We start from the raw sequence: 56964 nt of genomic DNA, 5'->3' as shown, positions 1-56964 counted from the left end.
TTGGCCATGTATCTTCTAGTTGTAAAGAGATGCAAACTTCATCGTGCGCCCCGGCATTGGACCGAAACGATTTATACTATTTATTTAATTTATACGATATAAATCGTTTATACGGTTTATATTATTTATACGGTATAAACTGTTTATATGATTTATACCATTTAATTCTGCGGCCTTTAAATTCTTGCTATAAAGACCAGATGACGCTCTGCATTTAGCCCTGGCACCTGGATTGCTCGTAATTCCGTCACTTTCCAGTCTGCCGGCAGTCGCTCTCTCTCATCTGGCGGTGCCACCCCTTTCAAGGCGATGAATTGCCCTTCCTCGGCCAGCACGTGGTTCGACCAGTTGACGAAGTCGGACAGGTCGGCAAAGGCGCGCGAGGTGATCACGTCGAATTTCTGCTGCACTTCCAGCTGTTCCACCCGTTTCGTGTACACGGTGACGTTGCTCAAGCCCAGTTCCGCCTTCACTTGCGTCAAGAATGCCGTCTTTTTATGCACGGTGTCGATCATCGACACCTTGATATCGGGCCGCGCGATGGCCAGGACCATGCCCGGCAAGCCGCCGCCAGCGCCCACATCGAGCACATTCTTGGCATCCGCGAACGCCGGCACGGCGGCCAGCGAATCGAGCACGTGCAGGGTCAGCATCTGCAGGGGATCGCGTACCGACGTCAGGTTGTACACGCTGTTCCATTTGGCCAGCAAGGCCAGGTAATCGAGCAGTTTTTCCGTCTGATCCGCGCTCAGATCGAGTCCCAGCGCGGCGATGCCTTCATTCAAAATCTGGGCCAATGCGGCCCGGTCAAACTGCTTCATTCAACAACCTCGTCCTTTAAAGTGGTGGTCTGTATTTCGGCCTGACCAGCGCCAAAACCGCGCTTTTTCAGGTGCACCAGCAGCAGCGAAATCGCCGCCGGCGTCACGCCCGAAATGCGCGATGCCTGGCCCAGGGTTTCCGGACGCTGCTTGTCGAGTTTTTGCCGCACTTCGACCGACAGCGCGCCGATATCCAGGTAATTGAAACCTTCTGGCAAGGCCAGGTTTTCATAGTGTTCGTGGCGCTCGATTTCCTTGCTCTGGCGCTCGATGTAGCCCGCGTATTTGAGCTGGATTTCCACCTGTTCGCGCACGGCGGGATCCATCACGCCGGGGCCGGCCAGGGCCTGGCCTTCCATGCCCGTCATGCTCATCAGGGTGTCGTAGGCCACGTTCGGGCGGCACAGCAGGTCCGCCAGCGAGTACTCGCGTTCGATGGCCTGGCCGACGATGCGTTCCGACTCGGCGGCCGCCAGGATGCGCGGATTGACCCACGTGGAACGCAGGCGCTGCAGTTCCAGCGCCACCGCTTCGCGCTTGGTCTCGAACGCTTGCCATTGGGCGTCGCCGACGCAGCCCAAAGTGCGGCCGATTTCCGTCAGGCGCATGTCGGCATTGTCTTCGCGCAGGCTCAAACGGTACTCGGCGCGGCTGGTGAACATGCGGTACGGCTCCTGCACGCCCTGGGTGATCAGATCGTCGACCAGCACGCCCAGATAGGCCTCGGAGCGGCCCGGTACCCAGGCTTCCTTGTCCTGCGTCAGCAAGGCCGCATTCAGGCCCGCCAGCATGCCTTGCGCGGCCGCTTCCTCGTAGCCCGTGGTGCCATTGATCTGGCCGGCGAAGAACAGGCCAGCGACGGCCTTCGTTTCCAGCGACGCTTTCAAGCCGCGCGGGTCGAAATAATCGTATTCGATGGCGTAGCCGGGACGCAGGATGTGGGCGTTTTCCATGCCCTTCATCGACTGCACCAGGGCGATCTGCACGTCGAACGGCAGGCTCGTGGAGATGCCGTTCGGATAGAACTCATGCGTCGTCAAGCCTTCCGGCTCGAGGAAGATCTGGTGCGATTCCTTGCCCGAGAAACGGTGGATCTTGTCTTCGATCGAGGGGCAATAACGGGGGCCGACGCCTTCGATGACGCCCGTGTACATGGGGCTGCGGTCCAGGCCGGCGCGGATGATGTCGTGCGTCTGGCTATTCGTGTGCGTGACCCAGCACGGCACCTGGCGCGGGTGCATGGCCGTGTTGCCCATCACGGAAAACACGGGCACGGGATCGAGGTCGCCCGCTTGTTCCTGCATGACGGAAAAGTCGATCGTGCGGCCATCGATGCGCGGCGGCGTACCCGTTTTCAAGCGCCCTTGCGGCAGTTTCAGCTCTTTCAAGCGGGCCGACAGCGAGATGGCAGGCGGGTCGCCGGCGCGGCCAGCCGAATAATTATTCAAGCCCACGTGGATCTTGCCGTCGAGGAAAGTACCGGCCGTCAGCACGACGGCGCGCGCGAGAAACTTCAGGCCGATCTGCGTCACGGCGCCGACGACCCGGTCGCCTTCGACGATCAGGTCATCGACGGCTTGCTGGAACAGCCACAGATTAGGCTGGTTTTCCAGGCGCGTGCGGATGGCGGCCTTGTACAAAATACGGTCGGCCTGGGCGCGCGTGGCGCGGACTGCCGGGCCTTTTGAGGAGTTCAGGATGCGAAACTGGATGCCGGACTCGTCGGTGGCAATCGCCATCGCACCGCCCATGGCATCGACCTCCTTGACCAGGTGGCCCTTGCCGATGCCGCCGATGGAGGGATTGCACGACATCTGGCCCAGTGTCTCAATATTATGCGTGAGCAATAGCGTCTTCTGCCCCATGCGGGCGGAAGCGAGGGCCGCCTCGGTACCGGCGTGACCACCGCCGACAACAATGACGTCGAATTCTGTAGGAAATAACATGATAAATAGGTAACAGTGCAAGTAAAAATGCGGGAAGAGAGCTCCGATTATAGAGTCTTTTTGCAAGCGCAACCTTCCACGGGCCAATTTTTGCTTAATTTTTACTCAGCAGGGGCAAGCCAACGGTGATTTTTGTTTCACGTGGAACACGCAGCGGTACCAGGAAAGGGCCCGCGATGGGGCTGCGGCGTCCGGCAATGTTTGCTACAATTGCCGCATCGTCCGCATCCGTGGCCACGCCAGTGGCCAGCGGGACGATCATCCAGGAGGACGGCCTCCCCCATCATGGGAACACACCGGGACGGCCCGCTCTGTATAAGGAGCCGCCATGGCCTGGATACTGTTACTCATTGCCGGCATGTTTGAAGTCGTGTGGGCATACTCGATGAAACTCTCCGAGGGTTTCACCAGACTTACTCCCTCCATCATTACCATCGTCATGATGATCGCCAGCTTCGGCTTGCTGTCGCTGGCCATGCGCACCCTGCCCTTGGGCACGGCCTATACGATCTGGACGGGCATCGGCGCCGTCGGCGCCTTTATCGTCGGCATCGTTTTTCTGGGCGAGCAAGTCAACACCATGCGCGTATGCGCTGCCGTCCTCATCGTGTGCGGCATCGTGCTGATGAAACTGTCGTCCAGCCACTAAGAGGAATCGACATGCTCCTCGAAAACTATTTTCCCGTCCTCCTGTTCATTCTGATCGGCATCCTCGTCGGCATCGTACCCATGCTGCTGGGGCGCGCGCTCGGTCCGCACAAACCCGATCCGCAAAAGCTGTCGCCGTATGAATGCGGCTTCGAAGCATTCGGCGACGCGCGCATGAAGTTCGACGTGCGTTTCTATCTGGTCGCCATCCTCTTCATCCTGTTCGATATCGAAGTCATCTTTCTGATGCCGTGGGCGGCCAATGTCAACGAATTGGGTTTGGTCGGTTTCTGGGCCGTCATGGGTTTTCTCGCCGTGCTGACAATCGGACTAGTGTATGAATGGAAGAAAGGCGCACTGGACTGGGAGTAAGCCACGTATCTGGTTCCACGTGAAACAGGCGCGTGGCTGGAAAGCGGAGTAAGCTTGGCTTCTGTCCTCACTGTCAGGAGTCTGCATGTCCGCCTTCCAGTTCCGCACCGTGCCCCATCTGATCGTTGAACCGGGCGCCGCCACCCAACTGGGCACGCACATCGCCCACCACTTCCCGACCGTACGCCGCGCCCTGCTCGTCACCGACGCAGGCTTTTTGCGCACGGGCCTGGCCGATGCCGCCCTGCACAGCTTGCAGGCGTCCGGCATCGAAGTCCACGTGTTTTCCGACGTGCAAGCCGATCCGCCCGAAGCCATCGTACTGGCTGGCGTGGGCCAGGCGCAGATGTTTCACGTGGAACTGATTATCGGCCTCGGTGGCGGCAGCTCGCTGGACGTGGCCAAGCTGATCGCCGTACTGGCGCCGGGCCACCAGGAACTGGCGCAACTGTATGGCATCGGCAATGTTCACGGCCAGCGCCTGCCCCTCGTGCAATTGCCGACCACGGCCGGCACGGGCTCGGAAGTGACGCACATCGCCATCGTCACCACGGGCGCCACCAGCAAGATGGGCGTGGTCGCGCCGCAACTGTATGCGGACCTGGCCATCCTCGACGCCAGCCTGACCCTGGGCTTGCCGCCCGCCGTGACAGCTGCCACGGGCATCGACGCCATGGTGCATGCGATCGAAGCGTACACGAGCCGCCTGCTGAAAAATCCCTTGTCCGACATGCTGGCCACCCAGGCGCTGTCGCTGCTGTCGAACAACCTGGTCACCGCCTGCCGCGATGGCAGCAACTTGCCGGCGCGGCAAGCCATGCTGCTGGGCGCCATGCTGGCCGGGCAGGCGTTTGCCAACGCGCCCGTGGCCGCCGTGCATGCGCTCGCCTATCCCATCGGTGGACTGTTCCACGTGCCGCATGGCCTGTCGAATGCGCTGGTACTGCCGCACGTGCTGCGTTTTAATCTGTCCCATGCGGCCCCGCTGTATGCGCAACTGGCCGCCATCCTGCAGCCCGGCATCGCGGGCAGCGAGGAAGCGCGGGCCGTGGCCCTGATCGATAGCATGCAGGAGATTGCCGTGGCCACGGGCATCGTGCGTACCTTGCGCGAGGTGGGCATCGCAGCCGGCGACCTGGACCGCCTGGCCGATGAAGCCATGCTGCAGATGCGCTTGCTGGGCAACAATCCCCGGCCCGTCACCCGCGGCGACGCGCGCGCCATCTATGCGGCCGCACTGTGAAGCAGCAGACGGAGCCTGCCACCCCGCCCTGCTACACTGCCGCCATGACGCCTCCCGACATCCCCATCCATCCTGACAGCACCCACTTTCCGCACGGTGCCTGCGCGGGCTGCCACGACAGCGCGCCGCTGCCGTTCGCCTTCGAGTATGCGTATCAGCCCATCGTCGACCTGGCCACGCGCAGCATCTATGCGCACGAGGCGCTGGTGCGCGGCCCCAACGGCGAAAGCGCGGCCAGCGTGCTGGCGCAAGTCAACGACGGCAACCGCTACCGCTTCGACCAGGCGTGCCGCGTCAAGGCCGTGGCCGGCGCCGCCAGGCTGGGCATGCAGGGATATCTGTCGATCAACTTCCTGCCCAACGCCGTCTACCGTCCCGAGGTGTGCATCCGCAGCACCCTGGAAGCGGCCAAGCTGCATCGCTTCCCTACCGACAAAATCATCTTTGAAGTGACGGAAGGCGAACGGGTGCAAGACCGTCCGCATCTGGTCGAGATTTTCCGCGCCTACCGGCGCTTCGGTTTCCAGACCGCCATCGATGATTTCGGCGCCGGCTATGCGGGCTTGAACTTGCTGGCCGAATACCAGCCTGACATCATCAAGATCGACATGGATCTGGTGCGCGGCATCGATACGCATGCGCCGCGCCAGGCCATCGTGCGGGCCATCGCCAGCCTGTGCCATGAACTCGGTATCCGCGTGCTGGCCGAAGGCATCGAGACACGCGCCGAGCGCGATTTTCTTTCCGGCTGCGGCATTTCCCTGATGCAGGGCTACTGGTTTTCCAAGCCCGTCTTCCAAGGACTCGGTCACATCGCCGAGTCGGCCTGGGCATAAAAACGGCCACGTGAAACGTGGCCGCAAGTTCCACAAGCGAGACAGCCTAGTTGGGAATATCGACGACAGTCCCCGTCACGCTGATGACATTGCCGGGCGCCGGTGCCGTGGCGATCGCCGGCACGTTGACATTCGTGATCAGGGTCGACACATCGGTACGTGTCACCGTGCGCACCACCTGCGATGGCGGCAAGGCTTGCTTGGCATTCAAGTGCGCATACATGGCGTCCAGCGCCCGGTTCAGGTACACATGCAGCGGCACGATCAGGGTTGGTAACGCATTGCTGAAGGAATCGAAGTGGTTGGCGTTGGTCACCTCGATATAGCGCAGCTGGCTATTCGCCCCTTCCACGGCGGCGTTCAGGCCCAGATAGGCACGCGACGCATGATTGACGGGAATGAGCGTGTCGCTGCGGCCGTGCACGATGATGGCTGGCTTGCCGTTCAGTTTGCCGCTGGCCGCGACCTCGGCCATGCCTGCCCGCACGCGCACGCTTTGCGTCGCCAATGTCCCCTGCAAGTTGGCGCCGCTGACAGTGTCGCGCCCCGTCGCCAGGCTGCGCAGGCACAGGAAGCCATCAAGCGACTGGTCCGCCAGACTGCTCGACGGCGACACGCCGGCCGTGTACACCTTGGCGCCGCCCACGCTGTTCTCGTACACGACATTGCCGAGAATGCCGTTTTGCGCGGCAAAGCTGGCCGCCTTTTGCGCCGACGTGAACGCAATCGGATTGCCGCTGCCGTCCGTCTGCGCAAACGTGAAACCGCACACTTTATCGGTCACGGAGAATTTTCCGTAGGCATACGCGTACGTGACGGCCACGAGGATGTTCGTGCCCGCATGCGCGGCCTGCAGCGGATCGGAGTCAAGCAGCCAGCCATACGCGCGCAAGCGCTGCTTCGCATCGGCCTGCTGCGCCGCCAGGTCGGCGCCGTCCAATAGCCCCTTGGCGACGAGCGCCGTGCAGCGTCCCGCATTGCCGGCCACGGAAGCGACGCACGGCTGATACAGGGCCGCATAGGTGGCGTAGTCGAACAGCGCACTGCCGGGATTGGCCACCACCGCCCCGCCCTGGCGCACAGTGTAGGCGCTCGATGCCGCCGGCTGGACTTGCGGCTCGCTGGCCGCCACGCCGCTGATCAAGCCCTTGCTATCCTGTTCCGCCGCCAGCAAGGCCGAGCCGGCACCGTTGGAAATGCTCGAGGCGATCGTGATGGTGTTCTTCGGCGTCAGCCGCACGATGCGCGAGCTGCCGTCGCGGGCCAGCACGCCGTAGCGCTCGTTCAATACGTAGTACGCCATCTCGACGGCCTGCAAGGTGACCTTGCCCCAATCCTTTTCCGGATTCTGCTGCGAGTGCGCGTGCTTGAAGGCGATGCGGTTCGGATTGCTGCCCGCCCAGGCCAGCCGCTCGGCGTCGCTCAAGTCCGGCGCGAAGAGCGCATTCTTGCCGGCGGCCACCCTGCCTGCCCGCAGGCCGTTTTGCAGGTTGACGCTGTCGTCCTCGAACACGTACAGGCCCGTGCCGGAACCCTTGTCGGCATACGCCACGGCGCAGCCTTTTTTCAAGCCCCATTCGCCGGAGCTGCCGATGGCGCCGTAGATGCCGCGCGAGCCGCTCGACGTACCGGTGACGATACAGGCATGGTCCGGGTCGAAGCTGGCCGGCACCTGCACCATCAGGGTGACGTTCTTCTTGCCCGTGCCATCATCAGCATAGGCGATGTATTCACTGCCCGGTATCAGGCCTTCGCCCGTGCCCACGTTGCCGGATGCATCCACGTTCGGTCCGTACAGGGTGCCGTAGCCGCTGTTGGCGGCAATGTCGAGCACGGCGCGGTAATTGGCGTAGATGGCATTGCGGCGCAGTTCGAGCGGTGTCGGCTGTTCCACATTTGCATACGCGGGCGCGGCGCCCGCCAGCCCCGTCTTGCCGAGACCGGCCGTGAGCAGATCGTTCGTCTTGCCGTCGTAGTCGGCCCGCGTGATGGTGCCCAGGTAGCCGGGCATCTGGTTCAGTTCTTCCGGCGCATGGTTGCTGCCGCAGGCTGCCAACGCCAGCAGCGTGCACAAGCCGCTCCCCGCGCGCGTGATCGTCATTTGCATGGTGGTACTCTCCGTTGAAGTAACAGTGGACGCACAATGAAAAACGCCGGACGATCCGTCCGGCGTTGCTTGAAAATCAGACCGCGGCTTTGGCAGCCCTGCCGCCGAAGCGCGCGATGGCTTCGCCGACGATACCGCGCCGGAACATCAGCACGCAGATGACGAAGATCACGCCCGTCACCATGCCCACCGATTCGCCCAGGGTGCCGAACCACTCGATGCCCGTGTGGGTGGCCAGGTAGGTACCGACATCGCCCAGCTTGTTTTCCAGCGCGATGATCAGCACGGCGCCAAGGATGGGGCCGGACAAGGTGCCCATGCCGCCCACCAGGGTCATCAGCACGACCAGGCCCGACATGCCCCAGTACACGTCGGTCAACGTCTCAAAGCCCAGCACCAGGGTCTTGGTGGCACCGGCCAGTGCGGCCAACGAAGCGGAGAGCACGATGGCCATCAGCTTGTACTTGTTGACGTCGTAGCCGAGCGAGATGGCGCGCGGTTCGTTTTCCTTGATCGCCTTGAGCACCTGGCCGAACGGCGAGTGGATGGTGCGCACGATCAGGGCGAAGCCGGCAACAAAGATGGCCAGCACGACGTAATACAACACGGTGTCGTTGCCCAGGTCTATCGTGCCCAGCAAGGTTCCACGTGGAACACCCTGCAAGCCATCCTCGCCGCCAGTGAACGGCAAGCGCAAGGCCAGGAAGTACACCATCTGCGCCAGCGCCAGGGTGATCATCGTAAAGTAGATGCCCTGGCGGCGGATCGCCAGGCCGCCGATTACCAGGCCCAGCAAGGCGCCCGTCGCGACGCCGGCCAGCAAGCCCAGTTCCGTTGGCCAACCCCAGGTGCGCAGCGCATAGCCGGTGACATAGCCGGCGCCGCCAAAAAATGCCGCATGGCCGAACGACAGCAAGCCCGTATAGCCAATCAGCAAGTTGAAAGCGCAGGCAAACAGGGCAAAGCACAGCAGCTTCATCAGGAAGACGGGGTAGCCGTAAAACGGGGCCGCCAACGCCAGCAGCAAGGCAATGGCGTAGCCTACATTCTTATTCATCGTGGTAGCTCCAATACATGACTGATGAGGATTACTTTTCTTTGCCGAACAGGCCGGCGGGACGCAGCAGCAGCACGATGACCATCACCACGAACACCACGGTGGCCGAGCCTTCCGGGTAGAACACGCGGGTCAGGCCCTCGATCACGCCCAGGCCCAGGCCCGTCAGGATGGAACCCATGATGGAACCCATGCCGCCAATCACCACCACGGCAAACACGACGATGATCAGGTTCGAGCCCATCAGCGGCGAGACCTGGATGATCGGCGCCGCCAGCACGCCGGCGAAACCGGCCAGCGCCACGCCAAAGCCGAACGTCAACGTCACCATCAGCGGCACGTTGATGCCGAACGCTTCCACCAGTTTCGGGTTTTCCGTGCCGGCCCGCAGATAGGCCCCTAATTTGGTTTTCTCGATGACGAACCAGGTAGCCAGGCACACGGAGAGCGAGGCGATCACCACCCAGGCGCGGTAGTTCGGCAAGATCATGAAACCGAGGTCCGTCGCGCCGGCCAGCGCTTCGGGCACGGCATACGGCTGGCCCGAGACGCCATAGAAGGAGCGAAACACGCCTTCCATGATCAGGGTGATGCCGAAGGTCAGCAGCAAGCCATACAGGTGGTCGAGTTTATACAGCCAGCGCAGCATGGTCTTTTCGATCAGAATGCCGACCAGGCCGACGAGGATCGGGGCGATGACCAGCATGGCCCAGTAATTGATGTCGAAATAGCTGAGGCCCATCCAGGCCAGGAAGGCGCCCATCATGTACATGGCGCCGTGCGAGAAATTAATAACGTTAAGCAAGCCGAAGATAACGGCCAGACCGAGGGACAACATGGCATAGAACGAGCCGTTGACGAGACCCAGCAGCAGCTGGCTCATCATCGCTTGTATTGGAACGCCGAAAATTTCCATGGCATCACAGTATAAAAAGCACCGCCAGGTAGCGGTGTGGTATCAAGGGAAACGCGCCACCGCAAACGGGTGCGGCAGCGCAAGGCGTACCCTGCGGGCGAAGCGCATGCAGGACAGAGCGCCCGCGCGCAGGCGGGCACTCTGTGGAGGTTGCTACAGCGTTACTTCCACAGCGAACACTTCGACTCGGCCTTGGTTACATACGCTTGCGCACCGGGCACGGTGGCGACTACCTTGTAGTAATCCCATGGGTATTTCGACTCGGACGGTTTCTTGACTTCCATCAAATACATATCGTGCACCATGCGGCCATCGGGACGCACTTCGCCATTCTGGGTGAACATGTCGTTGATCTTGGTCTTTTTCAGGTAGGCCATGACCTTCTCGGTGTCATCCGTACCGATCGCCTTGACGGCTTTCAGGTAGTTCGCCGCCGCCGAATAGTCGGCCGCCTGCAGCATCGATGGCTCTTTCTTCATCTTCGCGAAATAGCGTTTCGACCAGGCGCGCGTTTCAGGATTCAAGTCCCAGTACCAGCCATCCGTCAGGTACATGCCCTGCGTCAGGTTCAGGCCCAGCGAATGGATATCATTGATGAAGATCAGCAAGCCGGCCAGCTTCATCGATTTCGTCAGGCCGAACTCATTGGCCGCCTTGATGCTGTTGATGGCGTCGCCGCCCGCATTGGCCAGGCCGAGGATTTGCGGTTTTGCCGATTGCGCCTGCAGCAGGAAGGAAGAAAAGTCCGAGGCGCCCAGCGGATGCTTGACGCTGCCCAGCACCTTGCCGCCGGCCGCCTTGACGACCTCGGCCGTATCTTTTTCCAGCGAGTGGCCGAACGCATAATCGGCCGTCATGAAATACCAGTTCTTGCCGCCCTGCTTGACGATGGTGCCGCCCGTGCCGCGCGCCAGCGCCACGGTGTCGTAGGCGTAATGCACGGTGTACGGCGTGCACTCTTCATTCGTCAGGCGCGAGGAGCCGGCGCCGATGGCGATGAAGATTTTTTTCTTTTCCGCCGCGACCTTGGCCATGGCCAGGCTGGCGCCGGAATTGGTACCGCCGATCAGCATGTCGACGCCCTGCTGGTCAAACCATTCGCGCGCTTTCGAAGCGGCGATGTCGGCCTTGTTTTGATGATCGGCGGAAATGAATTCCACCTTTTTGCCGGCCAGTACCACACCGGCATCGGCGATCGCCATCTTGATGGCTTCCGCGCCGCCGAGGCCGTCGACGTCGGAATACACGCCCGACATGTCGGAAATAAAACCGATCTTGATGGTGTCGCCCGATACCTGGGCATGCGCGGCGGCGGACAAGCCCAATGCGCACAGGGTGGCGGTGGCAATGGCGATAGCGTTACGTTTCATAGTGTCTCCGTTGGGATTATTGTTTGCTATTCAGTCGATTGCTGGACGATGACGAGTACAACAGACTACATGGGGACTACACGCCAAGCAGCTCGGTCAGTACCGGCATCTTGGCCTCCAGTTCGGATGCAGCAAAAGTCTCGACGATCTGACCGTGCTCCATCACATAAAACCGGTCCGCCAGGGGCGCGGCAAACCGGAAATTCTGTTCCACCATGACGATGGTGTAACCCTTCGCTTTCAGGGTGGTGATCATGCGCGCCAGCCCTTGCACGATGACGGGCGCCAGGCCTTCGGAAATTTCATCGAGCAGCAGCAAACGCGCGCCCGTGCGCAGGATGCGCGCCACGGCCAGCATCTGCTGTTCTCCGCCCGACAGGCGCGTGCCCTGGCTGTGGCGGCGTTCCTGCAAGTTCGGGAACATGGCGTAGATTTCTTCCACCGACATGCCCTTCTCGCCGCTGGCCAGGGTTGGCGGCAGCAGCAGGTTTTCCTCGGTCGACAGCGAGGAAAAAATGCCGCGCTCTTCGGGACAATACCCGATGCCCAGGTGGGCGATTTTGTGCGTGGCCAAACCTATCGCTTCGACGCCGTTGACTTTGATGGAGCCCGTGCGCGCGCCCGTCAAGCCCATGATGGCGCGCAAGGTGGTGGTGCGGCCAGCGCCGTTACGGCCCAGCAAAGTGACCACTTCGCCCTGGGCCACTTTCAGGTTCACATCGTGCAGGATGTGCGATTCGCCATACCAGGTGTGCAGCTGCGTAATTTCCAGCGCGGGTGCGCCGCCATTCACTTGTGTCGCCATCAATGCGCCCCTTCCAGTTCCGCGTGGGTGGTACCCATGTACGCTTCCATCACTTGCGGATTGCGCGACACTTCCGCGTAACTGCCTTCGGCCAGCATGGCACCGCGCTGCAGGACGGAAATCTTGTCGCAGATGCCCGACACCACGCTCATATTGTGTTCCACCATCAAAATCGTGCGGCCAGCCGACACTTTTTTGATCAGTTCCGTCACGCGGTGCACGTCTTCGTGACCCATGCCTTGCGTCGGTTCGTCGAGCAGCATCATTTCCGGTTCCATCGCCAGGGTGGTGGCAATTTCCAGCGCCCGTTTGCGCCCGTACGGCATGTCGACCGTGATGGTGTCGGCAAACTCCGTCAGGTCGACTTCGGCCAGCAAGGCCATGGCGCGGTCGTTGAGCTGGTTCAATGCACGTTCGCTTTGCCAGAAGTGGAACGAAGTTCCCAGCTGGCGCTGCAAGCCGATGCGCACATTTTGCAGCACGGACAAATGCGGGAAGACGGCGGAAATCTGGAAGGAACGGATCACGCCCATGCGCGCGATCTGGGCCGGTTTGGCGGCCGTGATATCTTTCCCATTGAACAGGATCTGTCCGGAAGTGGGGACCAGGAATTTGGTGAGCAAGTTAAAGCACGTGGTCTTGCCGGCGCCGTTCGGACCGATCAAGGCGTGGATATGGCCCCGCTCTACCTTCAGGTTCACTTCGCTCACAGCGGTGAAACCCTTGAATTCCTTGGTCAAATTTCTTGTTTCCAAGATTACGTTTGACATCGTGTCTCCTAGTTGTACTTTTTGTACTACTTAGTCATTTTTATAATACACAACTTAAATTTAACGCACAATACAGTATAACTACGGGGATTTTTCGCCAGCCCGAATGGCGCAAACTCGCGCCTTTACCCAGCTATTTCCAGCTATTTCCAAGCCGCATGTATCATTTGCGCCGCTTTTTCCGCGATCATCACGGTGGGCGAGTTCGTGTTACCAGAAGTAATGTACGGCATGATCGACGCGTCGACGACGCGCAAGCCTGCCACGCCGATCACGCGCAACTGGCTGTCGACCACGCTGGAAGCTTCGCTGGCCAGGCCCATGCGGCAAGTGCCCACCGGATGAAAAATGGTGGTGCCGATCTGGCTGGCCGCCTGCGCCAACTCTTCCTGGCTCTGGAATTGCACGCCAGGCTTGTATTCTTCCGGCGCAAATTTTTTCAGGGCCGGCGCGGCGGCGATGCTCCGCGTCAGGCGCAAGGCGTCGGCCGCCACGCTGCGGTCCTGCTCGGTACTCAGGTAATTTGGCATGATTTTCGGCGCCGCATAGCTGTCGGCCGACGCGATGTGCACGTGGCCGCGCGACGTGGGACGCAGATTGCACACGCTGGCCGTAAACGCGGGAAACGCGTGCAAGGGTTCGCCGAATTTGTCCAAGGACAAGGGTTGCACGTGGTATTGCAGGTTCGGCGTGGCTTGCAGTGGATCGGACTTGGCGAACGCCCCCAGTTGCGACGGCGCCATCGACATGGGTCCGCTCTGGAACAGCGCATATTGCAAGCCGATCTGCATCTTGCCCAGCATATTGCCCGCCATGATGTTCAAGGTTTTCACGCCCTGTACTTTAAAGACCATACGCAGCTGCAAATGATCCTGCAAATTGCCGCCCACGCCAGCGGAGTCCAACACGGGCACGATGCCATGCTGCTGCAACAAGGCGGCCGGGCCGATGCCGGACAGTTGCAGCAATTGGGGCGAACCGATGGCGCCCGCCGTCAGCAAGGTTTCCCGCCGGGCCGTCGCCTGCCACTGCGTGCCGCCGCCCGTAAACACGATGCCCGTGCAACGGGGCCCCGACTCCGAAGTCTCAAGCAATAGACGTTCCACGTGGCAGCCCGTCATGATGGTCAGATTCGGGCGGCGCGATGCCGGTTTCAAGAACGCTTTCGAGGTATTCCAGCGGATGCCGCGGCGCTGGTTGACGTCGAAATACGCGCTACCGCTATTGTCGCCGCCATTGAAATCGCTGGTTTTCGGGATGCCGACTTGCTGCGCCGCATCGCGGAATGCATTCAGGATATCCCATGACAGGCGCTGTTTTTCCACGCGCCATTCACCGCCCACGCCATGGTTTTCCGACGCGCCGCCGTAATAATCCTCGCTTTGCTTAAATAGCGGCAAGACCTTGTCCCAGCGCCAGGAAGCGTCGTCCGTCAAATCGGCCCAGTGATCGTAATCGCCGGCCTGGCCCCGCATATAGATCATGCCGTTGATGGAAGAGCTGCCACCAAGCACTTTACCGCGCGGATAGATCAGGCTGCGCCCGCCCAGTCCCGCGTCCGCCTGCGTGGAATACAGCCAGTCCGTGCGGGGATTGCCGATGCAATGCAAGTAGCCGACGGGGATGTGAATCCACACATAGTCGTCCTTGCCGCCCGCTTCCACGAGCAAAACGTTGGCGTCCTTGTCGCGCGTGAGCCGATTGGCCAGCACGCAACCTGCCGTGCCGCCGCCCACGATGATGTAGTCGTATTCGCCTGCCGATTCCAATGAAGCTCCTTTCGGTATGCCATCAAGCTGTCGCGCGGCGTGTCTCCCCACCGCATTCCGCTACCAGAGTCTGTCTTTCTTCATGCATGCATGGCTGCTGAGCCGCCTTGAGATTACCACCAGTGCCGGGCCAGGGCGACATTAATCGTTGCCTGGGATACGGCTAGCGTCACGACAGGTAAAAAAGAGCATCAAGCCAGGGTCTGCAAGCTGTGGATAACCGTATGGATATCCACAGGTACGATATGTGAGTAAACGAATTTTTTTTCGGACGTGTTTTTTTATCCCAAAACCATCCCAGGCAGATACAACGCTTACTCAGCGCTTATCCGTACGCCAAGCGATTGTTTACAAGGATAAATCAGGACTTATCCACAGAAGATGCCGCCGTTAATTACTATTACTATTCTTGTATACGAACTTGTTAAGGTAAACCCGACAACGCGCGCTTTGCCTGCTCTCCGCCTTGAAGAACATTCGCAAGCCTGTCTTCAAAAAAAAACCGGAAAGCTGCTTTTGCCGACAAAAAAAATCGCGCCAACAACTGAGCGACGAAAACCGGCACAGCCGGCATCACGCACACAGCACTGCAAAACCGTTTTGCAAAATGGAAACGTCAAGAGACCTGAGCAGGCACAGTGCCGGCAGGCGATTCGATATCAAAACGAAGGAGAGTTTGAGACGATTGTGGATAAGTCACTTGATATCCACAGGATGACTTGTGCGTAAACACGAACTTTTGCACAGGCCCGCATTTTATACAATTTTGCTCCTCGCGTGATACAGCGATTATGCACGCTTTATTTTGCGTGTAAACGATTGATCCTGTTGAAAAAAAGCGACTTATCCACAGAAAAAAACGCGTTTACTATTACTACTATTTTTATATATAGATCTATTGTAAACCGACAAAAAAAGCGAAAGTCCGGGGATATTTCCAAAAAGCATGCAAAACCGTCAAAAAAAAGCCAACGGCGACATCGAGACCGACTGCCAAACCGTCTTCCAGGAATCAACTGGACGCTCACGTCGGTGAAAGAACAACGCTCGTGCCCGCTCACTGTTGATTGGCAGACATAGGTCTATGCCAACGAAACACGTCAAACATGCCACTACAGCAAGAAAAACCACGATGTTTGCGTGCTGGTGTGGATAAGTGCCTGTATATCCACAGGATGAGATGTGGGAAAAGTCGATCTTTGTCCACAAGCCAATTTTTATCCCAAACAAGTCCGCCATAGATACAATGCTTGTGCGCCTACTTTTTTGTACGCTAAGTCGATGATTTTTCGATGGTATACCGACTTATCCACAAAAAAATGGCCGTTTACTATCACTACTATTTTTATGTATACATCTTTATTTAAAACACAGAGACAAACGCGAACGGTGGAAAAGTCGCCGAAACGGCTGTTTTCACCATGTAAACCGTTTTGCAATTCAAAAAACCTGTAAAACAGCATGCATACACATAAAAAAATGCGTTTAGGCATCATCAGTGCCTTGCACGAAGAACAGCAGGGGCTGGTAGAAGCCATGCAGAGCCCCCAGAGGCGTTCGCACGGCATGCGCGACTACACCCTGGGAACCTTGTGGAATATCGACGCTGTGTGCGTCCTGTCGCGTCTGGGCAAGGTTGCTGCTGCCATGACTGCTTCTATCCTTGTGGAAAAGTACGGAGTTACCCACATCGTCTTCACCGGCGTGGCCGGCAGTGGGGATAAACACGTGAAAGTGGGCGATATCGTCGTGGCCGAAGCGCTGATGCAGCACGATATGGATGCCCGCCCTCTGTTTCCCCGCTTTGAAGTGCCATTGACTGGCTTGCAGCGCTTCGCCACGGACCTGGAACTGAGCACGCAACTGGCTGCCGCCGCGGAAGATTTTCTGCGTGACGATGTGTCCAGCGTGCTCAAGGCGGCACATATCGTGGAATTTGGCTTGCAGCAAGCGCGAGTGCACCGCGGCCTGATCGCCAGCGGCGACCAGTTCATCGGCAGCGCCGCGCATCTGAACCAGCTGAAAGTTGATATCCCCGACCTGCTGGCCGTCGAAATGGAAGGTGCCGCCGTGGCGCAAGTGTGTTTTGAACTGGGCGTGCCGTTTACGGTCATGCGCACCATTTCCGACAACGCCAACGAAGAGGCGGCCATCGACTTCATGCGTTTCGTGCAAACCGTCGCGTCGCCGTACGCGTATACGGTGATCCAGCAATTGTGCCAGCGTCTGGCAGGCTGATTTTTCATCCAGCGTGCATAAAAAAAGGCAGAACCACTGGTTCTGCCCTTTTACGTTGACTGCCTGCTTAAATTTTAGACGCTCAGCATCATCAGGCTCGCATTTCCGCCTGCCGCCGTCGTATTCACGCACAGCGCCCGCTCAGCAACGAGACGCCACAGGGGGATGGCACCCTCTTGCGTGGTGGAGATGGTGCCCACCAGCGCCCCTTCCCGTGCCGCCAGCAGCGGTTTGAGTTGACCATCGAGGCTAGGCTCGATCATGGCGATCTGGAAATCATGCTTGACCGACTCCAGGCTCGTAATGATCTGGATGCGGTCCTTCAGCGCAGCCGGCAAGTCGCCCGGGATCAGATCCGGCGCTTGCGCCAGCACCAGGGCCTCGTTACCGGTGGCCAGGACGGCCGCCAGCTGGTTCATCAGGGTGCCCGAGGTCGCTGCCGCGCACAAAATCGTGCCGCGTGCGGCAAAGCTCAGGGTGTTGCGCTCGCCGGTCGGGCCTGGCAAGACGGTGGTGCTGCCCAGCAAGGTGGTACGCGCATAGTCTTGCGCCAGTTGCACGACCTTGTCGTGGCCATGCATCTTCGCCCAGACGGTCAGCGCGTCGAGTGCAGGCGGCGCCTGGCGCTGGTGCTGCGCGCCTGCCGGTGCATTGCGCTGCAGGCGTTTCAGGTACAGGGGGCCGCCCGCCTTGGGGCCAGTTCCTGATTTGCCTTCGCCGCCGAACGGCTGCACGCCGACGACGGCGCCGACGATGTTGCGGTTCACGTAAATATTGCCCACATGTGCGCGCTTGGTAATGAAATCGATGGTTTCATCGATGCGCGTATGGATGCCCAGGGTCAAGCCGTAACCGCTGTCGTTGATCGATTGCACCAGTTGCGGCAGTTCGGACCGCTTGTAGCGGATCACGTGCAGCACGGGGCCGAAGACTTCCTGCGTCAATTGCGCCAGCGACTTGATTTCCAGCACGGTCGGGGCGACAAACGTGCCTTTGACGGTCGGCAAATCGAGCGAATAATGATCGATGGCCATGGTTTTCATCTTGTTGATGTGCGCCAGCAAGTTACCTTGCGCTTCCGCATCGATGACGGGACCGATATCGGTGGCCAGGCGGTCAGGATTGCCGACGCGCAATTCCTGCATGGCGCCCTTGAGCATGTGGATGGTCTTGTCGGCGATTTCCGTTTGCAGGAACAGCACGCGCAAGGCCGAGCAGCGCTGGCCGGCGCTGTCGAAAGCCGACGACATCACGTCCTGCACCACTTGTTCCGGCAAGGCGGACGAATCGACGATCAGGGCATTCTGGCCGCCCGTTTCGGCGATCAGGGGAATGTCGATGCCTTCGGCCACGGCGCGCGCGGCCAGATTGCGGTTGATCAATTGCGCCACTTCCGTCGAGCCCGTGAAAATCACGCCTTTCACGCGCGCGTCATTGCACAGGCCTGCGCCAACGACTTCGCCGCTGCCGGGCAAAAATTGCAGCGCGCTGCGCGGCACGCCCGCCGCATGCAGCAATTGCACGGCGCGGTGGGCGATCAGCGGCGTTTGCTCGGCCGGCTTGGCCAGCACCACGTTGCCTGCGGCCAAAGCGGCGGCCAGCTGGCCCGTAAAGATGGCCAGCGGGAAGTTCCACGGGCTGATGCAGGTGACGGGACCGAGCGCCAAGGTATTTGGCACGTGTTCCACCTGCGCCGCGTAGTAGCGCAGGAAGTCGACGGCTTCGCGGATTTCCGCGATCGCGTTCGGCAGGGACTTGCCCGCTTCACGCACGGCCAGGGCCATCAGCTCGATGTGGTGTTCTTCAAACAGGTCGGCCGCGCGCAGCAACGCTTGCGCGCGGATCGACGGCTCCGTGGTTTGCCAATCCATGGCGTAGGCGCTGGCGCTGGCCAGCGCCGTTTCCACGTCGGCCGGGCCGGCTTCCATGACCTTGCCCACGACATCGTCGTGCTGGGCCGGATTGTGCAGCATGTGCGTGGGGCCGTTCAGGCTGACGGCGCCATCGATCAGCGGCGCGGCCTGCCATGTCTGCTGCTGCGCCAGGCCCGTGGCCAGCGTGCGCAAGGTGTCTTCATTCGACAGGTCCAGGCCGGCCGAGTTCTTGCGTTCGTTGCCGAACATGTCCAGCGGCAGCGGAATCGACGGGTGCGGCAAGCCGCCCTGCAGGCGCGCCTGCTCCAGCGGATCGCGGATCAGGCTATCGATGGCCACGCTTTCGTCGACGATCTGGTTGACGAATGACGAGTTGGCGCCGTTTTCCAGCAGGCGGCGCACCAGGTAGGCCAGCAGGGTTTCATGCGAGCCGACGGGAGCATAAATGCGGCACGGCTTGTCGAGATTCTCGGGGCCGACGACCTGGTCGTACAGGGTCTCGCCCATGCCGTGCAGGCACTGGAATTCGTAGTCGGTGATGCCGTCGCGTTTCGCCCAGGTATAAATGGTCGACAGGGTTTGTGCGTTGTGCGTGGCAAATTGTGGATAGATCAGGCTGCTGGCGGCCAGCAGTTTTTGCGCACACACGAGGTAAGAGACGTCCGTGTAGACCTTGCGCGTGTAGACGGGATAGCCTTCCTGGCCATCGACTTGCGCGCGTTTGACCTCCGCATCCCAGTACGCGCCCTTGACCAGGCGCACCATGAACTTGCGGCCGCTGCGGTGCGCCAGGTCGATCAGGAAATCGATGGCGAACGGGCAGCGTTTTTGATACGCCTGCACCACGTAGCCGATGCCGTCGAAGCCGGCCAGGTCCGCATCGAAGGCCAGTGCTTCCATCAGATCGAGCGACAGTTCCAGGCGGTCCGTTTCTTCCGCATCGATGTTGAAGCCGATGTTGTACTGTTTGGCCAGCAGCAGCAGCGCTTTGACTTTCGGCAGCAATTCTTCCATGACGCGGGCGCGCTGGGCGCGGCTGTAGCGCGCATGCAGGGCCGACAGTTTCACGGAAATGCCGGGACCGTTGCGGATGCCACGGCCGTTCGACGCCTTGCCGATGGCGTGGATCGCCGTTTCATACGAGGCGTAGTAGTTGGCCGCGTCCTGCTGCGTCAAGGCCGCCTCGCCCAGCATGTCGTACGAGTAGCGGTAGCCGCGCGTTTCATTCTCGCGGCTGTTCTTCAACGCTTCCTCGATGGTTTGCCCCGTAACAAACTGGTTTCCCAGCATGCGCATGGCCAGGTCGACGCCCTTGCGGATCAGCGGTTCGCCGCCTTTGGCGATGAGCTTGGTCATGGCCGAACCGAGGCCCGATTCGCTATTGGTACTGACCAGTTTGCCCGTAATCAGCAAGCCCCAGGTGGCCGCGTTGACGAACAGCGATGGCGATTCGCCCAGGTGTTTCTTCCAGTCGCCCTTGCTGATTTTGTCGGCGATCAAACGGTCGGCTGTCTGACTGTCGGGTATACGCAACAGCGCTTCAGCCAGACACATCAATGCAACACCCTCTTCCGACGATAGCGAGAACTCGTGCATCAGTGCATCGACGCCGGACGCGCGTGTGCGTTTTTGGCGCACGTTCGAGACCAGGCGGTGCGCCAGCGCTTGTCCTTCGGCCGTCGTTTCGGTGCTGCTGGGGCGCACTTGTTGCAACAGCCACTGCACCGCCGAAACCTCGTCGCGCCTATAGGCGGCGGTGATGGCGGCGCGTTGTGGTGTCGCTTCGGGCAGGATTTCTGCCTGGAACGCAGCAAAAGGAATCGGGGTAAAAGCCGAGGGGCCTGCAGGGTGCATAAGTACTCTTTACAAGGAAAAAGGGGACGAAAACTGACGTAATTCTTGCTCTTTTTTGGTGCAAAAAAATACAGAAAGTCGGACGTTAAGATGATTCGATTGTAAAGGGGATTCTTATGGATTAATTCTGGTAATACAGGGGACTAGCAATAGATAGTTTTTGATGCGACAATTTAACCAAATAATATTAATTTGGGGGTGATGGTAATGCTGGACAAGATCAGTAAGAAAATCTTGATGGAATTGCAGAGCGATGGACGCATCAGCAATGTGGAGCTGGCCGCGCGCGTGAACTTGTCGCCGGCGGCCTGTCTGGAGCGCGTGCGCAAGCTGCACGAATCCGGTTACATCATGGGCTATACGGCCCAGTTGAATCCGCAGCTGCTCGACGTGTCGCTGCTGGTGTTCATCGAAGTGGTGCTCGATCGCACGACACCGGAAGTGTTCGACGCCTTCAAGCATAGCGTACAAATCATTCCAGAGGTACTGGAATGTCACATGGTCGCTGGCGGTTTCGATTACCTGGTCAAGGCGCGCGTCAAGGACATGGCCGCCTACCGCGAATTCCTGGGCAAGACCTTGCTGCAGAAAGGTGTGCGGGAAACCCACACTTATGCCGTCATGGAAGAGGTCAAAAACACCACCAAATTGCCAATTAAGTGACCCTGGTGTAGCCGTCCCGTTTTTCTGATTGAGCTATCGGAACAAATGTTGTAGGGTAGAACTACAATTCTGCTATCCGGTAGCCGGCCTGAAAACACGCGCAGACGTTGTATTCAGGGTGCAAGGTGGGCAATCGTGCCCACCCGCATACGGCCACAGCACGTCCCTCCCGGGACGTGACGGGTTCGCGCAGCGGGGGACAAATGAAGCAGTTGCAGCATCAGCTGGTGCGTTTCTTTGTATTCACGATCCTGGCCATGGCCGTCGCCTGTTGCCTGGCCTATCTGTTGCTGCTGTCGGGTGGCGACCATCCCTATTTGATCGCCTGCGTGGCTGCCGCCATCGGCGCCGCGCTGCTGGCGCTTGCCGGCCGTCTGCGCGGAGAACCGGGCTTGCACCAGTTCGCCGATACGGTGGGCAATGCCATCGACGCCATCATGATCGGCGCGGCGGAAACCTCGTATTTTGTCGATTCCGTCAAACAGAAGGTGGAACTCGACGTGCGCACGGCCAGCGATATCGCCGACAGTTCCGTACAAAATGCCGCGATGACGGAAAAGATCGCCGCCAATGCGGAGCGGGCCGCCAAGGTGGCCGCCGGCGTGCGCGTGGAAAGTGTGGCGGCGCGCGCCGAAGTGGACCAGGGCTTGCGCCGCATCAATAAGGCACGCGAGGAAGCGCAAGGCGCCTCCAGCACCATGCTGAGCTTGCAGGAAAAATCCAAACGCATTACGGGTTTCACGGAAGCCATTTCGGATATTTCCGCGCGTACCAACTTGCTGGCGCTGAATGCCGCCATCGAAGCGGCGCGCGCCGGCGAACATGGGCGTGGTTTTGCCGTGGTGGCCGGTGAAGTGCGGCAATTGGCGCAGCGCACCAAAGAAGCTTCCGATGAAATCAGCGTGATGGTGCGCGAAATCAATGAACAGTCGGAAAAAGCCGCGCGGGGCATGAGTTCGCTGGCGGCCGGCGTGACGGAAGCGGCACGCAATGTGGAAAGCGTGCACGCTTCATTGAGCCATATCGAGGAATCGTCGGGCGAATCGGAAGACGAGATTGGGCAAATCGCCCGCGCCTCGCGCGAACATGTCGACACGACGCAAGTGATCGCCGACGCCATCCTGCAAATCCGCGACAGCATGCTGTCGACGAATGCCGAATTGCCGCGCGCCACGCAGTCGGCCATGGCCCTGGCCGAGCGGGCCGAAGTGATCGCCGGCGCCCTCGGTGAATCGAGCGTGGCCACGCCGCACGACGAGATCCGCGAGGCGGCCCAGCACGCCGCGCGCGACGTGGGCAAACTGTTCGAGCAAGCCATCGCGTCGGGCCGTATCACGCGCGAAGCCCTGTTCGACCGCCACTACCGCCCCATTCCGAACACCAATCCGCCCAAGCACAACACGAAGTTCGATGCGTTTACAGACAAGGTGCTGCCCGACTTGCAGGAAGGCGTGCTGGCCGCCCTGCCCCACCTGGCGTACGCGGGCGCCGTCGACAACAATGGCTATTTTCCGACGCACAACAAGAAGTTTTCCCAGCCGCTGACGGGCGACTATGCCACCGATATGGTCAATAACCGCACCAAGCGCATCTTCAGCGATCGCACGGGCAAGCGCTGCGGCAGCAATACCAAGGCCTTCCTGTTACAGACCTATAAACGCGACACGGGCGAAGTCATGCACGATTTGTCCGTGCCCATCCACGTCGAGGGCAAGCACTGGGGTGGTTTCAGAATTGGTTATCGCTCCAGCAACCACGCATAGCAAAACGCCTGATGAGAGATCATCAGGCGTTTTTTCTTGTGCAGGTGACGCTTACTCGATATGCGGCTTCGGCGCCACGCCGCCACCGGCTGCCGTGGCCGTCCGTAAAGTGGGTGTGTTCATGCTTTCCAGGTGATTACGCAGCCATTTGTGGGCGGGGCTGCGGGCGTCGCGCTCGTGCCACAGCATGTCCAGGTGGACGGCCGGCAAGGTCAATGGCAAATCCTTGTACAGCAGGGACTCCGTCATGCCCGTCGAGGCGATCAAATGGCGCGGCAAGACCGTGATCAGGTCGGAATTGGCGACGACTCGGCCCGCCGTGAAGAACTGGTTGACCGTCAGCAGGATGCGCCGTTCGCGGTGGATCTGCGACAGGGCTTCGTCGATCAAGCCATGCGCGCGGCCGGAAAAGCTGACCAATAAATGGTTGGCCGCGCAGTAGTTATCCAGAGTCAATTCCTTGTCGGCCAGCGGATGGCCGCGGCGCATCACGCATACATACTTGCCGGAATACAGGCGCTCGTGGCGGATCGGCGAACCCGTTTCGCTCGACAATTGCGCCGCCACGCCGGGAAAGAAGCCCACGGCCAGGTCGATGTCGCCGCGCAGCAGCATGGGGCGCGGTTCGCGCGTCGTCAGCGGCATCATGCGCACGTTGACGCCCGGTGCTTCGCGTTCGATCGAGCGCATCAGGGACGGCAGCCAGAACGCGGCCGTCGCATCGGCCATGGCCATGCGGAAGGTGGCGTGGGTCTTCGACACATCGAAGGTTTCCGGCGTGACGGCCGCTTCCAGGCTGGCCAGGGCCGAGCGCACGGACGGCCACAGCGCTTCGGCGCGGGGCGTGGGTTTCACGCCATACGCCGTGCGGATCAGCAATTCGTCACCGAGGCTCTCGCGCAGGCGTTTGATGGCGTTCGATACCGCCGGCTGCGTCATCGCCAGGTGGCCGGCTGCGCGCGTCAGGTTTTGTTCCGTCATGACGGCGTCGAAAACACGCAGCAAGTTCAGATCCAGCGTCAGAAAACTCATGGAAAGCCCAAGATAAAAGTTAAATTGATTACTTAAAATTGATTACTTAGGAGTGTAAACCGCGCCGAGCACGAATATTTTCACTCGTTAAAAAATATTACAGTTTTCCATTCACGATTCATATAATTGGTATCAAGAAATGGAATTAGATTTATATGTTGCACTGCACTATAGTACTGGCAAATTCTATAATGCACTGGAACACTATGTCTACCTTCGCCTCCGCCCTGTACGCAGTATCCGCACCCGTGCTGGAGATTTCCCTGCTGAACGCCCTGCAACTCGTGCTGGTGATCGTCGCCGTGGGCGCCTTCGCCCTGCTGTTCAAGCCTTTGCTGGTGGGCATCGCCCGCGCCATGATGCTGGTGGTGCGTCCCAAGTTGAGCCGCGAAGAGCGCCTGGCGCGCCAGCAGATGCGCGAAGCGCAAGCCTTGAAGCGCACTCTGGGCAAGATGGATGGCGTATCGCCAAGCAACGCCGCCGAATTGCGCGCCCTGTCGACGCGTGCATAACCTCACTGTTGTAGAAAGATAAGCCGGCGCGAGCCGGCTTTTTTTATGCCCGTGGTTTTGTTCAGGCCGCTTTAAGCCATGTCGCCCAGCAAATGCGCGCGCAGTAACGTGTCGGCCGGATGGGCGCCGATCCAGATTTTCAGCAGCGCATTGTAAAAGGCCAAGTCCGGCACCGTGTCGCCCACCTGCTTGCCGTTCAGCTTGCACAACGTTCCCTCTTCCGGCAGCCAGTCCACGGTGAGGATGTCGCCCTTTTTCAGGCCGGGCACCATTTCGAACATGGCGCCGAACTGCATCGTCTGGCTCAGCAGGCGCGTGCGGTCGGCTTGATCGGAGCTGCGCTTCAAGCCTTGCATGAAGGCCTGGCCCAGCTCGTCTGAAGTGATGTCGCGCAACATGACGATTTCCAGGCGGCGCGGTCCGGGCAGTGGCAGGATGTCGGCCAGCTGGGTTTTCTTTTCCGGCAGGTACAGCGCGATCGTGTAGACCTTGAAGATGACTTTATAGCGCACGCCAGCGCCGTTGAGTTTCAGCTCGCGGCTGGCCAGCTGCACCGTGTCGTCCAGCTTGACGCCGCCCACCTCGACGGCCAGCGCTGCTTGTGCCAAGGCGGCGCACAGGCAGGCGCCAGCGAGGGAACGGCCGAAACGGGATGTGCGTATTTGCATCTTCTACCTCCGTGGAAACCATGGGCTGTGGATAAGTCAGCACACAGTGTAGAACAGTTGGCAGAAGCTGGCGCCACGCAGAAGTGGCGCGGGAGAAAAGCCTAGGTTTTGGCGGCAGGCAGCTCAGCCTGCAGGCGTTCGTACTTGGCCATCAATTGCTCCGGGCTTTCGCGCCAGGCGGGATTGAAGGGGATGCAGCTGACGGGGCACACTTGCTGGCATTGCGGCTCGTCAAAGTGGCCCACGCATTCGGTGCACTTGTTGGGATCGATTTCGTAGATTTCCGCGCCCATGTAGATCGCGTCATTCGGGCACTCGGGCTCGCAAATGTCGCAATTGATGCATTCGTCGGTGATCAGTAATGCCATGATTTCACTCTTACTTATTGCGATGAGGCAGCGTTGGCGGCAATCTTGTTTTGCAGCCAGCGGTTCACCGAGGGGAAGACAAACTTGGAGACGTCGCCGCCCAGCGCCGCGATTTCGCGCACGATGGTGCCCGAAATGAACTGGTACTGGTCGGACGGCGTCAGGAACATGGTTTCGACATCGGGCAGCAGGTAGCGGTTCATGCCCGCCATCTGGAATTCGTATTCGAAGTCGGAGACGGCGCGCAAGCCGCGCACGATGACCCGCGCCTCGTGCTTGCGCACGAAATCCTTGAGCAGGCCGGAAAAGCTTTCCACTTGCACGTTCGGGTAGTGGCCAAGCACTTCGTTGGCGATTTCCAGGCGTTCGTCGAGCGAGAAAAACGGTTGCTTGTTCTTGCTGTCGGCCACACCGACGATCAGCTTGTCAAACAGACCCGATGCGCGGCGCACCAAATCTTCATGACCACGCGTGAGCGGATCGAATGTTCCTGGATAAACGGCTACAACCATTGCGGCTCCCTGACGATGCACCAATATAGACGCGCATTATGCCTGAAATTGGTGCTGCGCCTCGGGCCAGGGAGCCTTTTTGCCTCATTTATAGGCAGATTCAGGCAGTTGCCGGCACTTTGTTGTAAGTTAGCAAATGATAATAAACGGTGCCCGCCTTGTCGGCGCGGATGACTTCCCACGGCGCCATCCACTCCGGCTTTTCCAGCGCGCTCGCTTCATCAAAGACCAGCGGCAAGCCCGATTCCGCGTACACGATGCCGCCTTCCTTGAGCAGGTTGGCGCACAGTGGCAGTACTTTCGCCAGGAAATCCTGCTGGTAGGGCGGGTCGAGGAAGATCAGGTCGAAACGCTGGCCGCGCGCCGCCAGGCCTTGCGCCGTCAGCAGGGCGTCGCCGCGCAGCAGTTGCACATTGTCGGCGTGCAATTTCGTCTTGTTTTCTTCCAACTGGCGGATCACGGGCGTGTGCGTGTCGACCATGGTGACGGACGCGGCGCCGCGGCTGGCCGCTTCGAAGCCCAGCGCGCCGCTGCCGGCGAACAGGTCCAGCACCTGGGCGTTGGCCCAGTCGCCGTCGCGCAAATGATTGATCCAGTTAAATACGGTTTCGCGCACGCGGTCCGGTGTCGGGCGCAAACCGAGTGCCTGCAAAACAGGCAGCACGGAGCGCTTCCACTGGCCGCCGATGATGCGCACCTGGTTCGGTGGCGGCGCGTGGTGGACGGGGACTTTGGCGGGTTTTTTAATCTTCTTTTGCATGGGGATTTCTTCAATTCGATGGCGGCCACTATAGCATATGGCCCCCTCCCCCCTGCTGGCGCTGCCTCTCTATTTGGCTTGCGTGGCCAGGGAATTGAAATCGTCGATCCAGCCCTGCATGCGCTTGACGGCGTGGGCTTTTTGCGCCGGCGTGGCGATCTTGATGACCGTCAAGACCATCTGCGCCGTGCTGTTTTCGTAGGCATCGAAGAAGGCCTTGCGCTCCGAATGTTCCAGGCGCTCGAAACTGTCCTTGATCAGGGTCATGATCAAGCCCGCGGTCGCTTCCTTGCTGAGTTTTTCCTGATGGACTTTCTTGACCAGGTTCAACACATTTTGCTGGCGCCGCATGCGTTCGTCGAGCCAGATTTCATTGTTCAGGGGACGCGCATCGGATGCCTTGCGGATGATGGCTTCCTGCTCGCTGCTGAAACTGCCAAACCACAGTTCGAATTGCTCCATGGCTTTCTTGTAGCGCAGCGTCTGGCGCTTCTCCCGGTCGCCGCTCAGGTATTTCTTGCGGTAATCATCATTGTTCGACTTGAACTTCTTTTCCATCTGCGCGATCTGCTCGGGCTTGAGCGAGCGCGCCAGGTCGGCCAGTTCGGGTGCCGCCTTCAGCAGCAGCGCCTGGGTGCGTTGTTTGATCTCGCTGTAGTCGGCCATCAGGTCCGCCTGCGTGGTATTGCCTTGCAGCTGCTTCTGGCCCGTGCGCAGGATTTCCACGTAATCCTTCAATTGCGTTTTGCGGTGCCAGTCGAACAGCTTGTCGATATCCTCGCGCACCCAGCCTTTCTGGTCGCGGTCCAGGTCGACATACGCGTTGAGCCACCAGTACAGCACGGTATCGCCATTGTTGTAGGCCAGGCGCAAGCCGCTGCAGCCGGCCATGACGACGAGCATGATGGCCAGCACGGCATAAGTAAAACGGCTAAAGGGCGTGGAAGATGGGGCCTGCGTGTTAAACTTTTTCATATTCTTAACTTATAAAAGACGGTCTATGAACGTTGTCATTCTCGCTGCCGGTATGGGCAAACGCATGCAGTCGGCACTGCCCAAGGTATTGCACCCGTTGGCGGGCAAGCCGCTGTTGTCGCACGTCATCGACACGGCGCGCGGCCTGGCGCCGTCCCGATTATGCGTGATTTACGGGCATGGGGGCGCAGCGGTGCTGAAGTTGCTCGACGGCTACAAGGTGAACCATGCTGTGCAGATCGACGCCGCCGAGCAGGCGCAGCAGCTGGGCACCGGCCATGCCGTGCAACAAGCGCTGCCTTTGCTGGACGACAGCGTGCCGACCCTGATCCTGTACGGCGACGTGCCGCTGACCAGCGCCGCTTCCCTGCAGCAACTGGTGGATGCGGCTGGGAACGATAAGCTGGCCATCCTGACCGTGGAACAGGACGACCCCTTCGGCTTGGGTCGCATCGTGCGCGAGCACGGCGCCATCGTGCGCATCGTCGAGGAAAAGGATGCCACGCCAGCAGAGCGCGCCATCCAGGAAATCAACAGCGGCATCATGGTCGCGCCCACCGTGGCCCTGAAGCAATGGCTGTCGGCCTTGTCGAATGACAATGCGCAAGGGGAATACTATTTGACCGATATCGTTGCCCAGGCCGTCGCCGACGGCGTGGCCGTCACCTCGGCCCATCCGGCTGCCGTGTGGGAAGTGGCGGGCGTCAACAGCAAGGTGCAGCTGGCCCAGCTGGAACGCATCCACCAGAACAATATCGCGCAAGCGCTGCTTGAGCGGGGCGTGACCCTGCTGGACCCGGCCCGCATCGACGTGCGCGGCGAACTCATTTGCGGCCGCGATGTCACCATCGACGTCGGCTGCGTGTTCGAAGGCAGAGTCGAACTGGGCGACGGCGTGCGCGTGGGCGCCAACAACGTCTTCATCAACGCCACGGTGGCGGCCGGCGCGCACATCAAGCCCTTCTGCCATATCGAGGACGCCGTCGTCGGTGCCGCTTCCATCATTGGCCCGTATGCGCGCCTGCGCCCGGGCACGGTCCTGGCGGAAGACGTGCATATCGGTAACTTCGTCGAAGTGAAAAATAGCCAGATCGCCGCGCACAGCAAGGCCAACCACCTGGCCTACATCGGCGACGCCACCATCGGCTCGAAGGTCAACATCGGCGCTGGCACGATTACCTGCAACTACGATGGCGTGAACAAGTTCCGCACGGTGATTGAAGACGACGCCTTCATTGGCAGCGACAGCCAGCTGATCGCGCCCGTCACCGTCGGCAAGGGCGCCACCTTGGGCGCCGGCACGACCTTGTCGAAAGATGCGCCGGCCGGCAAGCTGACCGTCTCGCGCGCGCGCCAGGTCACCATCGACGGCTGGACGCGTCCCGTGAAAATCAAGAAGTAAGCGCACCGCCCTCGGTTCGCATGACGCCGTCAGCCTGTCCGGGCTGGCGGCGTTTTTTTACGCCTGTGGATAATCCTGTGGAGAGTGGACTGACAACTCGGGATAAGTCGTGCCACTTTTCCCATCCCGTATTTTTTCCGTACTGTTATGTGTGGATAAACATGTGAACAAGCATGCGGACAAGTGATGGATAAGCCCGGTATAAACTGCGTATAAACGGTAAAGAACCTGTGGAGAAGACGGGATAAGTTATCGGCTCCGGCTTGCCGCTCCAGCCTGCAAGCCAGACTGCGCAGATGACAAAAATGGCTCGGGATTTTTGCTCATCTTGATTGTGGATAAGCCTGTGTCTAATCTAAGGACAAGTGCTGAATAACTCATAAGTCATTGTATTTGAAGGATATTCAAGGACTGTTTGTTAATGCCGGCTGTGGGTAAAGCTGTGCAAAAGCCTGTGTTTAAGGCATGGACAAGCCATGGATAAGACGGGATAAGTTTTATGCGAGAGCCGACGTACATTTATTGAAAGGCCTCATGCGAGGCTGAATGTGGCAGCCGTGGATATCCTTGATTTTTCATGCTGTGGATAAACTTGTGTATAAGCAGGATGAAAGTCGGGGATAAGCAGGGATAACTTCTCTACAGTCTGCTTCACACAGCGATGCGCGTCTCGAATTTGCTGCGAAACGTGGAAAAATAGCTTTTCACGTTGCGCACATTCGCGTGCGCGGCAAACAAGCGGTGCGCCAGCGCGTGGTAAGCGGGCATGTCGGCCACCTGCACCATCAGCACGAAGTCGGGTCCGGGCGAGACGCGGTAGCATTGCAGTACGGCGGGCTCGTCCGCCACCAGTTGCTCGAATTCCGCCATGCGCTCGGCCGCCTGCACGTCGAGCGTGATTTCCACGACGGCCGTCAGGCGCGCGCCCACCAGCTGCGGCGCGACGATGGCCACTTGGCGTTCGATGACGCCGCTTTCGCGTAAATGCTTGATCCGCCGCAAACACGTGGGCGCCGAGACGTGCACCGCTTGCGCCAGTTCACTGTTGGTTTGCGATGCATCAATTTGCAAGGCGTTCAGGATGCGACGATCGATTTCGTCGAGGGTAATGTTGTCTTCGCTCATGGTTTTGAAGAATTGAAGAATATATAGAGTCTAAATGAAATAATATTTCATCCTAAAATGGATGTGAAATATTCAGTCAAATATACACTGATTTAGAAAGCATATTTCACGCACTCTGCATTAGCATGCGTGCATTGATGAATTTTTAGACAGAGGTTTCCATGTGCGGCATCGTCGGCGCAGTAGCGCAACGTAATATCACTCCCATCCTGGTCGAAGGCTTGAAGCGCTTGGAATACCGCGGCTACGATTCCTGCGGCATCGCCCTACATGCGGATGGCCGCCTGCAGCGCTCGCGCTCCACCTCGCGCGTGGCCGAACTGGAAAAGCAGATCGCCGAAGAAGGCTTGAGCGGTTTTACGGGCATCGCCCACACGCGCTGGGCCACGCATGGCGCCCCTGTCTCCTTCAATGCCCACCCGCACTTTTCCCCAACGGAAGAGAACGCCCGCGTGGCGCTGGTGCATAACGGCATCATTGAAAACCACGACGAACTGCGCGCCGAACTGACGGCCCTCGGTTACGTCTTCCAGAGCCAGACGGACACGGAAGTGATCGCCCACCTGGTCGAGCACATGTACAACGGCGACCTGTTCGAGACCGTGCAGCAAGCCGTCAAACGCCTCGATGGCGCGTATGCGATCGCCGTGTTCTGCCGCGACGAACCGCACCGCGTGGTCGCCGCGCGCCAGGGCTCGCCCCTGATCGTCGGCCTGGGCAATGGTGAAAACTTTGTCGCGTCGGACGCCATGGCGCTGGCCGGCACGACCGACCAGATCATCTACCTGGAAGAGGGCGACGTGGTCGACCTGCAACTGTCGCGCTGCTGGATCGTCGACGTCGATGGCAAGCCTGTCGAGCGCGAAGTGAAAACCGTGCACGCGCACACAGGCGCGGCCGAGCTGGGCCCGTACCGCCACTATATGCAGAAGGAAATCTTCGAGCAGCCGCGCGCCATCGGCGACACCTTGGAAGGCGTGACGGGCATCATGCCGGAACTGTTCGGCGACGACGCCTATAAAATCTTCAAGCAGATCGACCGCGTGCTGATCCTCGCCTGCGGCACCAGCTCGTATGCGGGCATGACGGCGAAATACTGGATCGAGTCGATCGCCAAGGTACCCGTCAGCGTGGAAGTGGCCAGCGAATACCGCTACCGCGACAGCGTGCCGAATGCGAATACCCTGGTCGTCACCATTTCGCAAAGCGGCGAAACGGCCGACACCCTGGCCGCCCTGAAACACGCGCGCAGCTTGGGCATGCTGCACACCTTGACCATCTGCAACGTGGCCACCAGCGCCATGGTGCGCGAATGCGCCCTGGCCTACATCACGCGCGCCGGCGTGGAAGTGGGCGTGGCATCGACCAAGGCCTTCACCACGCAGCTGGCAGGCCTGTTCCTGCTGACGCTGTGCCTGGCGCAAGTCAATGGTCACCTCTCCGAAGAACAGGAAGCGGCGCACCTGAAAGCCATGCGCCACTTGCCCGTCGCCATCGCTTCCGTGCTGGCGCTGGAGCCGCAAATCATCGCCTGGTCCGAAGAATTCGCCCGCAAGGAAAACGCCCTCTTCCTGGGTCGCGGCATGCACTATCCGATCGCCCTGGAAGGCGCATTAAAGCTGAAGGAAATTTCGTACATCCACGCCGAAGCCTATCCGGCCGGCGAGCTGAAGCACGGCCCGCTGGCCCTGGTGACGAATGAAATGCCCGTCGTCACCATCGCGCCAAACGACGCCCTGATCGAAAAGCTGAAATCGAACATGCAGGAAGTGCGCGCCCGCGGCGGCCAGCTGTACGTTTTTGCCGATGTGGATTCCCGCATCAGCTCCGGCGAAGGCTTGCACGTCATCCGCCTGCCCGAGCACTATGGCGACCTGTCGCCGATCCTGCACGTGGTCGCGCTGCAATTGCTGGCCTATCACACGGCGCTGGCGCGCGGCACGGATGTGGACAAGCCGAGGAATCTGGCGAAGTCGGTGACGGTGGAGTAATATTTTAAAATGCATCAACAAGGTTGATGCAGAAATTAATCTTGAAAATTTAAGTTCTTTAAGATATAGTTGCGTCATGAAAATTGATGCAACTATTTCTTCTATTGTCGACCTGCTTCATCTGCAAGGCGGCTATTCTTTCAGAGGCTCCATAGAAGGAGCAGTCGATGGGAATGCGCTGGCTGTGCAGATGAAGGACGTTGATCCCGAACATGGCGTGAATTGGGCGGGCACACTCCGCACTAATTTGAGCACGCATAGATTGCCTGCCTGGCTCAAAGAAGAAGATATTCTTCTTGTTTCCAAAGGGACGCGTTTCTATGCGGTTTGTCTGGATCGCCCGCCCCACCCTGCCGTCTGCAGTCCTCACTTTTTTCACTTGCAGGTGAAGTCGACGGCGACGTTGATGCCAGCATTTGTTGCATGGCAAATAAACCAAGCTCCGTTTCAGCGGCAACTGCTACAGGCTGCCGAAGGTAGCAGCCAACTCAGCATCCGTCGTCCATTGCTGGAAGCACTCACACTCAGTATTCCGTCGTTGCAGATCCAGCAAAGCATTGTCGCGCTGGCCGAACTTGCACGTCAGGAGCGCCAAACACTCAAGCAACTTATTCGCAACCGCGAACAACAAATCAATGCACTCGCTGACGGTCTGTTCCCGACGGCTAACTTACATTTGCAGGAAAATCCATGAACGATCTCAACATCAAAATCAACGCCGTCAGCCAGGACGAAATCAACGGTGCAGTCTGGAGTGCATGTGACACTTTCCGTGGTACGGTGGATCCCAGCATCTACAAGGATTTTGTGCTTACCATGCTGTTTCTCAAGTATGTGTCGGACGTTTGGCAGGATCACTACGACAATTACAAAAAACAATATGGCGATCATCCTGAGCTGATCAAGGAAATGCTCAAGAACGAGCGTTTTGTCTTGCCAGCCAGCGCCAGTTTTTATTCGCTGCATAGCTTGCGCCACAGCGCCGGTAACGGCGAGCGTATCGACAAAGCTTTGCATGCCATTGAAGATGCGAACTTGACCAAGCTGCGTGATGTTTTTCAAGATATCAGCTTCAACTCCAACAAGCTCGGCGATGAACAGCAGAAAAATGACATCCTGCGCCATCTGCTGGAAGACTTCGCAAAGCCGGCCCTGGATCTGCGACCCAGCCGTGTCGGCACCCTGGATGTGATTGGCAACGCCTATGAATTCCTCATCAAGAATTTCGCGTCCACCAGTGGTAAAAAGGCCGGTGAATTCTATACCCCACCGGAAGTATCATCCTTGATGGCGCGCCTGATGACACCGCAGGAAGGCGATGAAATCTGCGACCCTACCTGCGGCTCCGGCTCCCTGCTGATGAAGTGCGGCCGTCTGGTGCGCGAGAATACGGGCTCGCGCAAATATGCGCTGTACGGGCAAGAAGCGATAGGCAGCACCTGGGCATTGGCCAAGATGAATATGTTCTTGCATGGCGAAGATAACCATCGCATCGAGTGGGGCGATACCATTCGCAATCCTAAGCTGTTGGATAGCGTATCGAGCTTGAAGCACTTTGATATCGTTGTCGCCAATCCTCCGTTCAGCCTGGAAAAGTGGGGCCATGAAGGGGCCGATACGGATAAATTCAGCCGCTTCCGCCGCGGCGTGCCGCCACGTACCAAGGGCGACTATGCATTCATTCTGCACATGGTGGAAACCATGAAACCCGGAACTGGGCGCATGGCGGTGGTGGTACCGCATGGCGTGCTGTTCCGCGGCGCAGCAGAGGGCCGCATTCGCCAGAGACTGATCGAAGAAAACTTGCTCGACATAGTAATTGGTTTGCCTGAAAAACTGTTCTACGGCACGGGTATTCCAGCGGCGGTGTTAGTACTGCGCAAGAACAAGAGCGACGACAAAGTGCTGTTCATCGATGCCAGCCGTGATTTTGAAGCGGGCAAGAATCAGAACTTCCTGCGCAAAGCCGACTTGCAACGTATCTTGGACACTGCATTCACACGGCAGGGGTCAGATAAATACGCCTACCTGGCCAGCCCTGCCGAGATCGCTGAAAACGACTTCAACCTCAATATTCCGCGCTATGTCGACACCTTCGAGGAGGAAGCAGAGATCGACCTGATGGCTGTACGCAAGGAGCGCGAACAACTCAAGGCAGAGCTTGAAGTTCTGGAGGCGCAAATGGCGGTGTACTTGAAGGAACTGGGCTATGAGTGATAACAACAAGCCTATCGTGGATCAAGGCGAATTGGTTCTTTACACATCAGAGGACGGCAACGCGACGTTCTTCCTGCGGGCAGAAGGTGGCACCGTATGGCTGACACAAGTAGAGTTGGCTGAACTGTTTCAAACCTCGGTGCCAAACGTCAATATTCATATCAAGAATGTTATTGAGGAAGGCGAGCTTGAGGGGGAGGCAACTATTAAGGAAGACTTAATAGTTCGAATTGAGGGGACACGACAGGTGAGGCGTCCAGTCAAGCTGTACAACCTGGACATGATCCTGGCTGTCGGATACAGGGTCAAATCGCCGCGTGGCACCCAGTTCCGCCAGTGGGCAACCACGCACTTGCGCGAATACCTGGTCAAAGGTTTCGTCATGGACGACGAGCGCATGAAAGACCCGGTGGGTTGGGATTATTTTGACGAACTGCTCGAACGTATCCGTGACATACGGGCTTCCGAAAAGCGCTTTTACCAAAAAGTGCGCGACCTGTTTGCCTTGTCTGTGGATTACAAAGCCCATGCTGGCATGGTCGGTCCTTTTTTTGCTGAAGTACAAAACAAAATGCTGTACGCCGTTACTCAGCAAACCGCCGCCGAACTGATAGTCAATCGTGCCGATCCCAGCCAACCGAATATGGCACTGACGGCATGGAGGGCGAAGCGCATCTGCAAGACGGACGTTATCGTTGCCAAGAATTACCTCAACGCCGAAGAAATCGATCACCTGAACCGCATGGTCACCGCCTTCCTGGAGTTTGCGGAACTGCGCATCCGCCAGCGCAAACAGTTGACGATGGCCGACTGGAGACTATACGTCGATAACTTCATTCAGTTCAATGAAAGTCCCTTGCTGAAAGGTGCTGGACGCATGAGCCATGACGCCATGCTGAAGATCGCGCATGAGAGATATGAGCAGTTTGACGGGCAACGGCGCAAGGCTGAGGTGATTGAGGCGGACAGTGCCGATTTGAAGGAATTGGAGCAGATGGAAAAAATGTTGAGCAAGAAAGGTGGACGTGATGGTTCCTAACGGTTGGGAAAAAACTACTGTTGGCGCGGCATGCGCTATCAAAAATAATTTACGTTTTCCGATAAATACTGAGCAACGACAGAGTATGGCCGGTGTCTACCCATATTTTGGGCCGACAGGAGTTCTTAGCCATATTGATCATTACCGTATTGACGAGGAGTTTGCGGTGATTGGAGAGGATGGAGATCATTTTCTGAAATTTCGTAGCAAACCAATGACATTGCATTTTGAAGGAAAAGCTAATGTTAATAATCATGCCCATGTCATAGCTGACTCTGAAAAATGTTCTCCTAAATGGTTTTATTACTGGTTCATGCACCGGGATTTAGCTCCTGCGTTGTCTCGTCAGGGAGTTGGTCGCTATAAACTTACGAAAAAGGGACTTGAAGGGTTGGAAATTTTAATTCCGCCAAAAAATGAACAACTTCATATTTCCCGTATACTTTCCACTTGGGATAAAGCAATTTTTAATCTGGAACGTACTATTATTAATAGTAACAAACAAAAAAAAGCTTTAATCCACTCTCTTCTCAGTGACCGACCGCGAAAAAAAATGGGGAAAAAGGTGTTACATAGGGAGCATGCCGCCTCTATCTTTTTTCCTAGATCAACACGCAATAATAATGAGCTGGAATTACTTTCCGTAATGCAAGATGTTGGAGTTGTTCCAAGAAGCTCCCTTGATCGAAAAGTAGTTATGCCTGAAGGTTCTACAAGCGGATATAAATTAGTTGAGGCCGGGGACTTTGTGATCAGTCTACGTTCATTTGAAGGTGGATTAGAATACTCTGAGTATAAAGGTTTGGTTAGTCCCGCTTATACGGTATTGTCTTCAAAAAGGCCTATAGTGAACGATTTCTATCGACATTACTTTAAGTCCGCTGACTTTATTGGTCGTTTGGCCGTAGCGGTTATCGGTATCCGTGATGGAAAGCAAATTAGTTATGATGATTTTTCTTTCTTGAGTTTGCCGTATCCATCTCTAGTTGAGCAAGAGGAAATTTCGCGATTGTTAAATAATGCGGAGTCAATAATTAAAAAGAAAAAAAATGAACTATTTCTACTGAGGCAGGAGAAAATTGCATTGATGAATCAACTCCTGACTGGCAAACGACGCGTTCATTTTCCTGATTCCGAAACAGCGGCGCAAGCATGAATACAACCCCCAACTCCCGCGAGCAATACAGCGCCCATATCCCTGCATTGCATTTGTTGTGCAACCTCGGCTGGAACTTCATTACCACGGCGCAAGCTCTGGCGCTGCGTGGCAGCACGCGGGAAGTGTTGCTCAAGGGGCGGTTGATCGAGGTATTGCAGACGCGCCGCTATGAGTACAAGGGAGAGTGGTATGCGCTGTCCGCTGGCGGCATCGATCAAGTGGTGCGGGAGTTGTCGGCGTTGAGTCTTGCAGAAGGACTGATGCCAGCCAATGAAAAGCTGTATGGCAAGCTGGCGTTGGGTATTACCGTCACAGAATTCATGCCTGATGGTAAAAGGCATCAAACCACGGTGCAAGTGGTGGATTGGACTGACCTTGGCCGCAACCGTTGGGATGTCACGGAAGAGCTGGAAGTGCTGTCGGCTCAGGGCACGCATACCCGCATACCCGATGTGGTGTGCTATGTGAATGGTATTCCGCTGGTGGTGATCGAAGCGAAGCGTGCCGAATCGGCCGGCAGTCATCCGGCCAAGGCAATGGTGCAGGAGGGGATCAGCCAGCACTTGCGCAACCAGCGGCAAGATGAGATTCCCAATCTGTTCTCGTACGCGCAATTGCTGCTTTCCATCAGTCAAACGGAAGGACGTTACGGTACCACGCATACGGCGGCAAAGTTCTGGGCCAAATGGCGTGAAGAAGCATTCGACGATTCATACATTTCCTTTTTAAAAAATTCCGCCTTGACCCCGGACACTCGCGCGGCCATGTTTGAAGGTAAACCCGTTGTCTTGGCAGCTTACTTTGATGCATTGTGGTCACATCCTATGCAAGCCACCGACCAGGATCGCCTGCTGGTCAGTCTCTTGACGCCGCAACGCTTGCTGGAATTTTTGCGCGGGTTTGTATTGTTCGACCGGAAGGTTGGCAAGATCGTCGCGCGCTATCAGCAATTTTTCGGCATTCGCGCATTGTTGGAGCGCATCAGCCAGCGACGTCCTGATGGCGGGCGTGAGGGTGGCGTGGTGTGGCACACCACAGGCTCGGGCAAGAGCTTTACCATGGTGTTCCTGACCAAGGCCCTGCTATTGGTGAAATCGCTGCAAGAGTGTCGCGTGGTGGTGGTCACCGACCGGGTTGATCTGGAAAGCCAGCTCTCGCGCAACTTCATGTCGGGTGGCGCGTTTGGTTCAGCGATTGGCACGCAAAAAGATGGTGAAAAAAGCCGCAGTTTGTCCGGGCGTGACCTTGCCAGGCGTATCGGTAGTGGCACCGAACGTATTACCTTTACCTTGATACACAAGTTCAATACCGCTTCCAAGCTGGCCGAATGCCGCAATGATTCACCCGACCTGATTGTGCTGGTCGATGAGGGGCACCGCAGCCATGGTGGCGAAACCCATGAGCGCATGAAGCAGGCGCTACCCAAGGCTGCGTATATCGCTTTCACGGGCACGCCCTTGTTGAAAAATGAAAAAGCCGCCAACAAGTTTGGCCCTATCGTGCATGCCTATACCATGCAGCGCGCGGTGGAGGACGAAACCGTGGCACCTCTGTTGTACGAGGAACGCAAGCCTGCATTGGATATCAATGAGGATGCAGTCAGCCGCTGGTTCGAGAAGATCACCGTGAATCTTAGTGATGCTCAACGCACCGACTTGAAGCGCAAGTACGCCAAAAAGAAAGCTGTTTATGGTGCGCTCAATCGCATTGAACTGATTGCATGGGATATTGCCACGCATTTCAGTGAAAATATCAAGAGTCTGGGCATGGGGCTGAAAGGGCAAGTCGCCACGGACAGCAAACTGAATGCAATACGCTACAAAAAGGCACTCGATGAAACCGGGCTGGTCACCAGCGCGATTGTCATCTCGCCGCCCGATACGCGCGAGGGCAATTCCGACGTGGATGAAGATACTTTGCCGGAAGTCCAAAGGTGGTGGAAGCAAAATATCGCCGTGTATGGTGCCGACCCCGAAGTGTATGAAAAGCAGATACTCAACGACTTCGCTACCGATGGCGCGCCGGATTTGCTGATCGTGGTCGACAAATTGTTGACTGGATTTGACGAGCCGCGCAACGCGGTGCTGTATATCGACAAGCCGCTCAAGGGACACAATCTGATCCAGGCTGTGGCGCGTGTAAATCGCCTGCATGATGCCAAACGCTATGGCATTCTGGTCGATTACCGGGGCATTCTGGAAGAGCTCGACACGGCCATCCGCGACTATCAAGACCTGGAAATTACCACCCAAGGCGGCTTTGATATCGCGGACATTGAAGGTCTCTACCACCAGTTCAGCACCGAGTACAAACGCTTGCCTGGCTTGCACGACAAGCTTTTCTCATTTTTTAAGAGTGTTGGAAACCGGCTCGACACCGAGCAGTACCGGCAAGTGTTGACGCCAAAGTTCGTCAAGGGCGTTGATGGTGACGAGTATGACGAGCGCCAAAAAGTGCGCGACGACTTTTATGCAGCCGTGACCGCGTTTGGTCTTTGTTTGCAGTTGGCCCTGTCCTCGCGCAGTTTTTTTGAAGACAAGAGTTTTTCAGAAAGCCTGATCGCTCGTTACAAGTCCGATTTACGCTTCTTCACGGAGTTGCGCCAGACCGCGCGCCGCGATGCCATGGAAACCGTCGATTACAGTAACTATGAAGAGCAAATTCGCAAACTCGTCGACAAGCAAGTCATCGGCATGGAAGTGCGTGAATCGGAAGGTGTGTATCTGGTGCACCAATTGGGGAAAATTGAAGATCCCGAGCAATGGTCGGAAGACAAGACACGCAATGAAACGGACATCATCCGTACGCGTTTGCGTAAAACCATCGAGCAGGAGTTGGCGGAAGATCCTTATGCACAGAAGGTGTTTGGGGAACTGCTGAAACAGGCTATCGCCGAGGCAGAAGCCATGTTCGATCACCCGATCAAGCAATATGCCCTGTTTCAGGAGTTTGAGAAAAAACTCGACACTCGCCAGACTGACGGAGTACCTGATGCCCTGGATGAAAAACCGCATGCCAAAGCGTACTTTGGTGTGATGCGTCTCGTTTTAGGGGAGACTGTGTTTGCGACATTAAGTTCTGAAGTTCAGGAAAATCTGGTTCAGCAGGCGATTGCCATGGATGTGTTGGTACGCGATGCCGTCGCAGAAAATTCCCTGAATCCGCAAAATATCGAGGCGGCCATACGCAAGGGGCTATTGCCCTTATTGTTTGGCACCCTGGGGTTGGACAAGACGTTGCTGGTCGTTGAACAGATCATCGAGATTACCCGCATTGGATTGAATCGTTCCGCAACATGATAAAGCCCATGCAATCGACTCAGCACAGCATTCAGTATGGAGACGAGCTGATTCGCTTCAGCCTGCGTCGCCAGCCCTTGCGCACCGCACAACGGCTGGCGATTCATGTCGAACCGGATGGCAGTGTCGTTGTCGATGCCTCCGAGGTAACGTCACTTGAAGTTGTCCTGAGTGCTGTAAAAAAGCGCGTGCGCTGGATCAGTCAGCATGTTGGCGCCGCAAGAGAAAGACTGCATCATGTGCTTCCACGTGAATATGTGAGTGGAGAAGCGCTGCACTATCTTGGCCGACGTTATCGATTGAAGGTCATTGTTCAGAATGACGTGACCCCGGGTGCGCGCATGCGTGGTGGATTTATCGAAGTTACCGTTGACGAACATCGGCCAGTCACTATCCAGAAAATCCTGGATGGCTGGTTTCGTATCAGAGCGCGAGAAGTGTTTGCCATCCGTTTGGCAGCGGTCGCTGCCCCTCTTGGCTGGATAAAGCACCTTCCCCCTACCCGTCTTCAATTCATGAAGGTGCAGTGGGGTAGCTGTTCGCCATCAGGCCGTATCACTCTCAATCCCATGTTGGTGAAAGCGCCACGCGATTGCATTGACTACGTACTATTGCATGAGTTATGTCATCTATTACATCACAACCATGGTCCCAAATTTTACAAAACCCTGGACCGGTGCATGCCTGGTTGGCGAGTAGTTAAAGAAAGATTGGACAACATGGCCGAAGAGATATTTCGGGTATAAAAGTGGATATTCAAGTTTCAAAAAACATTGAACGGTCGCGGTTTGCGTTCAGCAGCTGGCTCCTGGCGCACTAGCAATGGCAGGCTGGCGCGCCAATGCGATGAAGGCCTTGACGTAGTCGATGGCGGTGTCCGTCTCGCGGGCCCCCAGGAAAATCTGTTTGGCGATGCCGCGCGGGCCCAGCCGCACAGGCACCACGTCCATCTTGGCAGCATATTCCTCGACCAGCCAGCGTGGCAGGGCGGCCACGCCGCGGCCGCTGGCCACCATCTGCAGCATGATGTCCGTGGTTTCGATGGCTTTGTGGCGCTTGGGCGTGACACCGGCCGGCAGCAAGAACTGATTGTAGATGTCCAGGCGCTCGATGTCCACGGGGTAGCTGATCAGCACTTCCTGGGTCAGTTGCTGCGGCTTCACATAGGCCGCCGACGCCAGGGCATGGCCCTTGGCCACGACCAGCACTTGCTCGTAGTCGAACACGGGCTCGAATGCCAGCCCCGGCTTGTACAGCGGGTCGGGCGTGACCAGCAGGTCGATCTCGTAGCCGAAGAGCGCGCCGATCCCGCCGAACTGGAACTTTTGCTTGACGTCCACATCCACGTCGGGCCATGCGGCCAGATAGGGCGACACCACCTTGAGCAGCCACTGGTAGCAAGGGTGGCATTCCATGCCGATGCGCAACGCGCCGCGCTCCCCCTGAGCGAACTGGCCCAGGCGCTCTTCGGCCAGGTCCAGTTGCGGCAGCACCCGGTTCGCCACCGCCAGCAAATACTGGCCGGCCTGCGTCAGGCGCAGGTTGCGCCCTTCGCGCAGCCAGACATCGGTGCCCAGTTGCTGTTCCAGCTTCTTCATGCTGTGGCTCAGGGCCGACTGGGTCAGGTTCAGCACGCCTGCGGCAGCCGTCAAGGACCCTTGTTTCTCGACCTGCTGGACGATGCTGAGGTGGATGCGTTCAAGCATTGAGATGAGCCGTGTTCATGGATGTATGAAATAAGACCATTATACTTCATCGATCCCCCCCGTTATCATCCCTACCCTTGCTGCTGACATTTGTCGGCCCGCCCGCATCACCCTTATGAAAGCAAACATGACACGTCCATTGCGCTTAGTTGCCGTTTCCGGCGGGCTGCAACGCCCTTCCAAGGCTGCAGCCCTGGCCGAGCACCTGATGGACCTGATCGCCGATGAAGTGCTGTGCGAACAACGCCTGGTCGAACTGGGCCAACTGGCGCCGCAGCTTGCGGGCGCAGTCTGGCGCTCGCAATTGCCCGAAATGGTCGAGCGGGAATTGGCAGCGGTCGAGCAGGCGGACATCCTGGTGGTGGCAACCCCGGTCTATCGTGGCTCGTACACGGGACTGTTCAAGCACTTCTTTGACTTCATTGACCAGGACGCCTTGACCGACAAGCCCGTCTTGCTGGCGGCTACCGGCGGCAGCGAGCGCCATGCCCTGATGATCGACCACCAGTTGCGCCCGCTCTTCAGCTTCTTCCAGGCACGCACATTGCCGCTGGGCGTCTACGCGACCGACAAGGACTTTACCGACTACCGCCTGCAGGATGAGGCCTTGATCCAGCGCGCCACCTTGGCGGTCCAGCGGGCCTTGCCCTTGATCGGCTTGACGCGCCATGCGAGATCTGCCACCGCTGAAGAGCTGGTCGCGGCCTGATAGGCATCACGACGGTCAATCAACACATTCATCTTTTTGCAGAAATCAGGACAGATCACCATGAGCAAAGACTTTGTATTCAGCATCAAGAGCATTATCTTCGATGAAAACTATCACCCATCGGACAGCACGCGCCTGACAACCAACTTTGCCAATCTGGCCCGCGGAGAGCGTCGCCAGGAGAACTTGCGCAATACCTTGAAGATGATCGACAGCCGCTTCAACAACCTGGCGCACTGGGATAATCCGACCGCAGACCGCTACTCGGTGGAACTTGAAATCATTTCCGTCGCGTTGAATATCGATGCAGAAGGCGACAATATTCCATTGATCGAGATATTGAAGCCAAATATCATCGACAAAAAAACCAATGAGCGCATCGATGGCATCGCCGGGAATAACTTCTCTTCCTACGTGCGCGATTACGACTTCAGCGTGCTGCTGCCAGAGCACAATAATAATAAATCCACGTTTCGCACGCCGGACAATTTCGGCGATTTCCATGGCAAGCTGTTCAAGCACTTTGTCAGGTCAAACACCTATAAAGAGCACTTCAGCAAGCCGCCCGTTATCTGCATCAGCGCCTCGAGCAGCAAGACCTATCAGCGCACTGAAAACCAGCACCCCATCCTGGGTGTCGAATACCAACAAAATGAGTTCTCGTCGACGGATGAATATTTCGAAAAAATGGGGATGCAGGTGCGCTACTTCATGCCGCCGAACAGCTCCGCACCGCTGGCTTTTTATTTTATCGGCGACCTGCTGGCCGACTACAGCAATCTTGAACTGATCGGTACCATCAGCACGATGGAAACGTTCCAAAAGATCTACCGGCCGGAAATTTACAACGCCAATTCCGCGGCAGGGAAGTTGTATCAGCCCAGCTTGAAGAACCAGGATTATTCGTTGACGCAAATTGTCTATGACCGGGAAGAGCGCAGCCAGCTGGCGGTCAAGCAGGGCAAATATACGGAAGAGCACTTCATCAAGCCATACAAGAATATTCTTGAACAATGGTCTGCGAATTACGCGCTCTGATTAAAAAAATAAACGAAAGCATTCATCATGAAAAAATTATTGCCTACTTCCACTGCCGGCAGTTTGCCCAAACCTTCCTGGCTGGCGCAGCCTGAAAAACTGTGGTCACCGTGGAAATTGCAGGACGAGGAATTGATCGAGGGCAAACAGGATGCTCTGCTTTTGTCACTGCAGGAACAACAGCAGGCGGGCATCGATATCGTCAGTGACGGCGAGCAGACCCGCCAGCATTTCGTCACTACGTTTATCGAGCATCTGAGCGGCGTGGATTTTGACAAACGTGAAACCGTCAGGATTCGTGACCGCTACGATGCGAGCGTGCCGACCGTCGTGGGCGCCGTGAGCCGCCCGAAGCCGGTTTTTGTGGAGGATGCCAAGTTTTTACGCCAGCAAACCACGCAGCCGATCAAATGGGCGCTGCCAGGCCCGATGACGATGATCGATACGCTCTTTGACAGCCACTACAAGAGCCGTGAAAAGCTGGCCTGGGAATTCGCCAAGATCCTCAATCAGGAAGCGAGAGAATTGGAGGCGGCCGGCGTCGATATCATCCAGTTTGACGAACCCGCATTCAATGTCTTCTTTGATGAGGTCAATGACTGGGGGATTGCCACCCTGGAAAGGGCGATCGAAGGACTCAAATGCGAAACGGCCGTGCATATTTGCTATGGCTACGGCATCAAGGCCAATACGGACTGGAAAAATACGCTGGGCTCCGAATGGCGCCAATATGAAGAGTCTTTCCCGAAGCTGCAGAAATCGAATATCGACATCATTTCGCTGGAATGCCACAACTCGCGTGTGCCCATCGACCTGATTGAACTCATTCGCGGCAAAAAAGTGATGGTCGGCGCCATCGACGTGGCATCCAATACCATTGAAACGCCGGAAGAAGTGGCCAACACCCTGCGCAAAGCGCTGCGCTTTGTCGATGCCGACAAACTCTACCCGAGCACCAACTGCGGCATGGCGCCCTTGGCTCGCCAGGTAGCAAGAGGCAAACTGAATGCGCTCAGCGCTGGCGCGCAAATCATCCGGAGAGAGCTTTCCTAGTCGGCTGATGAAGTTATGCCTGCGCCTAAGCCAGGCGCAGCAGCATCGTTCGCAAGCGCTTCGCCATCCGTGCCCGCAAGGCTGGGTTCAGCAGCGGCGCCACCTGCTCAAAAGTATTGTCGATGCGCACCAGCAGGGCATCGACATAATCTTCCGCCTTCCCGCGTGTGGCGAAGCCGAAACGGGTCACATCGAGCAGCATGGCGTCGCGCGTGATGTCGCGGCGGCCGGCGGATTGTCGTCCTTAATTGGAAGAATATGAACGCAGCAGTTGATTTTTAAAGTGAACATAAAACTGAATTTAATACGATTAAATTCAATCTTATGTTCATGTGATCCGTCGTCGCGCTATTCTAGAATTCCTCCCACTGGGCCGGCGCGGAGGCGCGTTGCGGTGCCGCTGCCACGGCCGCGCGTATTGCGGGTCTAGCCGCTGGCCGCACGGCAGGCGTTGGCAAGGTCGCCGCTGGCACGCCGCCCAGTTTAAATACGCTCACCACCTGCGCCAGGGTAGCCGCCTGCTCCTGCATGGCTGCTGCGGCGGCCGCCGACTCTTCCACCAAGGCCGCGTTTTGCTGGGTGACGTTGTCCATCTCGCTGATGGCCTGGTTGATTTGCTCGATGCCGGCCGTCTGTTCCGCGCTGGCCGAGGTGATTTCTTCCATGATGTCGGTAACGCGGCGCACGCTGTCGACCAGGTCGGTCATGGTGTTGCCGGCTTGATGCACGAGCTCGCTGCCGGCCGCCACGCTCCGGGTCGAGTCGTCGATCAGGGTCTTGATTTCCTTGGCCGCCGCTGCCGAGCGGTGCGCCAGGCTGCGCACTTCCGTGGCCACGACGGCGAATCCACGGCCCTGCTCGCCCGCGCGTGCCGCTTCCACGGCCGCGTTCAAGGCAAGAATGTTGGTCTGGAAGGCGATGCCATCAATGACGCCGATGATGTCCGCGATCTTGTTCGACGAGGCGTCGATTTGCCGCATGGTCGCCACTACTTGCGCGATGACGGCGCCGCCGCGCTGCGCCACCCCGGAGGCCGTGTCGGCCAGCACATGCGCCTGGCGCGCATTGTCGGCATTCTGTTTGACGGTCGAGGTCAGTTCTTCCATGGAGGAGGCGGTCTCTTCCAGCGAGCTGGCTTGCTGCTCCGTGCGCGCAGACAGGTCCAGGCTGCCCGCCGCCACTTCGGACGAGGCCGAGGCGATCGTTTCCGTGCCGGCGCGCACCGTGCCCACCGTTTGCGCCAGATTGTCATTCATGCGCTTGAGCGCCTGCAACAGTTGCCCCATTTCATCGCGCGACTGCGCCGTGATCTGACTGCTCAGATCGCCCGCGGCCACCGTGTTGGCCACCTGCAGCGCCGTGGCGACGGGGCCGGTGATCGAGCGCGTGATGCCATACGCCAGCGCCGCCGCGATGGCCAGCGCCGCCAGCGACATGCCGATCAGCAAGGTGCGCGTGTTGGCATACGTGGCATTGGCATTGTCTCCCGCCGTGTTGGCCAGGGTGTTTTGCAAGCTGATTTGTTCAGCAATCAATTGCTTGTAGACGAGCAAGACGGGGCGCAGCTGGCCGTACAGGTAGGCGCTGCTATCGTCCGGCGTGCCGCTCCTGATCAGTTCCAGCAAGGCCTCCTGCCCCTGCGCATAGCGCGTGTTGGCGTCGTTCATCTTGACGAGCAACGCGCGTTCACGGTCGGAATCGAGCATGCTCGCGAGCTTGCCGAGATTGCCCGCCGCCGCCTGGCGCGCGGCCAGGATGGCGTCCGTTTGCTTGCGCTGGTCGGCCGGATCGGCGCTGAGCATCATGTTGCGCAGGGCAATGGCGATGTCGTTGATGTTGGCCGATACGCTGTTGGCGAGCTCAATCTTCGGCATGCTGTCATGCACGATATGGCCGGTGCCCTGGTTGATCTTGCCCAGCATGGCAATGCCCAGGCAGGAGATGATGATCAGCATGGCGCCGATGGCGCCAAAGCCCACGGCGAGGCGGGTGCCGATGGTCAGATTGGATAAAAACTTCATGGCGGTCTCAATACGGAGGGAATGGTGAAAAGGTCGGCGGCTGCGGATTGGTGGGCCGCGCCGCCAAGCGGAGGACGATCCTAGACCTTTTCATGTGATATTTCCATAGGGCAATATGCCTAGTCGCCCCCTTGGATGCACGCCGGTTCCGCCTGTTCTGCGGCTTGCGCGTGTTTTCAGCTATATTGGCAGGCACCCGCCGGGCGGCAGGCCATGGCCTGCGTCGTCGCCGATTCGGCAATTTTTTCCATTTTCAGCCTTAGGTCCGCATGACTTCTCTCCGTCTCCGTTTCTTCCCCTTCCTGCTGGCGTTGTTGCTGGCCTGCTCGCTGGCCCCGCCGCCCGCCTGGTCGCAGCCCGTCGACGATGCCGCCACGGCCGATCAGCGTCTCGATGGTTTGCGCAAGCAGATCACCGGTATTCAAAAGGCGCTCGATGGCGAGGCGGAGCTCGATGACGCGACCCTGTCGCAGATGCGCGCCGATGCGCTGGCGGCCAGCGCCGAGGCGGACAAGGTGGCCGATGCGCTCGCGCCCACGCTCACCAGCGTGCAGGCGCGGCTGGCCGAGCTGGGCAAGCCGGCGGCGGGCACGAAAGACGCCCCCGACGTGGCGGCGCAGCGCAGCCAGCTGGACCGCACCAGCAGCGCGCTCGATGCGCAAGTAAAACTGGCACGCTTGCTGGCCGTGGAAGCGACGCAGGCGTCGGAGCAAGTGTCGACGGTGCGCCGCGCGCAGTTGCAGGCGCGCCTGGGCGAGCGCACGGCGTCGATTCTGGCTGGCTCGTTCTGGAAGCAGCTGCATGCGGAATTGCCGCAGAACCTGCAACGGCTGCTGGCGCTGGAGCTGGAATTGGCGAATGCGGCAAGCGCCACGCCATGGTCGGCCTGGGGCGGCTTGCTGGCCGCCATCGTGGCTGTGATCGGCGCCAGCGTCTGGATTTCGCGCTATTTGCTGGTGGTCACGTCCACGCGCGTGCCGCACGGCCGCTTGCGCCGCTCGCTGCATGCGCTGGCCGTGCTGGTGCTGGCGCTGGCCACGCCGGGCCTGGTGGCGGAATTGCTGGCCATGGGGCTGCGTTGGGAGGGCGGCCTGTCCGAAAAGACCTCGACTTTCCTTAGCAGCTTGATCGGCATCATCTGTTTTGCCGGCTTTACGGCGGGACTCGGCCACGCGCTGCTGTCGCCGCGCCGCGTCTCGTGGCGCTTGCTGCCCCTGCCCGATGCGCTGGCGCACCGCATGCGCAATTTTCCATCGATGTTTTCCTTCATCGTCGTGCTCGTGTGGGCGACGGAACGGGTCACCATCGTCATCAATGCGGGCTTGTCGACGGCCGTGGCCGTCAATTGCATCGTCGCCCTCGTGATGAGCACGACCATCGCCTACGGCCTGATGCGCGCCGAGCGCTGCTGGCGCCAGTTGCGCGAGGCCGATCCCGCCACCCTCGTCACGCCGCTGTGGCTGCGCTGCGTCACGGTGCTGCTGTGGCTGGCGCTGGCGTCGAGCGTCATCAGCTTGCTGATCGGTTATGTTGCCTTTGGCAGTTTTATTGCCAAGCAAATCGCCTGGGTCATCGTGGTGCTGTGCAGCACGTATTTGCTGACGGTGCTGGTCGACGATATCTGCATGCTGCTGGCCTCCACGCCGCCACCGCCGGACGCGGCCCATCCCGTGCTGGCCACGCCCAAGGCGCGCGACCAGGCGGCCGTGCTGCTGTCGGGCATCGGCCGCGCCATCGTCGTGCTGCTGGCTTTGATGCTGCTGCTGGCGCCGTTCGGCGAAGGTCCGGGCGAGTTGTTCCAGCGCGTCGGCAAGTTGCAGGATGGCCTGGCCATCGGCGAAGTGGCGATTCGCCCGGCCGCCATGATCCAGGCGCTGCTGGTGCTGGTCGTCGGCTTTATCGCGCTGGGGCTGTTCAAGCGCTGGCTGCAAAACAGTTATTTGCCGACTACCAATCTCGACACGGGCATGCAAGTATCGTTCATCACCCTGTTCGGCTATATCGGCGGCGTGCTGGCCGTGGCGCTGGCCCTGTCGGCGGCCGGCATTGGCCTCGAACGCATCGCTTGGGTGGCGTCGGCCTTGTCGGTGGGTATCGGTTTTGGCTTGCAGGCGGTGGTGCAGAACTTCGTGTCCGGCCTGATCCTGCTGGCCGAACGTCCCGTCAAAGTGGGCGACTGGGTGTCATTGGGCGGTGTGGAGGGCGACATTCGCCGCATCAATGTGCGCGCCACGGAAATTCAATTGGGCGACCGCTCGACGGTGATCGTGCCGAACTCGGAATTCATTACCAAGACGGTGCGCAACGTGACCCTGGCCAATCCGCTGGGCCTGGTGCAAGTCAAGCTGCCGCTGCCGCTGGGCACGGATGCGCAGGCGGCGCGCGCGCTGATCCTGTCCGTCTTTGTCGACAATCCCGACGTGCTCGACACGCCGGCGCCGAATGTGCAGCTCGATGGCATTGACAATGGCCTGTTGTTGTTCAACGCCACCGGCTTTGCCTCGTCGCCGCGCCTGACGTCGGGCATCCGCAGCGCGCTGCTGTTCGAACTGCTCAAGCGCCTGGACGAGGCGAATATCGCCATCGCCAAGCCCAGCACGATGGTGCTGAGCAGCGTGCCGGCGCAGCCCGAGGCGCCGGCCATGTCAGCCGTTGCACCGGCGCCGGCGCCCGTGCCGCCGCTGACGAGCTAGTCGGCAAGTCAGCGCACGGTCGACCACAGCAGGGCCGCCAGGTACAGGCCGATGCCGAACGCCGTGTGGGCCATCAGGCTGCGCAGGCGGGCGGCGTTTGGGTGCGGCGTCTTGCTGGCGGCCAGGCCGGCGCCCATGCCCGGCTGCAAGATGCAAAACGGCGCGGCCACGCTCACGAGGCCCGCCAGCAGGGCCGGCGCGAACCTCGGCTGTTGCACCCACTCCTGTCCCACCAGCGCCAGCAGCACGGCCGCAAACAGCACGCCGATCAGGTAATGAGCCGTCCAGCCCAGGATGGTTTCATCGCGCACGGGTGCCGCCTGGGCGATGTTGACGTGGCTGAAGGTACCGCGCGGCAGATGGCCGAGCCAGCGCCCCACCATCGCAAAGTTCAGCGAGGGGATGCACCAGAAGCGTTTCAAGGCCACCGCCCACACATCCATCACCGCCGTCGCGCCCACGCCGATCGCCAGCGCATCGAGCCAAAGTATTTGCATTGCCGCCCCTAACATTCAATGAATTGCTTGAATGTTATAAGGGTGCTAGCATTGTGTCAATGAACAACGCAGAAATCGATACCCTTGCCAGTCCCGCCGGTTTTGCCCATATTTTAGGCAGCGCGCCGCGATTGCGCCTGCTCGAGCAGATCGTGCACGGCGAATATGCGGTGGAGCAGCTGGTGGAGTTGACGGGCCTGTCCGTGGCGAATACGTCCCAGCATCTGCAGCAGTTGCGGCGCGCCGGTTTCGTGCAGGCGCGGCGCGATGGCAAGCGCGTGCTGTACCGGCTCGGCAGCGGCCCCATCGTGCAACTGCTGGCCGCGCTGGACGTGTATGCGCAGCACCAGCGCAGCGAGTTGCAGGCGCTGGGCCGGGGCGACCACGTGGAAGCGATCACGGGCGATGAGTTGCAAGAGCGCATGCGCGAGGCCAGCATCACCGTGCTCGACGTGCGGCCCGCGCAGGAGTTTGCCGCCGGCCACTTGCCCGGTGCGATCAATATTCCTTTTGATGACTTGCAGCGCCGGCTCGGCGAATTGCCCGCGAACGCAGAGATCGCCGCCTACTGCCGTGGCCCGTATTGCGTGCTGTCCGTGCAGGCCGTGGCGGCCCTGCGCCAGCACGGCTTGCAGGCGCGCCGTCTCGGCAGCGGTTACGACGATTGGCAGGCGGCCGGCTTGCCTGTCGTCAAGGCGGCCTGATGGCCATCCCCAACAGCAAGCAGGAACTGCTCGAGGCGATTAGCACCACGTATGCGAAGCTGGCGCAGGAGCTGGCGCGCGTGCCGCCAGCGCTGGCGCGTGCACCCGTGCTGGAAGGACAAGTGGCGGGTACGCGCATGAGCGTGTGCGACTTGCTCGCCTACCTGGTGGGGTGGAACGAGCTGGTCTTGCACTGGCACGCGCAGCTGCGCGATGGCAAACGCATCGAGGACATCGCTTTTCCCGCCGAAGGTTTCACGTGGAACGCTCTGGGAAAACTGGCGCAGCGCTTCTATGCGGACTATGCTGAACTGGGCATGGATGAGTTGCTGCTGCGCCTGGAGCAGGCGAAAGACCAGCTGCTGGCGCTGATCGACGCGCACGATGACGCGCAATTGTATGGCCAGCCCTGGTACACGCATTACACGATGGGGCGCATGATCCAGTTCAACACGGCGTCGCCGTATGCGAACGCGCGCACGCGCTTGCGGGCCTGGCTCAAGACCTTGTAGCACCCTCAGCGGCAGGCTTGCACGATTGCATCAGTACCTTCAGAAAATTTTTCAGGCAGGATAGTGGTTTCAAGCGTAACCAATAAAGGATCGCCATGTTGACCATCGCCCTCGCCCAGATGAATCCCACCGTGGGCGACTTCGACGCCAATTGTGCCGCCATCATCGCGCGCATGCAGCGCGCCAGCGAGGAAGGCGCGGACCTGCTCGTCTGCCCCGAACTGTCGCTGTGCGCGTATTATCCGGGCGACCTGTTCGAGGACGCCGCCTTCCTGCGCGGCATGCAGCAGGCGCTCGATACCGTGCTGCAGGCGTCCACGCGCTGGCCGAAACTGGTTACCGTCATCGGTACGGCGCGGCCGAACTCCGGCGTCGGCAAGCCCCTGTACAACGCCTTGCTGGCGATGCGCGACGGGCGCATCGTGGCCGAATACTACAAGCAGCTGCTGCCCACTTACGGCATCTTCGACGAGGGCCGCCATTTCGAGCCAGGCCCGCCCGGCGCCTGCACCTTGGAGATCGCCGGCTGCAAGGTCGGCTTCATGATTTGCGAGGATGGCTGGAATGACGACGGGCGTGCCTACGCCGTCAACCCCTTCGACGCCCTGCACGCGGCGCGGCCCGATCTGATCGTCAGCATCAACGCCAGCCCGTCCGACATCGGCAAGCGCGCCCAGCGCCACGCCGTGTTTGGCGCCGCCTGCAAGCGCGTCAATCTGCCCCTGCTCTTCGTCAACCAGGTGGGCGGCCAGGATCAGCTCGTGTTCGACGGCGCCTCGTTCGCCATGTCACCGACCGACGGCGTGGCATTCGAAGCGGCCCGCTTCGTCGAAGATTTTCCATTGCTGCGCTTTGCCGGCGGCCGTTTTACGCGTACCGATGGTGCCGCGTTTCCCATGCCCGACCCGGAAGGCATCCCCGCCGTGGAGTTTGCGCGGCGCCAGATCGTGCTGGGGTTACGCGACTACGCGCGCCGCTGCCGCTTTACGAAAGTCGTCGTCGGCTGCTCGGGCGGCATCGATTCGGCGCTGACCCTGGCCCTGGCCGTCGAAGCGCTGGGCGCCGACAACGTCGTGGGCATCACCATGCCGTCCGTGTTTTCCAGCGCCGGCTCCGTCACCGATTCCATCGCCCTGTGCGCCAACATGGGCATCGCCCTCTACACGCATCCGATCCGCGACATCGTGGCGCAATACGAAGCCGGTTACGCGGCCGCCTTCGACGGCAAGCTGCAGGGACTGCCGCTGGAAAACCTGCAGGCGCGCGTGCGCGGCACGATCCTGATGGAATATTCGAACGCGTTTGGCGCCCTGCTGCTCACCACCGGCAACAAGAGCGAAATCTCGGTTGGCTACTGCACCCTGTACGGCGACACGAATGGTGGACTGGGACTCATCGGCGACCTGTATAAAACGGAGGTGTTCGCCCTGTCACGCCATATCAACGCCAGCGCCGGGCGCGAATTGATTCCCGTTGCCGTGCTGGACAAGCCGCCATCGGCGGAACTGGCGCCGGGCCAGCGCGACACGGATAGTTTGCCGCCGTATCCCGTGCTCGATGAAATTCTCAAATGGCATATCGAAGGACGCCGCCTGCCGACGCAAGAAAGCGCGCAAGCGTTGACCCTGGTCGACCAGCTGCGCGAGACGGACGAGGGACGCGCACTCGTGACGCGCATCCTCGGCATGGTCGCCCGCAATGAATACAAACGGCGCCAGGCGGCGCCCATCATCCGCGTGCGTTCGCGCGCCTTTGGCAGCGGGCGTCAATTGCCGATCGCCGCCCACTACCCCACCGGAGACGACGCATGACCCTCACTTATTCTGCCGATGCGGCCATCCTGATCGGCCGCTTTCAGCCTTTTCACAATGGCCATGCGGGCTTGTTGCAAAAGGCGCTGACGACGGCCGCGCAAGTGGTGGTGGTGCTCGGTTCGGCCTTCCATGCGCGCAGCCCGAAGAACCCGTTTACGTGGCAGGAACGGGCCGCCATGATCGCCGCCACCCTGCCCGAGGCACAGCGCGCGCGCGTGCATTACGTGGCCGTGCGCGATTACTACGATGACGGCTTGTGGGCCGATGCCGTGCGGCGCGCCGTGGCGGGCGCCGTGCCCAAGGCGCAGCGCGTGATGCTGGTGGCCTGCTTCAAGGACGCCACCAGTTACTACCTGCACCATTTCCCGCACTGGCAGTTATTCAATCTGGAAATCGACCCTGGCGCACCCATCGGCGCGACGGCCATCCGCAACGTGCTGTTCGAGGCCGAGGACGTGGACGTGTCGCTGAGCGCCGTGGCGCAGCTGCTGCCGGCGGCCATCGGCCAGTATCTGAAGGCGTGGACCTTGCTGCCGTGGTACGCCCCGCTGGTGCAGGAATACCGCGCCATCGAAGCCTATAAAGCACGCTGGAAAGTGGCGCCGTATGCGCCCATCTTTACAACCGTCGACGCGCTGGTGCAGACGGGCGGCCACGTGCTGCTCGTGCGCCGTGGCGGCTATCCGGGCAAGGATTTATGGGCTTTGCCCGGCGGCTTCCTGGAGCCGCGCGAACGCCTGCTGCAGGGCGCCCTGCGCGAACTGGCGGAGGAAACCCAGCTGGGCGTGCTGGCGCCCACCCTCGTCGAGGCGTTGGTCGGCGTGGCCGTGTTCGACCACCCGGACCGCAGCCAGCGCGGGCGCACCATCACGCATGCGCATTACTTCGATTTGAAGACGCGCCAGCTGCCGGCCGTGACGGCGGCCGACGATGCGGCGCTGGCGCAGTGGGTGCCCGTCGCCGCGCTGCCTGCCATGGAAGAGCAATTCTTCGAAGACCACTTTCACATCCTGAACCACTTCCTCAAGCTCACGCACGAGGGGCGCTGAGAGGGGGCACTCCCCCTCCCCGCGCGTCAGGACGTCACGCGTTCCCAGCCATGCTTGACGGCCGCCTTGAAGTTGTCCCACGCCGACTGGGGATACGTGTGTTCCCACGTGGAACGCAGGTCCGCTTCCACGTCGTCCCACGGGCGGCCCCGGTAGCTGTCGCTGCTTGCCATCGAATGGCCATAGCGGTAGGCGGGATCGTAGTCCTCGAAACGCGCGCCAGTGGCGACATAGGTGGCGCTCCAGTGGTTGCGGTAATACTGCTCGTCGTCGTAATTGGTGCCGGGCAGGTTGTCGGCGCCGGGATAGCGGCGCACGTTGGCGCCGGCGCTGGACGCCGGCGGCGGCGCCATGTCGCTGGCGAATTGCTGCGATCCTGGCGCTTCGTTCACATTGCTGGCGGAGGTGCCCTGCCGCGATGGCGTATCGGACTGCATGCTGGCGCCCTGGCGCATCGCGCTGGCGTCTTGCGGTGCGCCTTGCCAGCCGCCGGCGCGCCAATGCTCGGCGTGCGCATCGATGTCGAGCGGCGCATAGCGTTCGACGATGTCGGTGGCGCGCTGGATATCGGCGTCGCTCGCCTCTTCCAGGGTCAGCACGACATGCCCGCGCCGCACGGCTTCCGCATAGATGTGGCGGTCGGCGTGGCTGCCGAACAGGTCCGTAAAGAAATGCTTGACGCTGTCGAGCAGGCTGTCGCTGTCGTCGCGGCGGATGTTTTCCGTGGCGGAAAAGTCGTCACTGCCCGCATCGTGCAGGCGGATGCTGGCGCCGGGGAAGCCAGCCGTGATCAGGTCGTGCCGGGCGCGCTCGGCCATATCGCGCACGGCGAAAACTGCTGCCAATGTATGTGCCATGATGGTCTCCAATTGGTGAACAATGCCCTTCCAGTGTAGGCTGGGAAAAACGAAAGGGGCGCTCGTTTGCCCCTTGGAAATCGTTGTATTCAACAAGTATTGACGACGTGAAACCTCAGTCCGGCGTGCCCACGAAGGCGCGCAAAAAGTCGATAAAGGCGCGCACTTTTTCCGCGATATGCTGGGTGTTCGGATACACGGCATACACACCCTGCTCAGGGAAGACGACGTCGGGCAGCAGGCGGCGCAGGCGTCCCGCGCGCACTTCCGCCTCCACCTGCCACTGCGGCAGCAGGGCCACGCCGCAGCCGCCCAGGGCAAAGCCCAGCAGGGCCGAGGCGGAGTCGGAATGGATGGCGGCGTCGTCCTGCACGGCAAAGTCGGCGGCGCCGTCCGGTGTGTGCACGTCCCAGCGCAGTGGTGTGGCCAGGCGGCTGTGTGCCAGCCAGCGCGCGCGCTGCAAGTCGTCCAGGCTGGCGATGCCCTTGGCAGGCAGGCTGGCCAGGTAGGCGGGCGAGGCGACCGGCCAGATGGCGTACGGCTCGATCAGCGCGGCGCGGTAGCTCGAATCGTTGAGGGAACCCATGCGGATGGCCAGGTCGTAGCGGCCCGAGATCAGGTCTTCGTGCGAGGATGACGACGAGTGCTGGATCTGCAGCTGCGGGTGGGCGGCGGCAAAGGCGATCAGCGCGGGGATCACCGTGCGGCTGCCGTATTCGACAGTGGTGGTCAGGCGCAGGGTGCCGCGCAAGCCCTGGTGGCCCTGGCGCGCCGTTTCGATGGCGCCCTGCGCTTCGCTCAGTACGCGCTGGCAATCCTCGTAAAAGCGCCGTCCCACGTCAGTCAGTGCCAGGCTGCGCGTGCTGCGCGTTAGCAGCGACACGCCCAGCTCCGCCTCCAGCTGCTTCAAATTAAAACTGACGACGGCCTTGCTCTGGCCCAGCACGGCGGCGGCCGCCGTCAGCGAACCGGCATCGACGATGGCGATAAAAATACCCAGGCGGTCAAGACTGATCATAAATAAGAATGAGGAGGCATGCGGGTTATAGAGGTTTGTCAAAATTTGTTTGACAGTGTAATCGGGGCTGGCCCGTTACGCAAATGACGATGGACGCTTAAGCTGGCCGTTTGCCATTTGGAGCACCATGGACTATCGCAAAAAGGTCGCGGCCATCTATCTGCTGGGGTTTTTCGTCGACCTGATCAACATGTTCATCACCAGTGTCGCCTATCCCGATATCGGCCATGCCCTGCACGCTTCGGTGGCGCAGCTGGCCTGGATCAGCACCGCCTACATCCTCGGCCTGACCATCGTCATCCCTGCCAGCGCCTGGCTGGCTGCCTATTATGGCAGCAAAACCGTGTTCATGGCATCGTTGCTAACTTTTTTATGCGCCAGCATCGGCGCCGGCCTGGCGCCGTCGATCGAGGCGCTGATCGCCTGGCGCTGCGTGCAGGGCCTGGGCGGCGGCTTGCTCATTCCGCTGGGGCAAAGCATGACCTACCAGCTGTATCAGCCTGCCGAGCGCCCCGGCCTGTCCTCCGTCATCATGCTGGTGGGCTTGCTGGCGCCAGCCCTGTCGCCCGCGCTGGGCGGCGTCATCGTCGACAGCCTGTCGTGGCGCTGGATCTTTTACTTGAACGTGCCGTTTGCCGCGCTGGCGCTGCTGCTGGCCGCCTGCTGGCTGCGTCCCGACCCGCCGCGCGCGGTCGTTCCCCGTCTCGACGTGAGCGGCCTGCTGGCGGGCAGCACGGCGATTTTGCTGCTGTTGCTGGGCTTGACCATGCTGGGCACGCCGGACGAGCTGCTGGCTGGCGCCGCCGTGCTGGCGCTGGGCGTCGCCTGCGCCTGGGGCTATGTGCGCGGCGCCCTGCGCAAATCGACGCCGCTGCTCAACCTGCGCCTGGCCAGTGAGCCGCTGCTACGCATCGCCATGCTGATGTATCTGCTGGTGCCGGGCGTCTTCATGGGCGTGAGCCTGCTGGCCATGCTGTACCTGCAGGGCGTGCTGGGCATGCCGGCCTCGACGGCTGGCGCGCTGATGCTGCCGTGGGCGCTGGCCTCGTTTGCGGCCATTTCGCTGACCGGCAAAAGCTACCGCCTCGTGGGTCCGCAACCGCTGTTCATCGGGGGGGCCCTGCTGCAGGCGGCGGGCATGCTGATGCTGCTGCGCGTGGAGGCGGCCGATCAGCTGTTCTG

General features: G+C 59.4%; 49 protein-coding genes (2 of these 49 only partly in view). 25 read left to right on the top strand and 24 right to left on the bottom strand.

Translation table 11 applies throughout. The features are described 5' to 3' along the window. The 3 genes from VM94_RS01305 to mnmG all read right to left on the bottom strand — a co-directional run. Nucleotides 1-8: the beginning of a ParA family protein gene (locus tag VM94_RS01305; RefSeq protein ID WP_046681849.1), read on the bottom strand. Its footprint begins 763 nt before the window's first position; the window shows 8 of its 771 coding nt (coding positions 1-8); the start codon lies at nucleotides 6-8; its stop codon lies off the left edge, out of view. A 168-nt stretch (nucleotides 9-176) separates the two neighbouring features. Then, nucleotides 177-821: a 16S rRNA (guanine(527)-N(7))-methyltransferase RsmG gene (gene rsmG, locus VM94_RS01300; RefSeq protein ID WP_046681848.1), complete on the bottom strand. Its 645-nt coding sequence runs from the start codon at nucleotides 819-821 to the stop codon at nucleotides 177-179. Continuing rightward, nucleotides 818-2767: a tRNA uridine-5-carboxymethylaminomethyl(34) synthesis enzyme MnmG gene (mnmG, locus tag VM94_RS01295; RefSeq protein ID WP_046681847.1), complete on the bottom strand. Its 1950-nt coding sequence runs from the start codon at nucleotides 2765-2767 to the stop codon at nucleotides 818-820. The genes rsmG and mnmG overlap by 4 nt, the downstream gene beginning before the upstream one ends. Nucleotides 2768-3095: 328 nt before the next feature. Between mnmG and sugE the strand changes: the two genes are divergently transcribed. From sugE to VM94_RS01275, 4 genes are all read left to right on the top strand, one after another. Further along, entirely contained in the window at nucleotides 3096-3416 is a 321-nt protein-coding gene (sugE, locus tag VM94_RS01290; protein WP_046681846.1) for a quaternary ammonium compound efflux SMR transporter SugE, read from the top strand. A gap of 11 nt (nucleotides 3417-3427) precedes the next feature. Next, nucleotides 3428-3787, top strand: coding sequence for an NADH-quinone oxidoreductase subunit A (locus VM94_RS01285; RefSeq protein WP_046681845.1), 360 nt, complete (start codon nucleotides 3428-3430; stop codon nucleotides 3785-3787). Between the two features lie 85 nt (nucleotides 3788-3872). Then, the gene (locus VM94_RS01280) at nucleotides 3873-5030 is read left to right on the top strand and encodes an iron-containing alcohol dehydrogenase (protein ID WP_046681844.1); all 1158 of its coding nucleotides are present in this window, start codon (nucleotides 3873-3875) and stop codon (nucleotides 5028-5030) included. 44 nt (nucleotides 5031-5074) lie between these two features. Next, a complete protein-coding gene (locus VM94_RS01275) occupies nucleotides 5075-5866 on the top strand; it encodes an EAL domain-containing protein (protein WP_046682051.1) in 792 nt (263 codons plus the stop codon). 46 nt (nucleotides 5867-5912) lie between these two features. Here VM94_RS01275 and VM94_RS01270 read toward each other — a convergent pair whose 3' ends face one another. The 7 genes from VM94_RS01270 to VM94_RS01240 all read right to left on the bottom strand — a co-directional run bounded on the left by VM94_RS01270 (nucleotide 5913) and on the right by VM94_RS01240 (nucleotide 14660). Continuing rightward, on the bottom strand, nucleotides 5913-7973 hold the full coding sequence (locus VM94_RS01270; RefSeq protein WP_082127499.1) for a 3-hydroxybutyrate oligomer hydrolase family protein: 2061 nt from the start codon (nucleotides 7971-7973) through the stop codon (nucleotides 5913-5915). A 76-nt stretch (nucleotides 7974-8049) separates the two neighbouring features. Beyond that, nucleotides 8050-9030 (bottom strand): branched-chain amino acid ABC transporter permease, encoded by a 981-nt coding sequence (locus VM94_RS01265; RefSeq protein ID WP_034752665.1) that lies wholly within the window; start codon nucleotides 9028-9030, stop codon nucleotides 8050-8052. A gap of 31 nt (nucleotides 9031-9061) precedes the next feature. Beyond that, nucleotides 9062-9946 (bottom strand): branched-chain amino acid ABC transporter permease, encoded by an 885-nt coding sequence (locus tag VM94_RS01260; protein ID WP_034752662.1) that lies wholly within the window; start codon nucleotides 9944-9946, stop codon nucleotides 9062-9064. 161 nt (nucleotides 9947-10107) lie between these two features. Continuing rightward, a complete protein-coding gene (locus tag VM94_RS01255) occupies nucleotides 10108-11316 on the bottom strand; it encodes an ABC transporter substrate-binding protein (protein ID WP_046681842.1) in 1209 nt (402 codons plus the stop codon). Between the two features lie 76 nt (nucleotides 11317-11392). Then, nucleotides 11393-12121: an ABC transporter ATP-binding protein gene (locus tag VM94_RS01250; protein ID WP_034752656.1), complete on the bottom strand. Its 729-nt coding sequence runs from the start codon at nucleotides 12119-12121 to the stop codon at nucleotides 11393-11395. Then, entirely contained in the window at nucleotides 12121-12891 is a 771-nt protein-coding gene (locus tag VM94_RS01245) for an ABC transporter ATP-binding protein (RefSeq protein ID WP_035823437.1), read from the bottom strand. Before VM94_RS01245 ends, VM94_RS01250 begins: the two co-directional genes overlap by 1 nt. 143 nt (nucleotides 12892-13034) lie before the next feature. After that, the gene (locus tag VM94_RS01240; RefSeq protein ID WP_046681841.1) at nucleotides 13035-14660 is read right to left on the bottom strand and encodes a GMC family oxidoreductase; all 1626 of its coding nucleotides are present in this window, start codon (nucleotides 14658-14660) and stop codon (nucleotides 13035-13037) included. A 1479-nt stretch (nucleotides 14661-16139) separates the two neighbouring features. Here VM94_RS01240 and VM94_RS01235 point away from each other — a divergent pair. Beyond that, on the top strand, nucleotides 16140-16898 hold the full coding sequence (locus tag VM94_RS01235; protein WP_046681840.1) for a 5'-methylthioadenosine/adenosylhomocysteine nucleosidase: 759 nt from the start codon (nucleotides 16140-16142) through the stop codon (nucleotides 16896-16898). 74 nt (nucleotides 16899-16972) lie between these two features. Here VM94_RS01235 and putA read toward each other — a convergent pair whose 3' ends face one another. Further along, nucleotides 16973-20626, bottom strand: coding sequence for a trifunctional transcriptional regulator/proline dehydrogenase/L-glutamate gamma-semialdehyde dehydrogenase (gene putA / locus VM94_RS01230; protein WP_046681839.1), 3654 nt, complete (start codon nucleotides 20624-20626; stop codon nucleotides 16973-16975). 207 nt (nucleotides 20627-20833) lie between these two features. Between putA and VM94_RS01225 the strand changes: the two genes are divergently transcribed. Then, complete coding sequence (locus tag VM94_RS01225) at nucleotides 20834-21289, top strand: Lrp/AsnC ligand binding domain-containing protein (protein ID WP_010393827.1); 456 nt, start codon at nucleotides 20834-20836, stop codon at nucleotides 21287-21289. Nucleotides 21290-21492: 203 nt separating this feature from the next. Continuing rightward, a complete protein-coding gene (locus VM94_RS01220; protein ID WP_046681838.1) occupies nucleotides 21493-23052 on the top strand; it encodes a methyl-accepting chemotaxis protein in 1560 nt (519 codons plus the stop codon). 51 nt (nucleotides 23053-23103) lie between these two features. Here VM94_RS01220 and VM94_RS01215 read toward each other — a convergent pair whose 3' ends face one another. Next, a complete protein-coding gene (locus VM94_RS01215; RefSeq protein WP_034752642.1) occupies nucleotides 23104-24084 on the bottom strand; it encodes a LysR family transcriptional regulator in 981 nt (326 codons plus the stop codon). Between the two features lie 206 nt (nucleotides 24085-24290). Between VM94_RS01215 and VM94_RS01210 the strand changes: the two genes are divergently transcribed. Next, nucleotides 24291-24596, top strand: coding sequence for a hypothetical protein (locus tag VM94_RS01210; RefSeq protein ID WP_034752641.1), 306 nt, complete (start codon nucleotides 24291-24293; stop codon nucleotides 24594-24596). A 71-nt stretch (nucleotides 24597-24667) separates the two neighbouring features. Here VM94_RS01210 and VM94_RS01205 read toward each other — a convergent pair whose 3' ends face one another. The 5 genes from VM94_RS01205 to VM94_RS01185 all read right to left on the bottom strand — a co-directional run bounded on the left by VM94_RS01205 (nucleotide 24668) and on the right by VM94_RS01185 (nucleotide 27879). After that, nucleotides 24668-25264: a chalcone isomerase family protein gene (locus VM94_RS01205; RefSeq protein ID WP_046681837.1), complete on the bottom strand. Its 597-nt coding sequence runs from the start codon at nucleotides 25262-25264 to the stop codon at nucleotides 24668-24670. A 101-nt stretch (nucleotides 25265-25365) separates the two neighbouring features. Then, the gene (locus VM94_RS01200) at nucleotides 25366-25632 is read right to left on the bottom strand and encodes a YfhL family 4Fe-4S dicluster ferredoxin (protein WP_034752637.1); all 267 of its coding nucleotides are present in this window, start codon (nucleotides 25630-25632) and stop codon (nucleotides 25366-25368) included. Between the two features lie 14 nt (nucleotides 25633-25646). Then, nucleotides 25647-26144, bottom strand: coding sequence for a pantetheine-phosphate adenylyltransferase (coaD, locus tag VM94_RS01195; RefSeq protein WP_034752633.1), 498 nt, complete (start codon nucleotides 26142-26144; stop codon nucleotides 25647-25649). A 100-nt stretch (nucleotides 26145-26244) separates the two neighbouring features. Next, a complete protein-coding gene (rsmD, locus tag VM94_RS01190; RefSeq protein WP_138828952.1) occupies nucleotides 26245-26904 on the bottom strand; it encodes a 16S rRNA (guanine(966)-N(2))-methyltransferase RsmD in 660 nt (219 codons plus the stop codon). Between the two features lie 69 nt (nucleotides 26905-26973). Further along, a complete protein-coding gene (locus tag VM94_RS01185; protein WP_185982095.1) occupies nucleotides 26974-27879 on the bottom strand; it encodes a DUF6279 family lipoprotein in 906 nt (301 codons plus the stop codon). Between the two features lie 25 nt (nucleotides 27880-27904). Between VM94_RS01185 and glmU the strand changes: the two genes are divergently transcribed. After that, nucleotides 27905-29281, top strand: coding sequence for a bifunctional UDP-N-acetylglucosamine diphosphorylase/glucosamine-1-phosphate N-acetyltransferase GlmU (gene glmU / locus VM94_RS01180; protein ID WP_046681835.1), 1377 nt, complete (start codon nucleotides 27905-27907; stop codon nucleotides 29279-29281). A gap of 651 nt (nucleotides 29282-29932) precedes the next feature. Here the strand turns inward: glmU and VM94_RS01175 are convergent. Beyond that, a complete protein-coding gene (locus VM94_RS01175) occupies nucleotides 29933-30406 on the bottom strand; it encodes an Lrp/AsnC family transcriptional regulator (protein ID WP_046681834.1) in 474 nt (157 codons plus the stop codon). 161 nt (nucleotides 30407-30567) lie between these two features. Between VM94_RS01175 and glmS the strand changes: the two genes are divergently transcribed. The 7 genes from glmS (at nucleotide 30568) to VM94_RS27615 (ending at nucleotide 40857) form a co-directional block, all read left to right on the top strand. Beyond that, a complete protein-coding gene (gene glmS / locus VM94_RS01170) occupies nucleotides 30568-32397 on the top strand; it encodes a glutamine--fructose-6-phosphate transaminase (isomerizing) (RefSeq protein WP_046681833.1) in 1830 nt (609 codons plus the stop codon). A gap of 76 nt (nucleotides 32398-32473) precedes the next feature. Then, the gene (locus tag VM94_RS01165; RefSeq protein WP_046681832.1) at nucleotides 32474-33091 is read left to right on the top strand and encodes a restriction endonuclease subunit S; all 618 of its coding nucleotides are present in this window, start codon (nucleotides 32474-32476) and stop codon (nucleotides 33089-33091) included. Beyond that, on the top strand, nucleotides 33088-34614 hold the full coding sequence (locus VM94_RS01160; RefSeq protein ID WP_046681831.1) for a type I restriction-modification system subunit M: 1527 nt from the start codon (nucleotides 33088-33090) through the stop codon (nucleotides 34612-34614). The genes VM94_RS01165 and VM94_RS01160 overlap by 4 nt, the downstream gene beginning before the upstream one ends. After that, entirely contained in the window at nucleotides 34607-35653 is a 1047-nt protein-coding gene (locus VM94_RS01155; RefSeq protein ID WP_046681830.1) for a virulence RhuM family protein, read from the top strand. The genes VM94_RS01160 and VM94_RS01155 overlap by 8 nt, the downstream gene beginning before the upstream one ends. Continuing rightward, on the top strand, nucleotides 35643-36809 hold the full coding sequence (locus VM94_RS27620) for a restriction endonuclease subunit S (RefSeq protein ID WP_082127497.1): 1167 nt from the start codon (nucleotides 35643-35645) through the stop codon (nucleotides 36807-36809). The genes VM94_RS01155 and VM94_RS27620 overlap by 11 nt, the downstream gene beginning before the upstream one ends. Then, nucleotides 36806-40111, top strand: a complete 3306-nt coding sequence (locus VM94_RS01145) for a type I restriction endonuclease subunit R (RefSeq protein ID WP_046681828.1) — start codon at nucleotides 36806-36808, stop codon at nucleotides 40109-40111. The genes VM94_RS27620 and VM94_RS01145 overlap by 4 nt, the downstream gene beginning before the upstream one ends. Nucleotides 40112-40119: 8 nt before the next feature. After that, complete coding sequence (locus VM94_RS27615) at nucleotides 40120-40857, top strand: M48 family metallopeptidase (protein WP_235432784.1); 738 nt, start codon at nucleotides 40120-40122, stop codon at nucleotides 40855-40857. 48 nt (nucleotides 40858-40905) lie between these two features. Here VM94_RS27615 and VM94_RS01135 read toward each other — a convergent pair whose 3' ends face one another. Further along, nucleotides 40906-41817 carry a LysR family transcriptional regulator gene (locus VM94_RS01135; protein WP_046681826.1) on the bottom strand — a complete coding sequence of 304 codons (912 nt, stop codon included), beginning with the start codon at nucleotides 41815-41817 and terminating at the stop codon, nucleotides 40906-40908. Between the two features lie 127 nt (nucleotides 41818-41944). On the opposite strand from VM94_RS01135, the gene msuE reads away from it, so the two are divergent. The 3 genes from msuE to VM94_RS01120 are packed head-to-tail and all read left to right on the top strand — an operon-like array spanning nucleotide 41945 to nucleotide 44617. Continuing rightward, the gene (msuE, locus tag VM94_RS01130; protein WP_046681825.1) at nucleotides 41945-42526 is read left to right on the top strand and encodes an FMN reductase; all 582 of its coding nucleotides are present in this window, start codon (nucleotides 41945-41947) and stop codon (nucleotides 42524-42526) included. 60 nt (nucleotides 42527-42586) lie between these two features. Further along, nucleotides 42587-43564 (top strand): DUF1852 domain-containing protein, encoded by a 978-nt coding sequence (locus VM94_RS01125; protein ID WP_046681824.1) that lies wholly within the window; start codon nucleotides 42587-42589, stop codon nucleotides 43562-43564. 27 nt (nucleotides 43565-43591) lie between these two features. Then, nucleotides 43592-44617 (top strand): methionine synthase, encoded by a 1026-nt coding sequence (locus VM94_RS01120; RefSeq protein WP_046681823.1) that lies wholly within the window; start codon nucleotides 43592-43594, stop codon nucleotides 44615-44617. A gap of 25 nt (nucleotides 44618-44642) precedes the next feature. Here VM94_RS01120 and VM94_RS28430 read toward each other — a convergent pair whose 3' ends face one another. Further along, nucleotides 44643-44819: a hypothetical protein gene (locus VM94_RS28430; RefSeq protein ID WP_160309263.1), complete on the bottom strand. Its 177-nt coding sequence runs from the start codon at nucleotides 44817-44819 to the stop codon at nucleotides 44643-44645. Nucleotides 44820-44970: 151 nt separating this feature from the next. Further along, nucleotides 44971-46638: a methyl-accepting chemotaxis protein gene (locus VM94_RS01115; protein ID WP_046681822.1), complete on the bottom strand. Its 1668-nt coding sequence runs from the start codon at nucleotides 46636-46638 to the stop codon at nucleotides 44971-44973. A gap of 269 nt (nucleotides 46639-46907) precedes the next feature. Between VM94_RS01115 and VM94_RS01110 the strand changes: the two genes are divergently transcribed. Further along, nucleotides 46908-49331: a DUF3772 domain-containing protein gene (locus VM94_RS01110; RefSeq protein WP_046681821.1), complete on the top strand. Its 2424-nt coding sequence runs from the start codon at nucleotides 46908-46910 to the stop codon at nucleotides 49329-49331. 8 nt (nucleotides 49332-49339) lie between these two features. Here VM94_RS01110 and VM94_RS01105 read toward each other — a convergent pair whose 3' ends face one another. After that, nucleotides 49340-49828: a DUF2938 domain-containing protein gene (locus VM94_RS01105; protein ID WP_200899188.1), complete on the bottom strand. Its 489-nt coding sequence runs from the start codon at nucleotides 49826-49828 to the stop codon at nucleotides 49340-49342. Nucleotides 49829-49887: 59 nt separating this feature from the next. On the opposite strand from VM94_RS01105, the gene VM94_RS01100 reads away from it, so the two are divergent. The 4 genes from VM94_RS01100 to VM94_RS01085 all read left to right on the top strand — a co-directional run bounded on the left by VM94_RS01100 (nucleotide 49888) and on the right by VM94_RS01085 (nucleotide 53907). Further along, nucleotides 49888-50532, top strand: coding sequence for an ArsR/SmtB family transcription factor (locus tag VM94_RS01100; RefSeq protein WP_046681819.1), 645 nt, complete (start codon nucleotides 49888-49890; stop codon nucleotides 50530-50532). Then, the gene (locus VM94_RS01095; protein WP_046681818.1) at nucleotides 50532-51044 is read left to right on the top strand and encodes a ClbS/DfsB family four-helix bundle protein; all 513 of its coding nucleotides are present in this window, start codon (nucleotides 50532-50534) and stop codon (nucleotides 51042-51044) included. Before VM94_RS01100 ends, VM94_RS01095 begins: the two co-directional genes overlap by 1 nt. Nucleotides 51045-51139: 95 nt before the next feature. Then, nucleotides 51140-52855, top strand: a complete 1716-nt coding sequence (locus tag VM94_RS01090; protein ID WP_046681817.1) for an NAD+ synthase — start codon at nucleotides 51140-51142, stop codon at nucleotides 52853-52855. After that, the gene (locus VM94_RS01085; RefSeq protein WP_046681816.1) at nucleotides 52852-53907 is read left to right on the top strand and encodes a bifunctional nicotinamide-nucleotide adenylyltransferase/Nudix hydroxylase; all 1056 of its coding nucleotides are present in this window, start codon (nucleotides 52852-52854) and stop codon (nucleotides 53905-53907) included. The genes VM94_RS01090 and VM94_RS01085 overlap by 4 nt, the downstream gene beginning before the upstream one ends. Before the next feature lie 26 nt (nucleotides 53908-53933). On the opposite strand, the gene VM94_RS01080 is transcribed toward VM94_RS01085, so the two are convergent. Next, nucleotides 53934-54764 carry a hypothetical protein gene (locus VM94_RS01080; protein ID WP_046682049.1) on the bottom strand — a complete coding sequence of 277 codons (831 nt, stop codon included), beginning with the start codon at nucleotides 54762-54764 and terminating at the stop codon, nucleotides 53934-53936. Between the two features lie 115 nt (nucleotides 54765-54879). Beyond that, on the bottom strand, nucleotides 54880-55782 hold the full coding sequence (locus VM94_RS01075; RefSeq protein ID WP_046681815.1) for a LysR family transcriptional regulator: 903 nt from the start codon (nucleotides 55780-55782) through the stop codon (nucleotides 54880-54882). A gap of 127 nt (nucleotides 55783-55909) precedes the next feature. Between VM94_RS01075 and VM94_RS01070 the strand changes: the two genes are divergently transcribed. Next, nucleotides 55910-56964, top strand: partial view of an MFS transporter gene (locus VM94_RS01070; protein WP_046681814.1) — the 5' portion only. It continues 367 nt past the right edge of the window; 1055 of the gene's 1422 nt are visible here — the first part of the coding sequence; its start codon is at nucleotides 55910-55912; its stop codon lies beyond the right edge, outside the window.

The organism is Janthinobacterium sp. KBS0711 (assembly GCF_000988085.1).
In the GTDB taxonomy this organism is placed as follows: Bacteria; Pseudomonadota; Gammaproteobacteria; order Burkholderiales; family Burkholderiaceae_D; genus Janthinobacterium; species Janthinobacterium lividum_E.
The sequence above is the reverse complement of the archived record's forward strand: the minus strand, read 5'-3'. Positions and strand labels throughout refer to the sequence as shown.

What these genes read in the sequence shown, in the direction of transcription:
- rsmG (WP_046681848.1), bottom strand. Translation starts at nt 821, where the DNA reads ATGAAGCAGTTTGACCGGGCCGCATTGGCCCAGATTTTGAATGAAGGC.
- mnmG (WP_046681847.1), bottom strand. Translation starts at nt 2,767, where the DNA reads ATGTTATTTCCTACAGAATTCGACGTCATTGTTGTCGGCGGTGGTCAC.
- sugE (WP_046681846.1), top strand. Translation starts at nt 3,096, where the DNA reads ATGGCCTGGATACTGTTACTCATTGCCGGCATGTTTGAAGTCGTGTGG.
- VM94_RS01285 (WP_046681845.1), top strand. Translation starts at nt 3,428, where the DNA reads ATGCTCCTCGAAAACTATTTTCCCGTCCTCCTGTTCATTCTGATCGGC.
- VM94_RS01280 (WP_046681844.1), top strand. Translation starts at nt 3,873, where the DNA reads ATGTCCGCCTTCCAGTTCCGCACCGTGCCCCATCTGATCGTTGAACCG.
- VM94_RS01275 (WP_046682051.1), top strand. Translation starts at nt 5,075, where the DNA reads ATGACGCCTCCCGACATCCCCATCCATCCTGACAGCACCCACTTTCCG.
- VM94_RS01270 (WP_082127499.1), bottom strand. Translation starts at nt 7,973, where the DNA reads ATGCAAATGACGATCACGCGCGCGGGGAGCGGCTTGTGCACGCTGCTG.
- VM94_RS01265 (WP_034752665.1), bottom strand. Translation starts at nt 9,030, where the DNA reads ATGAATAAGAATGTAGGCTACGCCATTGCCTTGCTGCTGGCGTTGGCG.
- VM94_RS01260 (WP_034752662.1), bottom strand. Translation starts at nt 9,946, where the DNA reads ATGGAAATTTTCGGCGTTCCAATACAAGCGATGATGAGCCAGCTGCTG.
- VM94_RS01255 (WP_046681842.1), bottom strand. Translation starts at nt 11,316, where the DNA reads ATGAAACGTAACGCTATCGCCATTGCCACCGCCACCCTGTGCGCATTG.
- VM94_RS01250 (WP_034752656.1), bottom strand. Translation starts at nt 12,121, where the DNA reads ATGGCGACACAAGTGAATGGCGGCGCACCCGCGCTGGAAATTACGCAG.
- VM94_RS01245 (WP_035823437.1), bottom strand. Translation starts at nt 12,891, where the DNA reads ATGTCAAACGTAATCTTGGAAACAAGAAATTTGACCAAGGAATTCAAG.
- VM94_RS01235 (WP_046681840.1), top strand. Translation starts at nt 16,140, where the DNA reads ATGCGTTTAGGCATCATCAGTGCCTTGCACGAAGAACAGCAGGGGCTG.
- putA (WP_046681839.1), bottom strand. Translation starts at nt 20,626, where the DNA reads ATGCACCCTGCAGGCCCCTCGGCTTTTACCCCGATTCCTTTTGCTGCG.
- VM94_RS01225 (WP_010393827.1), top strand. Translation starts at nt 20,834, where the DNA reads ATGCTGGACAAGATCAGTAAGAAAATCTTGATGGAATTGCAGAGCGAT.
- VM94_RS01220 (WP_046681838.1), top strand. Translation starts at nt 21,493, where the DNA reads ATGAAGCAGTTGCAGCATCAGCTGGTGCGTTTCTTTGTATTCACGATC.
- VM94_RS01215 (WP_034752642.1), bottom strand. Translation starts at nt 24,084, where the DNA reads ATGAGTTTTCTGACGCTGGATCTGAACTTGCTGCGTGTTTTCGACGCC.
- VM94_RS01210 (WP_034752641.1), top strand. Translation starts at nt 24,291, where the DNA reads ATGTCTACCTTCGCCTCCGCCCTGTACGCAGTATCCGCACCCGTGCTG.
- VM94_RS01205 (WP_046681837.1), bottom strand. Translation starts at nt 25,264, where the DNA reads ATGCAAATACGCACATCCCGTTTCGGCCGTTCCCTCGCTGGCGCCTGC.
- VM94_RS01200 (WP_034752637.1), bottom strand. Translation starts at nt 25,632, where the DNA reads ATGGCATTACTGATCACCGACGAATGCATCAATTGCGACATTTGCGAG.
- coaD (WP_034752633.1), bottom strand. Translation starts at nt 26,144, where the DNA reads ATGGTTGTAGCCGTTTATCCAGGAACATTCGATCCGCTCACGCGTGGT.
- rsmD (WP_138828952.1), bottom strand. Translation starts at nt 26,904, where the DNA reads ATGCAAAAGAAGATTAAAAAACCCGCCAAAGTCCCCGTCCACCACGCG.
- VM94_RS01185 (WP_185982095.1), bottom strand. Translation starts at nt 27,879, where the DNA reads ATGAAAAAGTTTAACACGCAGGCCCCATCTTCCACGCCCTTTAGCCGT.
- glmU (WP_046681835.1), top strand. Translation starts at nt 27,905, where the DNA reads ATGAACGTTGTCATTCTCGCTGCCGGTATGGGCAAACGCATGCAGTCG.
- VM94_RS01175 (WP_046681834.1), bottom strand. Translation starts at nt 30,406, where the DNA reads ATGAGCGAAGACAACATTACCCTCGACGAAATCGATCGTCGCATCCTG.
- glmS (WP_046681833.1), top strand. Translation starts at nt 30,568, where the DNA reads ATGTGCGGCATCGTCGGCGCAGTAGCGCAACGTAATATCACTCCCATC.
- VM94_RS01165 (WP_046681832.1), top strand. Translation starts at nt 32,474, where the DNA reads ATGAAAATTGATGCAACTATTTCTTCTATTGTCGACCTGCTTCATCTG.
- VM94_RS01160 (WP_046681831.1), top strand. Translation starts at nt 33,088, where the DNA reads ATGAACGATCTCAACATCAAAATCAACGCCGTCAGCCAGGACGAAATC.
- VM94_RS01155 (WP_046681830.1), top strand. Translation starts at nt 34,607, where the DNA reads ATGAGTGATAACAACAAGCCTATCGTGGATCAAGGCGAATTGGTTCTT.
- VM94_RS27620 (WP_082127497.1), top strand. Translation starts at nt 35,643, where the DNA reads ATGGTTCCTAACGGTTGGGAAAAAACTACTGTTGGCGCGGCATGCGCT.
- VM94_RS01145 (WP_046681828.1), top strand. Translation starts at nt 36,806, where the DNA reads ATGAATACAACCCCCAACTCCCGCGAGCAATACAGCGCCCATATCCCT.
- VM94_RS27615 (WP_235432784.1), top strand. Translation starts at nt 40,120, where the DNA reads ATGCAATCGACTCAGCACAGCATTCAGTATGGAGACGAGCTGATTCGC.
- VM94_RS01135 (WP_046681826.1), bottom strand. Translation starts at nt 41,817, where the DNA reads ATGCTTGAACGCATCCACCTCAGCATCGTCCAGCAGGTCGAGAAACAA.
- msuE (WP_046681825.1), top strand. Translation starts at nt 41,945, where the DNA reads ATGACACGTCCATTGCGCTTAGTTGCCGTTTCCGGCGGGCTGCAACGC.
- VM94_RS01125 (WP_046681824.1), top strand. Translation starts at nt 42,587, where the DNA reads ATGAGCAAAGACTTTGTATTCAGCATCAAGAGCATTATCTTCGATGAA.
- VM94_RS01120 (WP_046681823.1), top strand. Translation starts at nt 43,592, where the DNA reads ATGAAAAAATTATTGCCTACTTCCACTGCCGGCAGTTTGCCCAAACCT.
- VM94_RS28430 (WP_160309263.1), bottom strand. Translation starts at nt 44,819, where the DNA reads ATGCTGCTCGATGTGACCCGTTTCGGCTTCGCCACACGCGGGAAGGCG.
- VM94_RS01115 (WP_046681822.1), bottom strand. Translation starts at nt 46,638, where the DNA reads ATGAAGTTTTTATCCAATCTGACCATCGGCACCCGCCTCGCCGTGGGC.
- VM94_RS01110 (WP_046681821.1), top strand. Translation starts at nt 46,908, where the DNA reads ATGACTTCTCTCCGTCTCCGTTTCTTCCCCTTCCTGCTGGCGTTGTTG.
- VM94_RS01105 (WP_200899188.1), bottom strand. Translation starts at nt 49,828, where the DNA reads ATGCAAATACTTTGGCTCGATGCGCTGGCGATCGGCGTGGGCGCGACG.
- VM94_RS01100 (WP_046681819.1), top strand. Translation starts at nt 49,888, where the DNA reads ATGAACAACGCAGAAATCGATACCCTTGCCAGTCCCGCCGGTTTTGCC.
- VM94_RS01095 (WP_046681818.1), top strand. Translation starts at nt 50,532, where the DNA reads ATGGCCATCCCCAACAGCAAGCAGGAACTGCTCGAGGCGATTAGCACC.
- VM94_RS01090 (WP_046681817.1), top strand. Translation starts at nt 51,140, where the DNA reads ATGTTGACCATCGCCCTCGCCCAGATGAATCCCACCGTGGGCGACTTC.
- VM94_RS01085 (WP_046681816.1), top strand. Translation starts at nt 52,852, where the DNA reads ATGACCCTCACTTATTCTGCCGATGCGGCCATCCTGATCGGCCGCTTT.
- VM94_RS01080 (WP_046682049.1), bottom strand. Translation starts at nt 54,764, where the DNA reads ATGGCACATACATTGGCAGCAGTTTTCGCCGTGCGCGATATGGCCGAG.
- VM94_RS01075 (WP_046681815.1), bottom strand. Translation starts at nt 55,782, where the DNA reads ATGATCAGTCTTGACCGCCTGGGTATTTTTATCGCCATCGTCGATGCC.